At 54.3% G+C, this 44,090-nt stretch carries 39 protein-coding genes and 1 tRNA gene; 15 read left to right on the top strand and 25 right to left on the bottom strand.

The genetic code is table 11. The annotated features are described in order from the left end of the window. Nucleotides 1-521: 521 nt before the first annotated feature. Both OXG10_06440 and rpoH read right to left on the bottom strand, forming a co-directional pair. The gene (locus OXG10_06440; protein MCY3827000.1) at nt 522-1,457 is read right to left on the bottom strand and encodes an outer membrane beta-barrel protein; all 936 of its coding nucleotides are present in this window, start codon (nt 1,455-1,457) and stop codon (nt 522-524) included. Between the two features lie 191 nt (nt 1,458-1,648). Then, a complete protein-coding gene (gene rpoH / locus OXG10_06435; GenBank protein ID MCY3826999.1) occupies nt 1,649-2,542 on the bottom strand; it encodes an RNA polymerase sigma factor RpoH in 894 nt (297 codons plus the stop codon). A gap of 84 nt (nt 2,543-2,626) precedes the next feature. Between rpoH and OXG10_06430 the strand changes: the two genes are divergently transcribed. Then, nucleotides 2,627-2,702 (top strand) — tRNA-Asn (locus OXG10_06430). A gap of 232 nt (nt 2,703-2,934) precedes the next feature. On the opposite strand, the gene OXG10_06425 is transcribed toward OXG10_06430, so the two are convergent. Together OXG10_06425 and uvrA are read right to left on the bottom strand one after the other, a co-directional pair. Beyond that, nucleotides 2,935-3,282: a hypothetical protein gene (locus tag OXG10_06425; protein ID MCY3826998.1), complete on the bottom strand. Its 348-nt coding sequence runs from the start codon at nt 3,280-3,282 to the stop codon at nt 2,935-2,937. Nucleotides 3,283-3,350: 68 nt separating this feature from the next. After that, on the bottom strand, nt 3,351-6,098 hold the full coding sequence (uvrA, locus tag OXG10_06420; GenBank protein MCY3826997.1) for an excinuclease ABC subunit UvrA: 2,748 nt from the start codon (nt 6,096-6,098) through the stop codon (nt 3,351-3,353). A 264-nt stretch (nt 6,099-6,362) separates the two neighbouring features. Here uvrA and OXG10_06415 point away from each other — a divergent pair, with 264 nt between their 5' ends. Genes OXG10_06415 through pdxA form a run of 4 tightly spaced genes read left to right on the top strand, consistent with a single transcriptional unit; the run spans nt 6,363 to nt 9,841 of the window. Further along, entirely contained in the window at nt 6,363-7,613 is a 1,251-nt protein-coding gene (locus OXG10_06415; protein MCY3826996.1) for a serine hydroxymethyltransferase, read from the top strand. A gap of 4 nt (nt 7,614-7,617) precedes the next feature. Continuing rightward, a complete protein-coding gene (gene nrdR, locus OXG10_06410) occupies nt 7,618-8,076 on the top strand; it encodes a transcriptional regulator NrdR (GenBank protein MCY3826995.1) in 459 nt (152 codons plus the stop codon). Between the two features lie 5 nt (nt 8,077-8,081). Beyond that, nucleotides 8,082-8,864: a TatD family hydrolase gene (locus OXG10_06405; GenBank protein ID MCY3826994.1), complete on the top strand. Its 783-nt coding sequence runs from the start codon at nt 8,082-8,084 to the stop codon at nt 8,862-8,864. Nucleotides 8,865-8,890: 26 nt separating this feature from the next. Then, complete coding sequence (gene pdxA / locus OXG10_06400) at nt 8,891-9,841, top strand: 4-hydroxythreonine-4-phosphate dehydrogenase PdxA (protein MCY3826993.1); 951 nt, start codon at nt 8,891-8,893, stop codon at nt 9,839-9,841. A 70-nt stretch (nt 9,842-9,911) separates the two neighbouring features. Here the strand turns inward: pdxA and OXG10_06395 are convergent, their stop codons facing one another. The 3 genes from OXG10_06395 to OXG10_06385 all read right to left on the bottom strand — a co-directional run bounded on the left by OXG10_06395 (nt 9,912) and on the right by OXG10_06385 (nt 14,197). Further along, entirely contained in the window at nt 9,912-11,432 is a 1,521-nt protein-coding gene (locus OXG10_06395) for a S41 family peptidase (protein ID MCY3826992.1), read from the bottom strand. Nucleotides 11,433-11,596: 164 nt separating this feature from the next. Beyond that, entirely contained in the window at nt 11,597-12,916 is a 1,320-nt protein-coding gene (locus tag OXG10_06390; protein MCY3826991.1) for a S41 family peptidase, read from the bottom strand. 531 nt (nt 12,917-13,447) lie between these two features. Next, on the bottom strand, nt 13,448-14,197 hold the full coding sequence (locus tag OXG10_06385; GenBank protein ID MCY3826990.1) for an NAD-dependent deacylase: 750 nt from the start codon (nt 14,195-14,197) through the stop codon (nt 13,448-13,450). A gap of 64 nt (nt 14,198-14,261) precedes the next feature. Here OXG10_06385 and ndhC point away from each other — a divergent pair, with 64 nt between their 5' ends. From ndhC to OXG10_06350, 7 genes are all read left to right on the top strand, one after another. Next, nucleotides 14,262-14,684 (top strand): NADH-quinone oxidoreductase subunit A, encoded by a 423-nt coding sequence (ndhC, locus tag OXG10_06380; protein MCY3826989.1) that lies wholly within the window; start codon nt 14,262-14,264, stop codon nt 14,682-14,684. Beyond that, nucleotides 14,675-15,160: an NADH-quinone oxidoreductase subunit B gene (locus OXG10_06375; protein MCY3826988.1), complete on the top strand. Its 486-nt coding sequence runs from the start codon at nt 14,675-14,677 to the stop codon at nt 15,158-15,160. The genes ndhC and OXG10_06375 overlap by 10 nt, the downstream gene beginning before the upstream one ends. Further along, a complete protein-coding gene (locus OXG10_06370; GenBank protein ID MCY3826987.1) occupies nt 15,157-15,675 on the top strand; it encodes an NADH-quinone oxidoreductase subunit C in 519 nt (172 codons plus the stop codon). Before OXG10_06375 ends, OXG10_06370 begins: the two co-directional genes overlap by 4 nt. Further along, the gene (gene nuoD, locus OXG10_06365; protein MCY3826986.1) at nt 15,675-16,901 is read left to right on the top strand and encodes an NADH dehydrogenase (quinone) subunit D; all 1,227 of its coding nucleotides are present in this window, start codon (nt 15,675-15,677) and stop codon (nt 16,899-16,901) included. Before OXG10_06370 ends, nuoD begins: the two co-directional genes overlap by 1 nt. 89 nt (nt 16,902-16,990) lie before the next feature. Beyond that, on the top strand, nt 16,991-17,227 hold the full coding sequence (locus OXG10_06360; GenBank protein MCY3826985.1) for a type II toxin-antitoxin system Phd/YefM family antitoxin: 237 nt from the start codon (nt 16,991-16,993) through the stop codon (nt 17,225-17,227). After that, nucleotides 17,209-17,625 carry a type II toxin-antitoxin system VapC family toxin gene (locus OXG10_06355; GenBank protein ID MCY3826984.1) on the top strand — a complete coding sequence of 139 codons (417 nt, stop codon included), beginning with the start codon at nt 17,209-17,211 and terminating at the stop codon, nt 17,623-17,625. The genes OXG10_06360 and OXG10_06355 overlap by 19 nt, the downstream gene beginning before the upstream one ends. Nucleotides 17,626-17,673: 48 nt before the next feature. Beyond that, complete coding sequence (locus OXG10_06350; protein ID MCY3826983.1) at nt 17,674-19,422, top strand: hypothetical protein; 1,749 nt, start codon at nt 17,674-17,676, stop codon at nt 19,420-19,422. Nucleotides 19,423-19,466: 44 nt separating this feature from the next. Here OXG10_06350 and OXG10_06345 read toward each other — a convergent pair whose 3' ends face one another. The 16 genes from OXG10_06345 to OXG10_06270 all read right to left on the bottom strand — a co-directional run bounded on the left by OXG10_06345 (nt 19,467) and on the right by OXG10_06270 (nt 41,732). Then, on the bottom strand, nt 19,467-20,372 hold the full coding sequence (locus OXG10_06345; GenBank protein MCY3826982.1) for an alpha/beta hydrolase: 906 nt from the start codon (nt 20,370-20,372) through the stop codon (nt 19,467-19,469). Beyond that, nucleotides 20,369-21,142 carry a 4'-phosphopantetheinyl transferase superfamily protein gene (locus OXG10_06340; GenBank protein MCY3826981.1) on the bottom strand — a complete coding sequence of 258 codons (774 nt, stop codon included), beginning with the start codon at nt 21,140-21,142 and terminating at the stop codon, nt 20,369-20,371. Before OXG10_06340 ends, OXG10_06345 begins: the two co-directional genes overlap by 4 nt. Nucleotides 21,143-21,174: 32 nt before the next feature. Further along, complete coding sequence (locus OXG10_06335; protein ID MCY3826980.1) at nt 21,175-21,420, bottom strand: acyl carrier protein; 246 nt, start codon at nt 21,418-21,420, stop codon at nt 21,175-21,177. 111 nt (nt 21,421-21,531) lie between these two features. Next, nucleotides 21,532-31,902 carry an SDR family NAD(P)-dependent oxidoreductase gene (locus OXG10_06330; protein ID MCY3826979.1) on the bottom strand — a complete coding sequence of 3,457 codons (10,371 nt, stop codon included), beginning with the start codon at nt 31,900-31,902 and terminating at the stop codon, nt 21,532-21,534. 294 nt (nt 31,903-32,196) lie between these two features. Further along, nucleotides 32,197-32,856: an outer membrane lipoprotein carrier protein LolA gene (locus OXG10_06325; GenBank protein ID MCY3826978.1), complete on the bottom strand. Its 660-nt coding sequence runs from the start codon at nt 32,854-32,856 to the stop codon at nt 32,197-32,199. Further along, nucleotides 32,853-35,051 carry a DNA translocase FtsK 4TM domain-containing protein gene (locus OXG10_06320; protein MCY3826977.1) on the bottom strand — a complete coding sequence of 733 codons (2,199 nt, stop codon included), beginning with the start codon at nt 35,049-35,051 and terminating at the stop codon, nt 32,853-32,855. Before OXG10_06320 ends, OXG10_06325 begins: the two co-directional genes overlap by 4 nt. 59 nt (nt 35,052-35,110) lie before the next feature. Further along, nucleotides 35,111-36,568 (bottom strand): NADH-quinone oxidoreductase subunit N, encoded by a 1,458-nt coding sequence (locus OXG10_06315; GenBank protein ID MCY3826976.1) that lies wholly within the window; start codon nt 36,566-36,568, stop codon nt 35,111-35,113. Nucleotides 36,569-36,628: 60 nt separating this feature from the next. After that, nucleotides 36,629-37,096, bottom strand: coding sequence for a M67 family metallopeptidase (locus OXG10_06310; protein MCY3826975.1), 468 nt, complete (start codon nt 37,094-37,096; stop codon nt 36,629-36,631). Further along, on the bottom strand, nt 37,090-38,031 hold the full coding sequence (locus OXG10_06305; protein MCY3826974.1) for a cysteine synthase family protein: 942 nt from the start codon (nt 38,029-38,031) through the stop codon (nt 37,090-37,092). Before OXG10_06305 ends, OXG10_06310 begins: the two co-directional genes overlap by 7 nt. Continuing rightward, a complete protein-coding gene (locus OXG10_06300; protein MCY3826973.1) occupies nt 38,031-38,270 on the bottom strand; it encodes a sulfurtransferase TusA family protein in 240 nt (79 codons plus the stop codon). The genes OXG10_06305 and OXG10_06300 overlap by 1 nt, the downstream gene beginning before the upstream one ends. Before the next feature lie 124 nt (nt 38,271-38,394). Then, complete coding sequence (locus OXG10_06295) at nt 38,395-38,769, bottom strand: PIN domain-containing protein (GenBank protein ID MCY3826972.1); 375 nt, start codon at nt 38,767-38,769, stop codon at nt 38,395-38,397. After that, nucleotides 38,756-38,959: a type II toxin-antitoxin system VapB family antitoxin gene (locus tag OXG10_06290; protein ID MCY3826971.1), complete on the bottom strand. Its 204-nt coding sequence runs from the start codon at nt 38,957-38,959 to the stop codon at nt 38,756-38,758. Before OXG10_06290 ends, OXG10_06295 begins: the two co-directional genes overlap by 14 nt. A gap of 95 nt (nt 38,960-39,054) precedes the next feature. Further along, complete coding sequence (purQ, locus tag OXG10_06285; protein ID MCY3826970.1) at nt 39,055-39,795, bottom strand: phosphoribosylformylglycinamidine synthase I; 741 nt, start codon at nt 39,793-39,795, stop codon at nt 39,055-39,057. Then, nucleotides 39,795-40,049, bottom strand: coding sequence for a phosphoribosylformylglycinamidine synthase subunit PurS (purS, locus tag OXG10_06280; protein ID MCY3826969.1), 255 nt, complete (start codon nt 40,047-40,049; stop codon nt 39,795-39,797). The genes purQ and purS overlap by 1 nt, the downstream gene beginning before the upstream one ends. 38 nt (nt 40,050-40,087) lie before the next feature. Beyond that, the gene (locus tag OXG10_06275) at nt 40,088-40,945 is read right to left on the bottom strand and encodes a ParB/RepB/Spo0J family partition protein (protein MCY3826968.1); all 858 of its coding nucleotides are present in this window, start codon (nt 40,943-40,945) and stop codon (nt 40,088-40,090) included. A gap of 1 nt (nt 40,946) precedes the next feature. Continuing rightward, entirely contained in the window at nt 40,947-41,732 is a 786-nt protein-coding gene (locus OXG10_06270; protein MCY3826967.1) for an AAA family ATPase, read from the bottom strand. A gap of 96 nt (nt 41,733-41,828) precedes the next feature. Here OXG10_06270 and OXG10_06265 point away from each other — a divergent pair, with 96 nt between their 5' ends. Further along, nucleotides 41,829-42,281 carry a phosphatidylglycerophosphatase A gene (locus OXG10_06265; protein ID MCY3826966.1) on the top strand — a complete coding sequence of 151 codons (453 nt, stop codon included), beginning with the start codon at nt 41,829-41,831 and terminating at the stop codon, nt 42,279-42,281. 29 nt (nt 42,282-42,310) lie between these two features. Here the strand turns inward: OXG10_06265 and OXG10_06260 are convergent, their stop codons facing one another. After that, nucleotides 42,311-42,736, bottom strand: coding sequence for a PIN domain-containing protein (locus OXG10_06260; protein ID MCY3826965.1), 426 nt, complete (start codon nt 42,734-42,736; stop codon nt 42,311-42,313). A gap of 405 nt (nt 42,737-43,141) precedes the next feature. Beyond that, nucleotides 43,142-43,351 (bottom strand): addiction module protein, encoded by a 210-nt coding sequence (locus OXG10_06255; GenBank protein MCY3826964.1) that lies wholly within the window; start codon nt 43,349-43,351, stop codon nt 43,142-43,144. A gap of 79 nt (nt 43,352-43,430) precedes the next feature. On the opposite strand from OXG10_06255, the gene OXG10_06250 reads away from it, so the two are divergent. Both OXG10_06250 and OXG10_06245 read left to right on the top strand, forming a co-directional pair. Then, complete coding sequence (locus tag OXG10_06250; GenBank protein ID MCY3826963.1) at nt 43,431-43,622, top strand: hypothetical protein; 192 nt, start codon at nt 43,431-43,433, stop codon at nt 43,620-43,622. Between the two features lie 109 nt (nt 43,623-43,731). Next, on the top strand, nt 43,732-44,090 hold a 359-nt coding region (locus OXG10_06245; GenBank protein ID MCY3826962.1), incomplete at its 3' end, for a nucleotidyltransferase domain-containing protein.

Below are 44,090 nucleotides of genomic sequence, written 5' to 3'. Positions count from 1 at the left end.
AAAACACCTAGTGCAATTATATCTCTAGCCTGCATGGTTAACTTCCCTCTTAGACAAAGGAAATATCCGTTTATGCCTGTCCTGTCAACACAATATGCATGAAATATGCATGAAAAGGTTACAATTTGTAACAGAGGGTACAATTACCTCGATTTATTTGTAAATCTCGTTTTGACGGAAACTTGTAGAGCAAAGTTTTTGGCCGCCAGCTTAGCAGTTTTTCTGTCGGTTTCTTTGATCATTCCGAATGCAGGTTTTGCAGGTGGCATGCCGGATAATCCCCCGCAGAACGAAGCGCCTATACGCTTCGACAAATACGCTGGGGCCTTTATCGGTGCCGGAGAAGACGATTGTAAAAGTGGAACTCGAATTTTCTCTGAAGCGGAATCGAGGGGCCCCTATGAATTCACGGCGACTGACCCTATGTCTTCACTTTTACATGAAGTCACCGCCATGTCCCACAAACCATAAGGGACCTCGATCCGCTAGATTTTTTCCGCTTCGCTTTGAGAAAACGGAAATCAGAACGCATATTTCATTACCAGACTGACTCCGAATGCGCTTAAGTCGTCAGTTTCAATTGTATAATCAACTGTGTCCGTTCCCGGCCCATTATTGGGGGCGTGACCGCGCAACTGGTCCCATTCATCTCCGCCGCTGAATTCGGCGTACTGGACCCAGCGTCCCTTGACCCCGATTGAGGCATTATCGGTCAGCATGTAATCCACCCCGACCACCGCCTGGTAACCGAACACCGTATCTTCGAGAGTATGGCTTGCCGTGGTCGTGACGCCGGCGATTCTTTGATGCAGAGCCTGACGGTCCTCTTCTTCGTTGCCGGAACCCAGATACTCCGCATCGTCCGCGGTCGTAATTACATCCGGGTTTATATTGCGGGCCCAGACAGCGTCAAATTCGACTTCGGCCATTCCGAAACCAACCCCGCCTCCGATGTAAGGACGGAGTTGCCCGGAGACCGGAAGGTCATAGTAAACGTTTACAAACAGGCTGTTTATATTTACCGCTCCTATACGCTCATCGGAACGGACCAGCTCCTGATCTGCTTTATCCGCAATGTCCTGACCTCCTCCAACAACCGAGGACGTCGTATCGTATTGCGCGCCGAAGTTAAAATACTCGGCTTCAACTCTCGCGCCAAAACCTGTGCTGACGCCTAAAGCGACACCGGCGGTCACTCCCGTTGAACCGTCAAAGCTGTTGTTCCAGACTGATGTGTCGGAAGAACATACGCCAGAGTCAAAATGGTTATCGTCTGCCGGATTGTTTAAGTGTTGGTCGCACAGCGTGCCGAAATCAGTATCACTGGCGTCGGTATCCAAAGAATTCCCGATACCGAGTCCCAATTCAGTACTTATATACAGCTGCTGGGCGTTTGATGAAAAAGAAATCAGTATGAGGAGAAGTAAAGAAGAGGCAAGGGTTATAAATCTGCTCATTTCAACCTCCTGTTAGATTTGCTATGTAGGAATAAAGAACCACACACCCTATTAAGAACATATTATAATTCGGGTCCTAATTCAATTAAAACTTGCAATTGTAATTAAAAAACAAAAAGTTCGTAAATAGTTAGAGGTTTTAGTATGTTACGGGTAAGAATCCTTTCGGTCTTCCGCTTGTCCCGGGAATTCTATACGTGAAAATGCTCTTTCTGGAATTCCTTCCTGATCTTGTTAAGAGCGTTTTTTTCTATCTGTCTTACACGTTCTCTTGAGATGCCGAATTTGCGGGAAAGCTTCTCGAGAGTTTCGGGAGAATCGGTGAGAACCCGTCTTTCGATAATGTATCTTTCCCTGTCTTTTAGGTTCGCCAGGGCTTCTTTTATCTTCTTGGCCACAAGCGGGCGGGTCTGGGAGTCTTCGAGGAACTGCTCCTGATCAAACGTGTCCCCCAGCATGTCAACGTAGGTGCGTTCCGTGCTGCCTTCTATGTTTGCGTCAAGAGACAGGTCTTTTCCAGACATTATCCGGTCCATCTCGATTACCTGGCTGTCCGGCACGTCAAGTTCCTTGGCTATCTCGGAGTAAATATCCTCCCCCATCTCGGCTCCTGTGGATTCGATTTTGTTTTTCGTTGACCTGAGTTTGTAGAAGAGCTTTCTTTGCGACTGGTTCGTCCCGACTTTTACTAGGCTCCAACTCTTCATTATGTGGTTCTGTATGTATGCTCTTATCCACCAGACCGCGTATGAGATGAGTCTGTATCCCTTTGTAGGGTCAAAGCCTCTTACGGCCTTCATGAGTCCTATGTTGCCTTCCTGGATAAGATCCAAGGTGTTTACGTTGTAGTTTTTGTATTCGTTTGCAATACGCACGACGAACTTCAGGTTTGATACAATCAGTTTTCTGGCGGCCTCAAGATCGCCCGTTTCCCTGTGCCTCATCGCGAGTTCGTATTCTTCTTCCCTGCTCAAAACAGGGTAGTCCCTGATCTGTGCCAGATAGCTTTGCAGAGAGTTTGAAAGTGCGGGAAGAGATGAACTCACTTCTTCCGGCTTCTTTTCTTTTTCTTTTTTTCCGGCCATTTTTGCTCGGTATTAGATTTGTTGACTGTTTTTCTTATCTATATAAAATTAACTATTCTTTGGCTTTTTTCTATTTTCTACAGTTCCGGCGTAGCTCAGTTGGCAGAGCAGATGACTGTTAATCATCGGGTCGCAGGTTCGAGCCCTGCCGCCGGAGCCAAATTCCTGCCTACCGGACCTGAGAGAGCCGTTTTAGCGTTTTTTTATAAGTTCCATGGAGAAATTACTATTAATCGCTATGTGAGAAGCGAGGGACAATCCAGGCTAACTCAAGTTGCTTTTTTGAGTTAGCCTGAAGAAATTCTTAAGCCGTTCCCCGCTCAGCAAAGCGCCTGATCTAGGTAATTTTCTCGAATGCGGGCGATTTTTATTTACTTAATACTCCAGGCTATCTAGATCAGATAGTAAATCAACATGAAGAGGTACCGCATGTTCGGGCTTGAGTTGTGGGCCTCGAGTCTTCCCGAAAGATCACCGATTCCGCCGAAAAAGGCTTCGTTATAGACTCCCGCCACTCTTTGGAACTCATCAAACTTAATAAGCGGCGGTTCGCGAACCATGAGCGGTCGCACGTTCTTCTCGGCGGAAGTTATCCTGATTCCGTCACCTTCCGTCGTGGCCAAGAACCATCGCTGGGAGTCCTCGAGCATGAGCTCTATGCCGCCTTCGGTCTTCTGTTTAAGAATTTCCCACTCTTCTTCCTTGGATTCGCTGAAAGGTATTTTTCTGTCTGCAAGCATTTTTTCTCTCCGACAAGATTATTTTTAAGGTTCTATTCTACCCCATGTCGAAAAAATATATAATCCGGCTAACCGAGAAGCGGTCTCAGGTGCTCTCCGGTATAAGAGTTTTCTACCGAAGCAACCTGTTCCGGAGTACCGGAGGCCACTATGCGTCCCCCGTTATCTCCTCCCTCAGGTCCGAGGTCAACTACATAATCCGCGCATTTTATCATCTCAAGGTTGTGCTCTATGACTATTACGCTGTTGCCGGCGTCGACAAGCCTGTTAAGAACGTCGAGGAGTTTTCCTATGTCGTCGATGTGAAGTCCGACCGTGGGTTCGTCAAGGATGTAGAGAATGTTGTTTTTTTCTTTTTTCGAGAGTTCCCGGGCTATCTTTATCCTCTGGGCTTCTCCTCCCGACAGTGTTGTTGCGGGCTGTCCGAGCCTCAGATAACCGCATCCGACATCCTTTAGAACCTTGAGCTTTCTGGTAACGGCCGGGTTTCCCGAGAAAAACCCCATGGCCTGATCGACAGTGAGGTTAAGGATGTCGTCTATGTTTTTCCCCTTGTACCTGTAGGCCAGAACCTCTTTTCCAAACCTTTTTCCTCCGCATTCCTCGCACGTCACCATGACGTCGGCGAGAAAGTGCATCTCGACCCTGTGACTTCCCTCGCCCATACATTTCTCGCAGCGGCCTCCCCTGACGTTGAAGGAAAAATGCGACGGGGTAAGCTTGCGAAGTTTCGCCTGGTAGTGCCCGGCGAGGATTTTGCGTATGTCGTCGTAAACCTTTATGTAAGTGACGGGATTTGACCTCGAGGTTCTTCCTATGCTCGCCTGATCAAGAATTATCACGTCGTCTATATACTCTGCGCCTTCTATACGTTCGTGTTTTCCGACCCTTTCGGCCTTCCTCCTGAATTTTCTTAGAAGAGCGTTATGCAGGATGTCGTTTACAAGCGAGCTTTTCCCCGAACCCGAGACCCCGGTTACGCACGAGAGGGTTCCAAGGGGAAAACGGACGTTTATGTTCTTGAGGTTATTTTCGCTTGCGCCGATTACGTTTATTGAGTTGCCGGTGGTCTCTCTGCGGGAGCCGGGAACTTCTATTTTCTTTTCGTTTGCGAGGTATTTTTTCGTGGTCGAGTTCTTCGCCGAACGCAGGAAACTCTTCAGGGTCCCCTGATACACGACCTCTCCCCCGCCGTCTCCCGCCCGGGGACCGAGTTCCACTATGTAGTCTGCGGACTTTACGGTGTCAAGATCGTGCTCTATGAGTATGATGGTGTTGTTTCTCCCCCGGAGTTCTCTTATCAGCGAATTGAGCCGGCTCATGTCTCTTGCGTGCAGACCGATCGAGGGCTCGTCCAGAATATACAGGGTCTCGGTAAGCCGCGAACTCATCTGGCAGGCAAAATTTATCCTCTGCGCTTCTCCGCCCGAGAGGGTGCGGGTGAGCCTTGAGAGGGTCAGGTAATCAAGCCCCACGTGGATAAGAAAATCCAGCCGTGAATTTATTTCCTTTATTATGTCGGCGGCGATCTCCAGTTCATAAGCGGACAGGGTCAAGCGGTCAAACCAGGACTTCAGATCCTTTACGGACATCTCGGAGAGATGGAATATGTTTTCCCCCTCTATCCGCACGTTGAGGGCTTTTTCCTTGAGCCTGCTTCCCCCGCAGTCCTCGCAGGTAAACGCGGAGCGGTATCTCGAGAGAAAAACCCTTATGTGGGTTTTGTAATTTTTCCGCTCAAGCCTTTTGAAATACCCTTTCACGCCGTAGTAGTACTCGTCTCCGTTTAACACGAGATCTTTTTCCCTTGTCGAAAGTTCCGAGAAGGGCTTTTCCGTATCTATTCCCGCGTCCTCGGCGAAGGCGAGCAGCTTTCTCATCTGTTTTCTGTAGGAAGTTTTCGTGAAGGGATCTATTGCCCCTTCGGCGAGACTGAGAGCGGGGTCCGGAACAAGGAGTTCGGGATCGATTTCAAGGTTTCTTCCGAATCCGCTGCATCGTTCGCAAGCCCCGTAGGGACTGTTGAAGGAAAACGTGTTCGGGGTAGGTTTTTCAAACCCAATGTCGCAGAGATCACAGCGAAGTTCTCTTGAGAAACGCAGGCTCTGTCCTAAAACGATGTGTACAAGCGCCCGGCTGCTCTCGGAAAAAGCGGCCTCAAGCGCTTCTGTAATCCTCGATTTCGACCGTTCTCCTATAACGGTTCTCGCGGTGACTACCTGGGTCTTTGCGTCCGGATCCTCCAAGCTTTTTTCCATATCCCGGGTCTTTCCGCTCCGGTAGGTGCGTGAGTAGCCTTTTTTCATATATTGTGAAAGATCCGCTCCCTCTTCGGTCTCAAAGCAGATGACGGCTCTTTCCCCTGGGAATTTTTCGAGCAGCAGCCGAGTGAGGGACTGTGGAGAGTGTTCCATCACTTCCTCTCCGCATTCTGGGCAGCGGGTTTTTCCGATTTTCGCGAACAGAAGTCTCGTATAGTCGTATATTTCGGTTGTGGTGCCTACTGTGGAACGGGAATTTATGACGTTGTTTCGGCTTTCGATAGCTATCGGGGTTGGAAGACCTTCTATGTCGTCCATCGCGGGGCGCTCGACTTTCTCTATAAACTGTCTTGCATAGGTTGAAAGGCAGTCGATATACCTCCTGAGCCCTTCTTTGTAAACGGTGTCAAGCACGAGGGATGACTTGCCCGAACCGCTGAGACCGGTCACCACCGTGAACCTGTTTTGAGGGATCAGGACATCTATGTTTTTCAGGTTGTTTTCCCTGGCGCCTTTTATCTCTATGTATCCGTTCCGTTTAGCGGTCTTCGACATGCGATTTCCCCGCCCCGGCTTATCCGCCCCCAGGGGATTTCCCCTTCCCCCGAGCGGCATTTGTAACGAAATTGAGGTTTGCCGGGGCATTCGGTATTCTTTTCCCTGGGAAAGATGAATATCCCGTGGTTTCTCACTTTAACTTTACACAATTATCGTGCAGCTTTTTTCCGAGATGCGGCATTATTGCGTGGGCGTTGCGCAGGACAGCGCTTGGTGCTGGAGAGCCGTTTTCACAATACTTTTTCGTTTCGAGGTGAGTAGATGAGTCATCTAAGGACGGTTGATGAGCAGATAGCGGAAGTTATCCGCATGGAAACACAGCGCCAGGAATGGAAACTCGAGATGATAGCGTCTGAGAACTACGTTAGCGACGCCGTCATGGAGGCCATGGGGTCTGTGCTTACTAACAAATATGCCGAAGGTCTCCCCGGAAGGCGTTATTACGGAGGTTGTGAATTCGTTGACGTGGCCGAGGATCTGGCGCGAGAGAGGGCCCTTGAGCTTTTCGGTGCTGACGCCGTTAATGTGCAACCGCACTCGGGAGCCCAGGCAAACATGGCCGTGTTCTTTGCCGCGCTTAAGCCTGGAGAGACTGTCTTGGGCATGAGGCTTGACCACGGAGGACATCTTACCCACGGACACCCCGTTAATTTTTCGGGACGGCTCTACAACGTCGTTGCCTACGGGGTTTCAAAGGAAACGGGAACAATCGATTACGACGAGGTGAGGAAGCTTGCCCTGGAACACTCCCCGGGACTCATAATCGCCGGCTGGAGCGCTTACCCGAGGGATGTGGACTACGCGAAATTCAGAAGCATAGCGGATGAGTGCGGGGCGCTTTTGCTGGCGGACATAGCGCATCCGGCGGGGCTTGTGGTCGCCGGACTTCACTCGGATCCCGTGCCCCACTGCGATTTCGTGACGACTACCACCCATAAAACCCTTCGGGGACCGCGAGGCGGCATGGTAATGATGAAGGAAGAGCATGCAAAGACCGTGAACAGCAGGGTTTTTCCCGGAACCCAGGGCGGTCCGCTTATGCACGTCATAGCGGCCAAGGCCGTTGCGTTCAAGGAGGCTCTTACGCCCGAGTTCTTAGAGTACCAGCGCCAGATAGTGAAAAACGCACAACGTCTCGGGGAAAATCTCCTAAACGCGGGTCTTAAGCTCGTCTCGGGCGGAACCGATAACCACCTGGTGCTGGTTGATCTCACGGAGACGGAGTTTACCGGGCAGGTTGTTGAACAGACGCTTGAGAAGGCGGGCATAACGGTCAATAAAAACACTATTCCCTTCGACCCCCGTCCTCCCATGGTCACAAGTGGCGTAAGGATCGGAACTCCCGCGATTACCACAAGAGGGATGAAGGAACCGGAAATCGACGCGATATCAGGTTTTATAATGGAAGCTTTTAACAATCATGAGAATGAAAAGGTTCTCGGCAGAATAAAGGAAGACGTGAAGGAACTGTGCCTGCGTTTTCCCGTTTACGGTCACAGACTCGGCGGATAAAAGAATGAAGTGCCCTTTCTGCAAATCTGATGACACCAGAGTAGTTGATTCAAGAGAAGGAAAAGACGGTTTTTCCGTCAGAAGACGCAGGGAGTGCAACGACTGCCAGGAGAGATTCACCACATACGAAAGAATCCACCATGCCGAGGTGATGGTGGTGAAAAAGGACGGTCGCAGGCAAGAGTTTGACCGCAACAAGATAATAGCCGGAATGCGCAAGGCGTGCGAGAAAAGGCCGGTAAGCACTGAGGTCATAGAGGATTTTGTCTCCGGTTTCGAAAAGGAGCTTCTCGAGAGGGGAGAGCGGGAGATATCAAGCGAAGAGATAGGGAAAAAGCTGATAGACAAGCTTTATGATATCGATCAGGTCGCGTACGTAAGGTTCGCTTCGGTCTACAGGTCGTTTAAGGATGTAAACGAGTTTCTCGACGAGGTAACGGGTCTCCTTAAGGAGAAGAAATAGACCGCATGCTGGTTGATTCCCACGCCCATCTGCTCAGTATTGAAGACCCTGTGGGCGCCGTGTCAAAAGCCGCGGCCGAGGGAGTCGGGAAGATCATATCCATCGGGACGGGGATTGAGTCCTCGCTTGCCACCATAGAGCTTTCGAGGAAATACAGGGGAGTTTACGTGTCGGTTGGAATCCACCCGCACTCCGCTTCCAGTTTCAATGAAGAGGTGATGCGGGAGTTTGAGGGGATGGCCGAAGACCCCAAGGTAGTGGCGATTGGAGAAACCGGGCTTGATTATCACTACATGAATTCCCCCAGGGAAGATCAGATAAGGTCGTTTGAGGCGCATATGGAGCTCGCGAGGAGACGCAATCTACCATTCGTGGTTCACGTAAGAGACGCTGAGGAAGAACTGCTTTCAATGCTCCGGGAGGCTGATCTCGGTCCGATGCCCGGAGTTATCCACTGTTTTTCAGGGGATTACGAAACGGCGAAAAAGTATCTTGATCTCGGTTTTTTTATTTCCTTCTCCGGCATAGTGACTTTCAAGAGGGCCGAGGAGGTAAGGGACGCGGCGGCCAGAATTCCCATTGAGAGGCTTCTTTACGAGACGGATTCTCCTTACTTGGCGCCGGTGCCCCAGAGGGGGAAACCGAATGAGCCGTGCAATGTAGTTTACGTGGCCAAACTTATTTCGAAGCTCCGGGGACTGTCTCTTGAGGAATTTACTCAAATTGTTTTTGAGAACGTGACGGAGCTTTTCCCAAAAGTATCGAAGGACAAAGACGGTCTTATCTAGCTGAAGAGAAATCAAGAGGTGTTTTCGTGAGCGGAAAATCAAAAATAGCTGTAACGATGGGAGACCCGAACGGGATAGGCCCGGAGGTTTGCATAAGGGCTTTTTACGACGGTTTCTTCGAGGATATATACGATATCGTGTTTGTCGGAAGCGAGCCGGTGCTCCAGAAGGCTAACTATAAGTTCGGAAAGGGCGGTCCCCTGTCGATTATAGATCCTACGGATTTTTCCTTGGGGGATGTTGAGGCGGGCGTGAGGTCTGAAAAAGCGGGGAGGGCGTCTGTTGTGTGCATAGAAAAGGCTGTGGCCATGGCCCTTGCAGGAGAAGTTGACGCCATAGTTACGGCTCCCATAAGCAAGAGATCCATACACATGGCCGGTTCTACCTACCCCGGACACACGGAAATGCTTATGGACCTTACAGGTTCTGAAAACGTGGTAATGCTTTTTGAAGGAACGAGGTTCCGCGTCGCGCCCGTGACGATACACGTCCCTCTTAGCGAGGTTCCGGACATGATTACGGAAGAAAGCGTTTATGTGACCGTCTCCATATCCGCCCGGGAACTCAAAAAAAGATTCGGAGTCGAAGATCCCAAGATAGTTGTCTGCGGGTTAAACCCGCACGCCGGAGAATCGGGATCTTTCGGAAACGAGGAGCAGGAACATATAATTCCGGCTCTTGAGAGAGCGAGAGCCGAAGGAATATCGGTCGAGGGACCACTGCCCGCGGACACTCTTTTCTACGACGCCCTTCGCGGCAAGTGGGACCTTGTGGTCGCCATGTACCACGACCAAGGCTTCGTGCCCTTCAAGATGCTTTCTTTCGATACCGGGGTTAATGTAACTCTGGGACTGCCTATACTGCGGACCTCTCCTGACCACGGAACCGCTTTTGACATAGCGTGGAAGGGCGCTGCGCGCCCCGAGAGCATGATTCAGGCGATAAAAGTAGCCATGGAGATATGCGACGTAAGGTAGTAAAGCGCATCGGCGACACAGTAGCGGGTTTCAGAGGACAGAGAATATAGGCTTCTGTTTTCGTCGGGGATCAGTTCGATGACGGTATCCCGGACCCAACTATTTTGCCCGAAAACCCAGAAGGTCTGGAGATGGCTTCACCGGGCGATGACTCCGCCAATGAAACTCTTGTTCTGCCGCCTTCTTCCTCTGAGGAAGGACAAGCGCCGATGGCTCGATAGGCAAGAGCTGTTTTGAGAAGAACCTCCTCGGGGTCACCGAGCTGGTGGTTGAAGTCTTCTGCAACTTGGCAGTGCGGAGCAAATCCATCTTCGAAATCTGCCTCGCCCTTGGCATTTGCCCCCCTGAAGTTAATCGAATGGTAAACAGTTCCGCAGTTCTCGGTTGGAGCGAAGCCGTAGGGCTTGCCGCAGGTAACTGACCCTATTTGGATGACGTCTATGTCGACCCCGAGCAAACTGTTTATGACTGATTCGCTTGCTGAGCAGGTTCGGGGGCTCGTAAGAACGAACAGGCGCGGCAAACCGAGACTGGGAACCGTCAAGTCCGTGTCGCCAATTATGTCATCCGCTGAGAATTCAAGAGCGAACTCCCAGCTTTGCGATGGGATTTTACCGTTTGTCTGAAGCTCTTCGAAAATAAATCCTTCTTTTTCAGTCCCGGCGATCATCGACGAGAATATCTGTGCTACATAGAGAAGTCCGCCAGGATTATAGCGAAGATCAACGATCAGGTCATCGATGCCTGCGTTTTTCAGATGTCTGCCTGCTTCTACGATGGCTGTCGCAGCAGGTGCGTTGTGAGCGTTAAACAGCATGTAACCTACACGGTCTCCATTGCCAGTGGTCAGGACTTTCACGTTCGGAACCGGATCAGTAGTTATTGCCACGGAAGTCATGGTTACCGTGCGGGGAGTTGACGATCCGAGATCCAGAACGGTGAACATGTGGCTTTCCCCCACTGTGCGTGGAAACAGGCCGTTGTTTAATACGTCTAAGTTATCCGAATCTAACATCCTTTCACCGTCGATCTCGAGAATCTGGGCGCCGCGGGAAAGATTAACCTCGGTAGCCGGCGAACCGGGTTCTGTGTAAGCGACCCTTACGTCTCGTGGCGGGGCGGCTCGCAGAAGCGCGAACTCGGCACCGTATCCTATATCAATGCTTTCCCTTTCTGCCAAGAATTCTGCAGTAGGTACGGTGAAATGAAATCTATCCTTGGGAGCTCCGGAAGCGTTTGTTTCAAAGGTCTTCATCAAGTCAAAGTAGACGGGAGTACTGCAGCAGGAAGGATCCTGATCTTTGATTTCGTCGTACCAGAGATAGGTTTCGTGACTCCAGGACCGAAGCCAGTTGTTTTCATCTGCGTAGATGCCTTGAGAGGAGATGCTCTTATAATAAGCTTTGCTGAGGTCGGCGCAGGTATCTACGAAGATATCACTGGGAAAAAACGCCGGTTCTTCTGCCGGAGCTGTTTCATAAGTATCGCCGCAACCGAGAAAAACCGATACTCCGAGCAACGTTAGGCATATCGCGAGCAAGTGTCTCGAAGTGGATCTGTATGGGGAAAGGCGGTTTTTTCCTTTGTGCACTGCAGTTCTCCTCTGATTAAATGCCAAGGTGGATTTGGCTAGACGTACATTATCGCAGGATGACCTTAATTTATCAAGGTACGCGTGCAACGTTAAAAAGTTACGGCGTTCAGTGATGCAGGTTGCGGTACGGAAAAAATATAAGATCGGGTTTGCTCAAAAGCTTACCGATCGAGAATCAAACCGGGCAAGCTGGAATATGGCGAGGGAATGGGATCGATTGATAACGATTCTTCCTGGGAGTTTTTCGTCGCGACATCTGGGACTTGAGCTGCACTTGATGAAGGACACGCGTCGTCAGCCTGATAAGCGAGGGCTGTTTTAAGAAGGCTTTCCTCCGGGTCGCCGAGCTGGTGGTCATAATCATTGTCCGCAACGGAGCAGGTAGGCGAGAAACCGTCATCATAATCGGCAACTCCCTTGTTATTAACTATCCTTAGCTGAATAGTGGAATAAGTCGTGCCGCAATTGTCTGTCGAAACAGAACCGTAGTACTTGCCGCATGTGGTCGAACCAACCAATATTACCTCTATGTCGATGCCGCGCAGGCTGTTGATGATCAGTTCGCTTGCCGAGCAGGTGCTGGGACTGGTCAGAACGAACAGGCGCGGAAGATCAAGATACGGCAGTCGATACACAGTGCCGTTCTCATCTTTGAACGCGCCGGCAAAGGGAGCGGATACATTGTCTGTTTTGTCGTTATATTCAATTGTTGCGAAGTTTTTCCCATTGCCTGCGGACCCGGCTATTATCGATGTTATAATCTGCGCGATGTAGATGAACCCGCCAGGATTATAGCGAAGATCAAGCACTAGGTCATCGATGCCTCTTCCTCTCCTAAATGTGTTGCCGGCGTTTATTAGCGGTTGCGCCGCCGGGTCATTGTGAGCGTTAAACAGTATGTAACCTACGCGGTCTCCTTCGGGGGTGGTTATCACTTTTACTTTCTGCACCGGATGCACTGTGATCTCTCTTGCGGTCATTGTCACGGAGCGCTCATGGGAGAATGAACCGGGATCTTTAACAGTGAATGTGTGCGTATCACCAACAGATGGATTCAAAGCGGCGTTTATCTTGTCTACCTCGTCTTCGTCGGTGGAATTTACGATATCAATGCCGTCAACGCCGAGGATCTGTGTGCCGCGCACAAGATTGACGCTGGCCGCGGTCGCGGGCGAGCCGGGTTCGGTGTAGGCTACCACCACATTTCGCGGAGGCGAGCGTTGCAGAATTTTGAGTCTGACGCCATATCCAGCCGTAATGCCCTCATTGGAAAGTTGCCGGTATTCTCTGGTGGGCTGTGAGAAATGGAACCTGTCCTTTGGCTTTCCGGAAGATGTCGTCTCTTTTGTTTTCATTAGCTCAAAGTACTCCTCCGTAGTGCAGCAGGCCGGATCCACATCCTCGATTTCGTCGTACCAGAGATAGGTTTCATGACTCCAGGACCGAAGCCAGTTGTTTTCATCCACGTATGTTCCCTGCATGGCGTCTTGACTAACAGCTTTGCTCGGATCCGCGCAGTATTGATGAAAATTGTCGCTGGGACAGAACATACCTTCTTGCCATGGTTCATCGCTTGTACCGCAGGTCAGCGGTGGCGGTGATGATGGTGGAAGCGACGGCGGTGGAGACGGTTCAGTTGGTTCCGGGGGTGCTGTTTCGACCGATTCTGGCAACGAGGTTTCTCCTGAACCCGCTGAAGATGAACTCTCGCCACCGCAGCCCGTAGAACCGAGTACCGCAATTAGTGCTAGGAATACCCAAAGGCATCGCGACGTTAATTCACCTGTAAAGCAGCCGCTTTTTCCTTTGTTCAAGATACGCCTTCTCCGTGTTAGCCTAGATTATAAAAATTATTCAATACGAGTGGTCCTATCAAACTCAACAACTACCTAGTAATGGCAGTTGGGGCTGGATGGTGAGATGTGCCGTAGGACTTAATTTTTTACGCTCTTGTGAATTCCCTTTGAGTGGATTCTCTGGTCCAGAATCTCGGGACCCGGCCTGATTTTTCGTCACATTCGGTTTCTGGAAGTTTCGGATTCCACGAGGAGGGGCAGGACTTCTCCCGATTTACCCATTACGCTTGCGTCGTAAAGACCCGTACCGGGGGTCACATCAATATTGATTTCCACTACCGGTTTCTCGCTTTTTTTCGCTATAAGCCCCATTGAAGCCGCAGGTTCGACCACTCCCGAGGTTCCCACTATCAGAAGAAGATCGCACTGCTCTATTGCGAACAGGCACCTGTCTATTGTCTCCATCGGGATGATTTCTCCGAACAGCACGGTGTTCGGCCTCATTGGCGCGTCGCAGGCGTCGCACTTAGGGGGAAGTTCCGGAATAGGTACCTGATAGTTCTTCTCCACTTTTTCGCATTCGGTGCATTTGATTTCCCAGAGACTTCCGTGAAGTTCTATTACGTTTCGTGTCCCGGCCGCGAAGTGAAGGCCGTCTACGTTTTGCGTTATGAGTGTGAAGTCCTTTTTTTCCTTCTCAAGCGCGGTTATCGCGAAGTGGCCGGGATTGGGCTTGGCGTTTTTCATTATAGCCCTTCTTGAGTCATACCACTCCCACACCAACTTGGGATTTCTGAAAAAGGCCTCTGGCGTTGCAAGTTCGTGGGGGTCGTAATTCCTCCAGAGCCCTTCTTCTCCCCTGTATGTGGGAATACCGCTTTCAGCCGAGATTCCCGCCCCTGTAAGGACGACGATTTCGTTGGAATTGGTTACGAATTCGTACGCTTTTGCGATCTCTTTTTCCATGTTTGCGTAACCCGGGATATGTTAACCGTTTTACAGGTCTTTTCCCATTGTTGACCGTAAAAACATGGTTGCGGGAGCGTGGGATTTTCTTGACAATTTATCCCCTGATACTAACCTTGTTTGTGTTGTGTTAGACCAGTATGTTCCCGTCCTCCTGATAATAGTAATAGCGATCGTTCTTGCCGCGGCGCTTCTGTCCGTTTCCTATCTGCTCGGTCCGAAAAGATACGGAAGCTGGCGCAAGCTGATTCCGTATGAATCGGGGATGGTTCCCAAGGGAGACGCAAGGGAGAAGGTTTCACTCAAGTATTACCTCATAGGAGCCCTCTTCATACTGTTTGACATAGAAATCGTGTTCCTTGTCGCCTGGGCGGTCGTGTTCAGGGAGCTTGGGATGGTGGCACTTATTGAGGTGCTGGCATTCCTTTTTGTTGTAATCGGCGGGTACTTTTACGTTCTCAAAAAAGGAGCTTTGGAATGGGAGTAAGCAGCGGACCACTTCTCGGCGGAGACGGTTTTCTAACGACCAAGGTCTCCGCGGTTGCCAACTGGGGAAGGAAACACAGCCTGTGGCCAATGGCTTTTGGAACCGCTTGTTGCGCGATTGAGATGATGGGGACTTTCTCCTCGAGGTTTGATATCGCGAGGTTCGGGGCCGAAACCGTGAGATTCTCGCCGAGACAGGCGGATCTGATGATAGTTTCCGGTACCATAACCTACAAGATGGCGTCGGTCTGCAGAAGGATCTACGAACAGATGCCCGAACCCAAGTGGGTAATAGCGATGGGGTCGTGTACATGCGGCGGCGGACCTTTTGACAGTTACGCTGTTGTTCAGGGAATAGACGAATTCCTTCCGGTGGATGTTTACGTTGGCGGCTGTCCCCCGAGACCCGAAGCCCTTATTGACGCCGTCATGAAAATCCAGAAGAAAATAGATAACGAGGGACCCCCGATCGTATGACCTCCCCACCTGACCCTGTCGATCAAATAAGGGAAAAAATAAGCGGGTACATCCTCTCGGAGAGCACATTCCGCGGGGAGACCACCTTTACTGTAAAGGCAGAATCGATAGTCGAGTGCTGTTCGCTTCTGAAAAACACCCTCGGTTTTACTTACCTTGTGGACGTTACGGTTGTTGACTACCTGACCGTTAAATTCCCAAGGTACGAGGTTGTTTACCTCATTCACCGCTTCGGTGAGAACTACGAAGAGAACCTGAAAATAAGGCTCAAGGCTGCTCTTGAGCAGGATAACCCCGCGATTGATTCCGTAACGTCGGTGTGGTCCGGGGCGAACTGGCTTGAGAGAGAGGCTTACGATATGTTCGGGATAACTTTCAGAGGACATCCCGACCCGAGAAGAATACTGATGCCCGAGGATTACGACCAGTTTCCGCTCAGAAAGGATTTCGACGTGAGAGACAGGGAATCTTCAAAGAGATCTTTCGAGCGGGCTCTTGATGAGGGGCTTGAGTGATGGAAAGAGTCGAGATTGTTACAGAAGAGCTAGGCACTGAGGCCGACGGTACGAGAAAACAGACCATGATGCTTAACATGGGGCCGCAGCATCCGTCAACCCACGGGGTTCTGCGGGTGGTTCTTTACCTTGACGGAGAGATAGTCCAAGAAGCCGTTCCTCACATCGGCTACCTGCACAGGGGAATAGAGAAGCTCTGCGAGGATATCTCCTACCAGAAATGTCTTCCCTACACCGACAGAATGGACTACCTGGCCTCGATTTGCAACAACATAGGCTTCATACTGGCCGTTGAGAAGCTCCTCGGGATTGAGGATGAGATTCCCCCGAGGGCCAAGGTGGCCGAGGTGATAATGTTTGAGCTCGGCAGGATCGAGTCCCACCTCATAGGTATAGGCGCAAACGCCATGGATCTCGGCGCGATGACCGCTTTTCTTTTCTGCTTCAAGGAGAGAGAGCGTATCTACGAGATTCTCGAGATGGTGTGCGGAGCGAGACTCACGACTTCATACCCCAGGGTGGGGGGCCTCCCCATGGATCTTCCCGAAGATTTCCCGGACACGATAAGGAATTTTCTTAAGATATTCCCTGAGACCTTAAGCGAGATAGACAGGCTTCTTACGAGAAACAGGATATGGATCGACCGCACCAAGGAAGTGGCGGTTATAAGCAAGGAGCAGGCTATCGATCTTGGAATTACCGGCCCCATACTGAGAGGAAGCGGCGTTCCGTATGACGTAAGAAAGGCCGCTCCCTACCTTGATTACGAAAACTACGAGTTCGACATACCGGTCGCCAATGAAGGAGACGCGTACGCCAGGTATCTCTGCAGGATGGAGGAGATGAGACAGAGCCTTCGCATAATCGAGCAGGCTCTTCGTAATCTTCCCGACGGCCCCTACATAGCCGATCTTCCCGATATCGTCTTGCCCGAAAAAGAGCTTGTCTACACTAAAATGGAATCCCTGATCAGGCATTTCGTGCTGGTTTACAGCGGTTTTGAGACTCCTCCCGGGGAGATATACCACGCCGTGGAGAACCCCAAGGGAGAGCTTGGTTACTACATAGTAAGCGACGGTACGGGAAAACCCTACAGAATGCGGGTTCGCGGGCCGTCATTTGTGAACCTGCAGGCCCTTCCGGGTATGGTAAAAGGGGGATTCGTCTCCGATGTCGTTGCCGCGATAGGCAGCATTGACATAGTGCTCGGGGAAGTCGACAGGTAGGAGCGGGGAGAAAAAACCTACTTCTTCGGTTTTCTTGCATTCTTCCGAAGTGCCTTGACATAATATGACCGGTCATGAATACTGGTCATATGACGACGATTAATGCATCCGATTTCAAGGCACGGTGCCTAGCCATCCTCGACCGCGTTCACGAGACCGGCGAACGGGTGGTTATCCTGAAGCGTGGTAAGCCAGTTGCGGAGCTGTCACGTGTGCTCAGCGAGGGAAACCGGTATCCCCAGAGTGAACTGGAGGAGACGGTCATCATAGATGGCGATGTAGTGGAACCAGTGTTCCCAGAAGAGCAGTGGGACAGCCTGAAGTGAAGAATGTGTTGCTCGACACACATATCCTGCTGTGGTGGCACGGGGACCGCAGTCGGCTGTCTCGGGATCAACAGGACGTTATTGCGTCCGCCGACGCCGACTCGCCGTTGCAGGTATCTGATATTTCGCTTTGGGAAGTGGCGATGCTGCACAGTCTGGGTCGTATTCGCCTGAAGATTCCCCTCCGGGAGTGGTTGGAGAAGGTGGTTGCACCTCCGCTGGTGCGGCGACATGGCATCTCTCCGGCGGTAGCGGCCGAGTTAGTGTCGTTGCCGGATTCCTTTCACCGCGATCCGGCGGACCGCATCCTCGTGGCGACCGCTCGTGTGCTCGGCGCGACGCTTTTGACTCAGGATCACAGAATCGTCGAAGCTAAACTGGTTAACACGCTGAGCTGATACCGATACTCTTTACGCCAGCGATGAAACCTGATTGGGAGGTTCGGATTGGCTTCAACCCCTGTAAACGACCACATCCGCTACGAGCCGGACGAAAAATGCACGCCGCTCTCCTCTTTCATCGTCGCCATACAGGGCATCGTGCTTGTGCTGCCGCTCGCAGTTTCGATAGTGGTTATCAATGTTCTAGCGACCGGCCAGAACGAAGCATATCTGACCTGGTCCGTATTCTCGGCGCTGATAATCGTAGGGATAGTCACCGCGCTGCAAGCCTCCAAGATAAGCCGATTTGGTGCGGGGCATCTGGTCGTCATGGGAGTGACGCCCAACTACATCCCGCTGTCGGTATTTGCCCTGCATGAGGGAGGACCGGCGATGCTGGCCAGCCTGATGGTAGTGTCTGCGCTTTTTTTCTTTGCTATAGCGACAAGGCTTCCCCAACTGCGGCGCGTGATAACGCCGACCGTGTCAGGCACAGTGCTTATGCTGATAGCCGTGATGGTGCTGCCCATCTGTTTGGATCGATTCGGGGAAGTCCCGGAGGGTGCGCCGGCATTCGCTGGGCTGTTCGTAGCTGCGGTAACGCTGGTGGTATCCACGGCGCTGATACTGCGCGCCCCGCGGCGCTGGCGTCCGTGGTCCATACTGATCGGATTCGCATCCGGATGCATTGCTGCGGCCCTGCTGGGAGTGTATGACCTGGAGCCGCTGTACGCGGCGCCGTGGGTCGGCATTCCCCAAGTCGGTTTCCAAGGGTTGGATCTTACATTGGCTGCCGGATTCTGGGCGTTGCTGCCGATGTTCCTGATTGTCACTCTGGTGCAGGCGATCAAAGGCATTGGAGACAATGTGGTAATTCAACGGGTGTCGCGGCGCAGACCGAGGACGACCGATTTTCGGCTGCTCCAAGGCTCGCTCTACTCAAATGGGCTGGGTGTTTTGCTATCGGGTCTTGCCGGAACGCCTCCTGCGTCGCCATATTCGTCATTCACGGCGTCGGTCGTGAACATGACGGGAGTCGCCGCCCGCAATGTGGGATACGTTATAGCGATCATGCTTCTGGTACTGGCATTGCTGCCAAAGTTCACGGGCGCGCTGCTCACCATACCCAATCCGGTGATGGGGGCATTTCTCTTACTTGCCGTGGGAATATTTTTTGTCGAGGGAGTGCAGACTATTGTGCGCGACGGACTGGATTTTCAAAAGACCGTTGTTGTAGGCGTGTCGTTCGCGCTTGGTGTCGGGTTCGAGCAGCAAAACATTCTTGAGAACTTGCTGGCGCACCCGTGGGGCACGCTGCTTGGCAACGGCATCACGGTGGGCGCGGCAACGGCGATTGCGCTCAACATCTTCCTGAATGTGACCAGTCCGCGTTCCAGGAAGCTGGAGGTCCGACTGGACTTTTCCGACCTGCCGCAAATTGATGCCTTCATGCGGGAAGTTGCCGCCGATATGGACTGGAGCGAGGCGGCGACCCAGCGGCTGCGTTCGGCGGGCGAGGAGACGCTCTCGAGCCTGCTGCAGCCAGACAGTGAATATCCCGAGGATAGCGGGACGGACAAAACGTCGCGCCTGATCATAGCCGTGCGTCCCGACGGTAGGGCGGTGGAGATGGAATTCATCTCGACGCTTGAGGACGAGGAGAACCTGGAGGACCGTCTCGCGTATCTTAACGAGGAGGACGAAAGCGTGGATGAGAGGGAAATATCGTTCCGCCTGTTGCGTCATTATGCCTCATCGGTGCGCCACCGGAAATATCAGGGGATGGATATCGTTACGGTGCGGGTCGAAGCGTAACGGCTGCCTGAATTGGCGAGCCAACGCAAGGGAAGGGGCCGAGTTTACGTAGTGATAATCGGCTCGATGAACTCAAGCATGGACCTGACGCATTCCTGCGGCTTTTCCAAAAGAAGAAGGTGCGTAGTGTCAGGCAGAAAGTCGTAATCCACGGTAGACATATCGCTCAGGTCGAGCGTCGGCAGGTATGAGTATGGCAAGGTCGGGTCAGCCCCGATGACCTTTGTCGGGCAGAGTAGCGACTGAAAGTCCACGAGTACGGCGAAGGCGCTGGCGTACTCTATTAATTGCGCCTGGTACTCAGGAGGGCAGCGAGGTTCATACCCCTCTCCATTCGCACACTCACGCAGGGTTGTTCTTGCGTAAAGGTCGAATACCCCTGGCACCACGTGCTGCCAGGCTGGAATGTAAGGAAGAATGTCCACAAGTTCCTGCGTGGTTTTAAACTGACTTGTGCTTTGACGGATCGTTTTGGCCATACGTTTTGCGATATCTTCATAATCCTTAAAGCTCCGGCCAGGTTTGCAGACAGGCGGGTCGAACAGAACCCGGGCTGCAAAGTCGCCGCCCTTTTTGGGTGATAGCAGAGTCGCCAGAGCCGCAACTGAGTGGAACACACCTATTCTGGGCTTTGCTCCATAGTGAAGGTCAACAGCCTCAAGAATGGTGTCGTTGTCCTGAGCCAATGTTGGAAGACTATGGTTTTCAAGATCGCTTACCGGGTTCCAGCCATGGTTTCTGAGATCGTAGATTATAAGGTCGAAATCGTCGACCAAGAGTGACCAGAACGGATAATAAAGGTCGGTTGCGAGACCGTTGCCGTGGCTCAGAACGAGTCGCGGTCCCGACGGGTTTCCATGTTGCCGCAGCGTAATGACGGTTTCGTCGTCCATGCGGACATCGTGAGTGGAAAGCGGTTCAGGTACCTCCCATACGATTTCTGAAGTCACTGGCAAATTCCTCGTTTTTCTGACACGTCACCGCTCAGCCGCTGTAATGACCGCTCGCCCAATTGGGACGGGACAAGTTCGTGCGCGATGGCTGCTGAGAAATCCTCGTTGCCGATGTATTCGACGCGCCAGTGTATTTCCGGCAGCTGTGGGAAGCGGAACATGCTCATTTTTCCCCGATGCAAGGCTTGTGGCACTTCAAACTGAGACACATCAAGGGTAAAACCTAGGCCAAGAGCCTTGATCAGGGCTTCCTTGATGGTCCAGAGTCTGAAGAATAGCTGAACCCTGTCGCGGCCATGTACGCATGCAAGGGCGGACTGTTCGTGAGGACCGAACACGGCTTCGCTCAGTTCGTCAAAATCCCTTCGGGGGACGCGCTCCTCCACATCCACGCCCAGACGTCCATGGGGAACAAAAGCTATCAAGCCGTGCTTTCCGCTGTGGCTGAGGTTAAAGCTGATGGCTGCCGGTTCCTCGTCTACTAGTGCGAACGGCTTTCCATGATCAGATGAACCGAAACTGAGGCGCTCATTGTCGCAACCGAGCTGGCGACAGAGGATAGCCCGAAGCGCGGCACGACACAGAGCAAACCTGCGACGAGGACCTGGGAGCGGATATTGGCGACAGCGCATCTGTTCTTCCTCATTCAGCCATAGTAAAGATGATGCCTCACGGCTGGCGTTAGGAGTCAGGTCTACATACATGACGGTAACGGGACCAGTTTTACGGAAGGAACTCCACCAGCGTCTTGCAGCAGAAACGGACATCAGATGCCGGTTACCTCTACAGCAGAGAGGTGTTAAGAAGCGTTAGCCTCCAAGTACGCTATCAACTCTCCAATAGTCTTGATCTCCCCGGCCTTTCCGGGAAGGAGAGAGACGTTGAACTCCGATTCGAGCACTTTGGCGAATGACACTGCGTCCATAGAGGAAACACCTACATCAGCAAGTCCCTTGTCCGGGTCCAGCAATTTGCCTACCGGCTGTCCGTCTACCTCCAGGTTTTCGTCCGCAAGTTGTCTTAGTCGCTCTTCAACTGAAGCCATAATTACAGTCCTCCTTTTAAAAATTTAAGATGTTAGAACACAATGGTACAGTACATAGGCGCTTGGGTCAATCGATTTTTCTCTAGTTTTCTCCGTGACACGGCACCTCAGTTACACCCAGTGACGCCTGCGCTGGAACGGATAGCTCGGCAGCGAGATGCGGCGGCGCGATTCCCCGGCGAACATGCCCTCAAAGGAAAGTGCCAGTCCCGCATCGTATGCCCCTGCAACCGCCTCCGCAAAACCGGTACTGCGCTCCTGTGAATCCCCGTCGGATGGTCGCATCAGGCTTGCAAGCACGAGTGGTGAAGTGGGGGCTTCCTTTACGTTTGACAAGTCCGGCCATTCGAGATTCACCTGCGGCCCCAGTACCGCGCCGGGGCCAATCTCTACCACTGCATCCACTCCCAACTCGGCAAGCGTGGAGACACCTGCGCTGAACGCCGCAGTCTCGCACGCCTGCATACGCCAGTACGCCCCGTCTAGCGGGCTGTCCGCATCCACAACTTGCCCCGTAACGCCGCTCACCAGAGTCAGGGATGGAGGTGAGATCTCACTCTCTGCAAATGCCACTTCCAGACCGTTCAGAGATTGGTTCGGATCCACTCCCGGCAGCGCCGCCATCAGCGTGCCACGAGTCAAGGCAAAGCGCAGTCCGTCCTCTAAGGTGAAGACTCCCGCAGCCTGCGCCGCGGCAATCTCACCCGTGCCGTGCCCCAGAGCGACGTTCGGGCGGATCCCAACGCTTGCCCACAGCGCCGTCAGCGCGCACTCCAATGTGTAGAGAGCTGGCTGCGCCCAATCGGCATCATTCAAATCGCCCGCTGCTTCGGTGCGCCCGAACATCACATCGAGCAGCGATGCTCCTCTCTCTGCGCGCACCACGGCGTCACAGTGGTCCAAAACAGCGCGTACGACTGGCTCGCTGTTGTACAGCGCCTCGCCCATACCAACCCACTGGCTTCCCTCGCCTGTGTACACGAATGCCACCCTTGTTACGGGTTGTGGATCTGGCTTATCAGGCGTAGCGTCGGTCTCCGCGAGTTTCGTTAGCCCTGCACGCAGAGACTGCATATCCCCGAACACTAAAGCGGCACGATGGTCAAAATGGCTGCGTCCGACACTCGCCGTCCACGCTATGTCAGCAAGTGCAGGTGCTTGGGGTGACGACTCAGCAATATGGTTGTCGAACCACGACAGGTACTGTCCTGCCATGTCCCGCAGGGCGCCGTCCGACTTGCCAGATAGCGGCAGGAAACGCACTGTGCGCTCCGTTAGTTCTCCCGCAGCTAGCGGCAGATTCGCAACCGGCTCTGGCAGAGAAACGGGCACCTGCCGCGCGGCGCCCCTAAGCGACTGGACTCCAGCACTTCCGCTGCCATTCTCTGTCGCGATTCCGTAGCCTTCCACCACCATATGCGCGTTTGTGCCCGATATGCCGAACGCGCTTACTGCCGCGCGTGGCGGCCTGTCAGGATGGGGTGGCCAGTCGGTCTTTTCAGAAGTCACCCGCACGGGCAGCCGGTCCCAGTCGATTTGTGGGTTCGGTTCCTTGAAGTGCAGATGTTTCGGAATGATACCCTGCTTCATCGCCAGCACAGCCTTTATCAGGCCGGCAACGCCCGCCGCCGTCTCCAGATATCCGATGTTTGACTTTACGGTGCCCATCAGTAGCGGGCGGTCGGCGTCGCGCCCTCTGCCGTACACCGAGCCTGCCGCGTGTACTTCAATTGCGTCGCCCAACTGGGAGGCTGTCGCGTGTGCTTCGAGATAGTCAACATCCCTTCCGGTGAGGCCCGCCTTAACAAGCGTCTCCTCTATAACACGCTCCTGTGCCGGGCCGTTCGGAACGGTCAATCCCGCGCTTGCCCCGTTCTGGTTAATGGCAGAACCCTTGATGACGCCCCATATCCGGTCGCCGTCAACCTCTGCCTCATTCAGTCGTTTCAAAATGAGCATTCCGCAGCCTTCGCCGCGTACATAGCCGTCCGCAGACGCATCAAAGGGGTGGCACTGCCCACTCGGCGACAGCATCCCCACATCCAGCATAAGTTTGGAAATGTCGCGCGACAGCGCCGCATGCACGCCTCCGGCGAGGGCTAGGTCCACCTCGCCCCGCTGTAGCCCAACGACGGCTTGATGCACCGCAACCAATGCCGAGGCGCAGGCCATATCGATGGCCATTGCCGGACCCTCAAGACCCAGTGCGGACGCGACCCGCCCGGCGGTGACGCTGGCCATTAGGCCGAGGAAAGTGCCAGCCTTACCGCTGGCTTCAATCACATGTTGGTATTCGCTGTGGCTGACTCCGGCATACACTCCAGTGCGGCTGCCTCGTAGGCTGTCGGGAGCGATTCCGGCGTCTTCGATAGCCTCCCAACTTGTCTCCAACATCATTCTCTGTCGTGGGTCCATCATCCGCGCTTCTATCGGCGCAATGCGGAAGAAGCGTGAGTCAAACCACTCGATACCCTCAACAAACGCGCCGTGCAGGTGGGTGGCGCTCTCGGAATTTGAGTCTCCAAAGGTGTCCCTCGGCGAATCGCCGGCCTGACGTCCGTCGGTCACTGCGTCAGTGCCCGATTCCAGAAGATTCCAGTATTCCAAAAGGTTTTTCGCGCCCGGGAAGCGGCACGCCATGCCGACTATCGCTATGTCGTCATCCTCAGTAGCGACGGACGGGCGCGGTGGGGGTGCGGCTGTCTCGGGCGTTGGAGCCGTTCCACTGTCTCCGCCCAGTTGACCGAGTTCACCCGCCAGATAGTGGGCTAAGGTCGTGATGTCGGGGTAGTCGAAGACAGCTGTGTTGGAGACGACATACTCGCCCGCGAATGCTCGGTTGAGCCGGTTTCTCAGTTCTACTGCCATCAATGAGTCCATCCCCAGATCGAAGAACCCCACTGTTGGCGTCGGCGTCGACGGCAGCCGCAGAACTGCCTGCACTTCCCCTTGGAGGAATGACACCAGCATGCCTTCGCGTTCCGCCACAGTCGTTTTCCGCACTCTGGACATCAGGTCGTCCGCCTGAGCAGGCGAGTCGGCGTCGGCCTTGGAACTGGTGGACAGCAGGTCCTCTAGCAGGGAGGGACGGTCTTCGACAGCCTCCTCAAAAACTGCCCAGTCCATAGACATCACCACGGAATTCGTTACGTCCTGGCGCACCAGCCTGTCGAACGCCCTGAGACCTTGCTGGGGTGTAAACCAGCGGCCGCCGAGCGCCGCTCGTTGCCGTTCAATCCGATCTCGTTGTTCCGCCGCTTCGCCGATCTCTGACCACGCTCCCCAGGCAATGGCCTGTCCCGGAAGCCCTACCGCCCGCCGGTGGGCGGCGAGCTGGTCCAAAAACGCATTGGCTGCGGCGTGGTTCGCCTGTCCCGGATTGCCCATGACGCCAACTCGGCTCGAAAAGAGGGTGAAGAGTTCCAGATCGCGGTCCGCCGTCGCACGGTGCAGGTGCCAGGCGCCCAGCACCTTCGGCCATAGCACCTGCTCGAATCTCTCCCAACTCTGGTTCGACAGTGAAGCATCCGACAACACTCCCACGCTGTGAATCACTCCGCCGAGCGGCGGCAGTTCCCGGTCCATCCGCGCCAGCATGTCGTCCACAGCAGCGGCATCCGTCACATCCGCCAGCTCCACCCTCACCGTGGACCCGCGTTCACGCAACGAGTCAATCTCTTTTTCAACCTCGGGGTCCGGTGACCGTCGTCCATTGAGCACGATTGCCCCTGCGCCGTGATCCGCCAGCCAGCTGGCCACGGCGCACCCGATACCGCCCAAGCCGCCGGTCACTAGGTAGGTGCGATCCTGCCGCAACCCACCTCTCACAAGCGGTGGTGTCGTCACGACGATCTTCCCGATATGCCGGGCCGATCGCATGAATCTCAATGCGGCCCCCGTTTCGGCCAGGGGCCACCTGCTGTGGATAAGCGGTTTCAGTTCTCCCGCCTTAAGGCGCTCCATCACTTCCCGGAGAACCTTTCCGACGCAAGCCGGGTCAGTCTTCTTCAAAACATCCAGCTCTAGAATGGAGTAGGCAACATCGGGACGAACTTCGGCCATCTCCTCCTCGCTCAGAATGTCCCGCCTGGACAATTCCACAAACCGGCCACCCTGTGCCAGGCATGACAGACTCGACTCGATGAATCCCTCTCCCGTCAGGCTGTTCAGGACCACGTCGACTCCTGCTCCGTCCGTGGCCTCGAGGATCTCTTCCCCGAACTTTGTCGTGCGGCTGTCAAACACATGCTCCACGCCGATGGAGCGAAGATATGGCCGCTTCAGCTCGCTCGCCGTGGCATACACCTCGGCGCCTGCGGCACGCGCCAACTGGATGGCCGCGAGTCCCACACCGCCAGCACCCGCGTGAATCAGCACCCGTTCGCCGGCGTTTAGCCCTGAGAGTTCGTACGAGAATGCGGCTGAGGCAAACACATTCGGCACCGTGGCGAGATCCGTCACCGAGATTCCCGATGGCGCGGGCGCCACCAACTCCTCCCGTATAACCATTTCGTCTGCAAACGCACCACCGAACCCCAATCCAACCACATGGTCGCCGACCGAGACGGTTGACACCTCGGAACCCACATCGAGCACGTGGCCACACATCTCCTTGCCTAAGTTCTCCTCTTCAATGAAGCCAAGCGAACGAAATACATCCCAGAAGTTCAGCCCGGCAGCTTCGACCGCGACGCGGACTTCTTTCGGCTCCAGGGAATGCTCCGGCAGCGGCTTGACGTAAGGCTTATCGAATATGCCTTCCGGATCCGGAGCCAGCACCCAGCCCGGCTGCTCCGGCAACGTCAACCGCTCCGTGTCGGTCCCGGCCCGGACCAGGCGGGCCACCATACGTCGTCCGTAGCGATGTGCGATGTGATTCTCCTGATCGGGATACAGCAGTTCGTCCAGTAGTTCAGGCGACTGCGTTTTTGTGGGGTCCAGGTCAATCATCCTCGGTTTTAGATGCGCCGCTTCGCGGGCCAGCGCCTTCCCGAAACCCCATAACGTCGCGCCGGCAAGTTCCCCGCCAAGCTCCCTCTCCAGCACCTGGGCGCCCCGCGTAAGAAACCACACTCCGTTTTCGGGCACCACATCGGAGTCAAGCAGCCCCTGCGTCAACGCCAGTGCGCTCGCCATCGCTTGCCTCGTGTCCTTCGCCATCTCTTCGGTTGTCGCATTCAGGCCGTGGCCGCCCAGCGCCACGAGGTGCACGACGCCGCTAAGAGGCGCATCCCCGGGCAGGCACTCCAACAGCGATTGCCACGACTCGCGCCGCTCCATGTCCACCGTTGACCGGACAATGCCGGATCCGTCCGCTTCTGAATGCCCGTTCTCCGGGAGTTGATGGTCCGCCAGCACGACTGTCTGGTTGCGCGCGGCCAACTCCGTTGCCAGTTCCTCGGCCACGCCGGCGCTATCCGCCGCCAGAACCCAGACGCCCGGTTTTTCGGTCACCTCAGCCGGACCCCGCGCCACGATCACACCCTTATCCGGCATCCCGGTCGAGTCGGACTCTTCTAGCCCCAGCACTTCTATTTCCTCGAAACCCACGTCAGCAAGTACGCGGCGCCACACAGCTGGCTCCACCAAGGCGTGTTGCGGTCGGTAGGCATCGGCGAACCGCCACCAGCCGTCCAACGGCCCGAAAGTCAGGTCCATCCAACCCATACCCCTCAGGTTCTCGAGCGCGACCATCTGTCCTGATGGCGCGAGAAGCCGCCGGCAGTGCGCAAGCGTCTCATCCAGGTATCGCGTGGCGTGCAACACATTGGACGCAATCACCAGGTCATAACCGTGGGAGTCAAATCCCTGCTCCACCGGATCTTTCTCGATATCCAGCATGCGGTAATCTATCGACGCTTCCTCGCCTCCGAAACGCGCCTCTGCTTCCGCAAAGAAGCCCGCCGAGATATCCGTGTACATGTAGTCGAACCGTCCTTCCGGGAGTTCCGGCAGGATGGCCGCGGTTGCCGATCCTGTACCCGCCCCGACCTCGATCACCCTGAGGTGTCGGCCGTCGGGCAACCCCTCCACAAGAGTCTGAACCGTTTCTCGCAGTAGACGGTTCGCCGCACGCGCCACCGGGGCTTTTAGATACAGATCGCCCGGGGTCGGGTCTCCGCTGCTGAACAGGACCGTCAACGGGTCCGCTCGGCCCAGCAGGATGTCTGCCAGGGCGTTGCCAGACCGTCGAAAAAGTCCGATCTCGGTCAAGCCGTGGGGATATAGCTCAGCCATTCGGGTAGCGAATTCCTCGGTGTCAGGCGGCATTTCATCCGGCAAGGGATCCCCGGGTCCGATCCTCACGACGAAGTCGCCGTCCACCTCCTCCAACACCCCGGACTTGGCCAGCATCTCGAGCGTCCGGCGGAACAACTTCTTATGCTCCTCCACGACATTTAAGCGCTGCCGCAATTCCTCTGAATCCACGGTCACGCCCACCTCGCGTTCCCACCCCAGCTTCTCCAAGGTCTCGAGCGCGCAGGACCGAGACCACCGCTCCAGGTCGGTCAGGAGGGCGCTTCTGTCTTTGGGCGTGACTCCTTCGTCGGCCAAATAATCTGAGAGCAGCCCCGAGCGCGCTGCAACCGTTGCCTGAGATGCGAGAAAATCTGCGGACAGCATTCCGGGCGGGAGAGTCCTTTCGCGCCACACAACCTCATACAGCAGTTCATTCACCCCTTCGCCCGCGGAGAGCAGCGCCGCCCGCGTCGCGCGTTTCACCATGTATCCGCTCAGCCCGCCAAGCAGAACCCCGTTGGGATCGTAGATGCGCAATTCTCCGTTCCAGACCTCAGGCGGCTCGTCCTGTTCCGTTTCCGTACCTTGGGAAACCTCACTCATGCGCACGTGACAGAACAGGCGATCCGGCAGCCGGTCCGCCAGCCACAGTCGCTCCCAGCCAAATGGCAGATAGGTGGTTTCCTCTTCTATCCCGCCTGGATTGCGCGCTGCGGCCACAACCTGAAAGCAACCGTCGAGCAGGAGCGGATGAACGTCCAGCTCATTGCGGCCGAGAGCTTCAGGGAAAGAAATTTCGCCTAACGCCTCGCCTGGCCGGGACCAGACCTTCCCGAGCGTACGGAAAAACGGGCCGAGATTGATCCCCGTACCCGCCCGGGCGCGGTAGTAGTCTGCCACGTCTATTGGTGACAGGGGGGTCTTGAGGCTTTCAAGATCAATGCGGCTACCGGCTTCCGGCATGGGGGCGCCCTGCGATATGTGGCCTTCCACATGTGCCGTCCAGTCCTCTCCACTTCCCTTGCTGAATATCTGGACACGACGCGAATTCGGCCGCTCGGAAGAATCAAGCACAACCTGCACCTTCCGGCCCTCGTCACCGGTACCGTCCTCGGAATCCTCCTTCGGGAAAACCAGCGCGTTGAGCAGTTGCATGTCCTCCACAACCACCGCGCCGCTTTCTTCCGTAAGGGATACCGATGCCGCCATGGCTCCGTAGAGCGCGCCCGGAGCTATAACCCGGCCAAACACCCGGTGGTCGCTCAGCCACTCCGGATCCGACTGGAATACTTCTGTCTCGAATGTGACCTCGCCTGTGGCGGATTCGTGCCGGACCCCCAGTAAGGGGTGGCCGACGCCCGAGCGCTGTTTTCTCTTCGAATCGAGCCAATGGCGTTCGCGTTGGAATGGATAGCTTGGCAGCGAGATGCGATGGCGCGCCTCTCCCGCAAAGAGCCCTTCAAAACGAATCGGGAGCCCCGCCTGATACGCTTCCGTGACGGCCTGCGTGAAATCGGCGCCATCCGCGGACGCTGAGGATTCACCAGACGGTGGGCGCAGACTCGACAGCACCATGGGCGCCGGTGTCTGTACCGAGTCCGGCCAGGCCGAGCGAGTCATCGTGGCCAGGATCGGTCTCGGCCCTATTTCCAACACCAAGTCCACCCCGAGTTCCGCCAACGTCCGGACACCGCGGGCGAATGCCACTTTCTCGCGGGCATGCTGCCTCCAGTAGGCTCCGTCCAGCGCCTGGCCAGGCTCCACCACTTGGCCAGTCAGGTTGCTGACCACGGTGAGGGAGGGTGGCTCGACCGCCACATTATCCAAGGAAGCTTCCAGCATGTCCAGAGCTGGCTCCACCAAGGCGCTGTGGAACGCGCGGGCCGTGTTCAATCGTCTTACCCGGACTCCTTCCGATTCGAAACGCTTCGAGATGGCTTCAATTTCTGCAATCGGGCCGCTCACCACTTGGTGGGTGCCGTTGTCCGCCGAGATGCTCAGCCCAACACTGTCAGATGATTCGTTCAGCTCTTCGACCGTCGACGCCACTCGTGCCGGAGTGGCAAAAACCGCTGCCATTGTGCCCGGTTCGGTTTCCGACAGCAGGGTGCCCCGTGCCGCGGCAAACCGCATTCCATCCTCCAGGCTGAACACTCCTGCTGCCTGCGCCGCCGCCAGTTCCCCGACGCTGTGCCCCAACACTATGCTGGGACGAACTCCTACGCTCGACCAGAGCGCCGTGAGCGCGCACTCGAGGGCATAGAGGGCTGGCTGTTCCCACGCCGTATCGCCCAGATCGCCCTCGCCGCCCCCGAACATCACGTCAAGCAGCGAGGCGCCCCTTTCGTCCCTAAACACCTCTTCACAGCGGTCAAGAACCGCCCGCGCCACCGGCTCACGTTCGTAGAGCGCCTTTCCCATGCCGGTCCATTGGCTTCCTTGCCCGGTATAAGCGAACGCTATCTTCGTCGGTGTTTGCGGCCCCGGACTCTCGCTCACATCCCCCAGCGCTTTCAGCCCCTCCCGCAGCGACCCGGTATCCCGAAACACCACGCCCGCACGGTGATCAAAATGGCTCCTTCCTACGCCTGCAGTCCACGCCATGTCCGAGAGCAAGGGTTCTACCGAGGCGTTTTGGGAAGCAAGATCCTCTGGATGCTCATCCAGCCATGAGAGGTAACGCTCCGCAAGTTCCCGGAGCGCGTTCACCGATTTTCCGGACAGCGGCAGCAAACGGGTCTCGCGCCTCTTTAATTCTTGCTCCGGCAACGGCAAACTCTCCACGGTCTCCGGCAGAGAGACTGTCACCGCCTGGGCTGAGCCCGCAAGCTCATTCTTTCCGTAGGGCAATCCCCCTGGGGCGATGTATTCTTCCACCACTATGTGGGCGTTTGTTCCGGATATCCCGAAGGAGTTTACTCCCGCCAGTCGCGGCCGTCCGCCACGCTCGGGCAAGTCCATCATGGACGAAGTAATTTTCAAAGGCAGTCGGTCCCAATCGAGACTAGGGTTGGGGGCCTGGAAGTGCAGATGCTTCGGAATCACTCCGCGCTGCATCACCAGCACCGCCTTGATCAGACCGGCGATTCCGGCAGCCGACTCGAGGTGGCCGATATTGGTCTTTACGGAACCGATCAAAAGAGGACGATCGGCTTTGCGTCCTTTGCCGTAGACGGCGGAGACGGCGTCGATCTCAATCGGGTCGCCTACAGCTGTTCCAGTCCCGTGTGCCTCCAGGTAATCCACATCCGAAGCAGGAACTCCGGCGTCGGACAGGGCCGCTTCCATCACCTGTTCCAGTGCGGGGATGTGCGGTACGGTCAGTCCGGTGCTGGCCCCGCCGTTATTCACCGCCGAGCCTCGGATCACCCCCCAGATCCGATCGCCGTCCTCCTCGGCCTCGCTGAGGCGCTTCAGGATAACGACGCCGCAACCTTCGCCGCGCACGTAACCGTTCGCAGATGCATCGAACGTCTTGCACTGCCCGTCCGGAGACAGCATCATCGCATCCGCACGGAGTTCGAATATACGACTGTTCAGGATAGCCTGCACACCGCCCGCAATGGCCAGATCCGCCTTGCCCTGCTGCAGGTCCGCCACCGCGTCGTGGACCGACACCATGGACGACGCGCACGCGGCGTCCACTGCCTTTGCCGGTCCCATGAGGCCCAGCACGAAAGAGACCCGTCCGCTGGTACCGTTCAGGTTCGTGCCGCTCAGAGCATAAAGACATGAGGCGGCATCGGCAGGTTTCCTTGACTCCACTACCAGCATCCTGTATTCGTCGTTGCTGATCCCGGTGTATACCCCGGTGCGGGTGCCCCTCAGCCGATCCGGGTCCATGCCCGCATCCTCGAGAGCCTCCCAAGTGGTTTCCAGCATCATCCGCTGCTGTGGATCCAGCAACTGGGCCTCGACCGGAGAAATGCGAAAGAACCCCGCGTCGAACTCCTCGATTCCGTCGACATAGGCACAGAAACGACAGGCCTTGCTCGGAATCTGTCCATCGGGGAAAAGCTCGTCCATACGTCCGATGCCGGAACCCGGGACGCCCTCCATCACTGTATTCTGGCCGGCTTCGAGCAGGCGCCAAAAGGCCGGTATGCTCGGTGCGCCGGGGAACCGGCACCCCATGCCCACGATTGCTATCGGTGGACCGAATCCAGATTTTTCCTGTTTCTGAGTTTCAGAGTGGGGCTGTGATTCCCCGGAAGAATCGCAAGAGTTGTTTGACTTCGTCATCGAAATCTTCCTCCCAAGATTATGAACTGATGGCTCTATCCGTTACCTCAGCCTGAACTGTTTCCGTCTTGTAAAACGGTTTTCAGCTCACCACTGGCTTTGATAGTTCTCTTTCGGAAAAGTTTAGCATAGGGATGGACAGGGAACAAAGCTCTTCTTCGCTCATGCCACGACTATCTCACGCTAAATACAGGCGGCAGTTTTATTTAAGATTTGCGGGCGGGATGAGGGGTGCACGGCACGCTTGACGTCCCTGCCTGCTGCATGGACGAACGCAAGGTCAACTAGAGGGTCTCAGGGAAAAGTCTCCATTTTTGCCCCCTTCGGTTTTTTGAAACTGAAAAACGAATCGGCAATGCCGAGGTTAACTTCCGGGGTGCCCAGTTTTATGACCGTAATGTTTCCGAAGATATCGCCGATTATGATTTCTCTTAGCATGTAGGTCTTGGGGTCGACTGCTATCGTTACCTGCTTTGACTGCTCCCGGTTTTTCTGTTTCAGGTCAAGGAGGACATTCCCCCGCTCGTCCGCGCTTCCGGCAGCCGGTCGGACATCGAAAAGGCGGTCAAGATCCTCCAGTATGGAAATGATGGTATAGGAACCGAGAGAGTCTGCCCAGACGCTTTCAATTTCCATCTCGGTTGCCTGGTTCTCCCGGCTGTCGAAATACCAGACCTTCTTTCCGTCAGAAACAATCGTATCTTTCCATGGCTCTTCGTACTGCCACTTCATCATCCCGGGTTTTTTGAACCACACCTTGCCCGAGGAAGCGATTTTCTCATCGAGGTCCTTTATCCGGGTCACCTGGGTGAATGGAGAGCTGAGGTCGTTTATCGAAGCGTATTTTTTCTGGATGCCGCTTACAACAGTGCTTGGGTCCTGGGTCCTCGCGGGCTGCGCGGTAAAAAGAAGGGAGGTGGCGAAAAGCGCTGCCGCAAGCGCGATTTTTCTCAATCCGAGTTTCCCCTGTCCGCTTTAATCATGTTCACGTAGACTTCTCTCGGTTTGCCGGCGGCTCCCTGAGGACCTATAAGACCTTCTTTTTCCATTGTCTCAACGATCCTGGCCGCGCGGTTATATCCTATCTTGAGCCTTCTCTGTATCATGGAGATGGATGCCTGTCCCGTTTCGGCTATTATGCCGAGCGCGGTTTCGTAGAGCTCGTCTTTTTCGTCTTCGCTGACTCCCGCGCTCTCATCGTCCGGGTCGTCTTTTGTTATCTCTTCTATGTAGACCGGGTCTGCCTGGGACCTTAGAAAATCCGTTACCCGTTTTCTTTCATCGTCGGATATAAGCGCGCCCTGCAGTCTTAAGAGGTTGCTCCCGCCGGATGCGAGAAAAAGCATGTCCCCCTTTCCGAGCAGGGTCTCAGCTCCCCCTGTGTCAAGTATGATTCTTGAATCCACTTTTGAAGATACGAGAAAGGATATGCGCGCCGGGAAGTTAGCCTTTATGAGTCCCGCCACCACGTCCGCCGAGGGGCGCTGTGTGGAGACTATTATATGAATTCCCGCCGCCCTGGCTTTCTGCGCGAGCCTTATTATCGAGTCCTTGACATCGCTCGGGGAGACCATCATCAGGTCGGCGAGCTCGTCTATGATAACGACTATGTAGGGAAGCCACCTGAGCTGTTTTTCTTCGATTTCAAGCGCTTCAAGCTTCCTGTTATAGCTGTCTATGTCCCTTACCCCTTCCTCGGAGAGCATCCTGTATCTGGAATCCATTTCCCCGACCAGCCACTTAAGGGCGGCCACGGCTTTTTTCGATTCGGTTACCACCGGGTGGAGCAGGTGGGGAATGTCTTCGTATATGGAAAGCTCGAGCATCTTCGGATCTATCATTATCATCTTGAGCTCATAAGGGGTCGCCCTGTAGAGCAGGCTTGTGATTGCGGCGTTTAGGAGCACGCTTTTGCCCGAACCCGTAGTTCCGGCGATCATAAGGTGCGGGGCGGTCTGAAGGTCCATGTAGCGCGGTTTTCCGGATATGTCTTTTCCGAGGGCGATGGTGAGCATCGATTTTTTCTCCATGAACGAACTGCTCTCGAAAAGTTCCCGCAGCACCACTATCTCCCTGCTTTCGTTCGGCACCTCTATTCCGACCACGTCCTTTCCCGGTATGGGGGCTATGATTCTTATGCTCAGCGCCTTAAGACCCATTGCCAGATCACCTTCAAGGGACGATATTTTGTTTATTTTTATTCCCGGGGCGGGCTTGTATTCAAACATCGTGATAACCGGGCCGGGACGTATTTCCATGATCTTTCCGGTTACTCCGAAGTCCGCAAGCTTTTCCTCGATCAATGTGGCCTTCCGGTACATGGCCTCCTTGTCTATCTCTACCGACGTGTCGATTTTCGGGTCAAGCAGATCAATTGAGGGGAGGGAGAAGTCAAGCCATTTGCTCTCGGGCGCGGCAGGGGACGGCTCGTCTTTCTTGTCGGGTGCGGGAGGAGTGAAGACTATCTGTGGTTCCGTGTCGGCTTGTTGCTTGTGTTCTGTGGCCGTGGTTTTTGCCGCCCTGGGGGTCGCCTTTGGTGCGTCTTGCTTCTTTTTTCCTCGGGTGCCCCTTCGTGCGGCAGCGCGTCTCAGCGCACCGATCGGTGCAGAAATTCCTTTTAACACACCTGAGAAGAGAAGGCGGATGATTTTCACTACGGTGGCGATCTTGGTTTCCGTTGCTATTATCACGGAGACGAATATGACGATTATGGCGATAATGTATGTTCCAAAGGTCCCCAGGATGTTTTGCGCGAATTCCCTGGAGATCGCAAGACCCAACCATCCCCCGGCCGGCGAGTATCCCAGAAGGGAGCTTTTTCCGTAAACAAGCCCTAGCAGGGTGGTCGAGGAGAGAAGGAAAATAATCGTGGAGAAAAGCTTCCAGTATATTTTCTGGGCGGGCCGCTTTCTCAGGATCACGTAAGACGCGTAGAACATCAACACGGGAAATACGAAGGAAAGCGTCCCGAAGGAACTTCCAAGGGAGTGCGACACGTAAAGGCCAGTGCCTCCCATTGCGCCTTTTACGTCGATTTCAAGAAGGTTGCTGAAAGCCAGAAGACTTACGAAGGTAAATACGCCGAGGGCGAAGAAAAAAACCGCCATCACATCTACAAATACGCCTTGAGTGTCCTTGCCTTTTTCCATTTCCTAAATTCTGAAATAAAAATCCTCCCCGCTCGGGCGAAATAAAACCCCCTTGCAGTCTAAAACGCGATTGCGGCGAGAAGAGTGTTTGAGGCCTGAGCTGCTAGATCCCATGACAAGAAAGGAAATATACCGAAAAAAACCGTGACTGCGGTAAGCACCGCAATTGTAGCCCCCGAAAGCGGTTTGTTTGCGCTTGCCCCGTAACTGTCTTCCCTCATAAACGCGTAGACGAGCACCTTGAGATAGTAGTACGCGGAGATTACGCTTGCTATTATTCCTATTACTGCAAGCGGCGTCAGATTGGCGTCGACTGCAGCTAAAAACACCCTGTATTTCCCGAAAAATCCTATAGTCGGCGGAATTCCCGCAAGCGAGAACATAAATACTCCAAGTGCGAGCGATGCCGCCGGTTTTCTGCTCCAGAGTCCCGATATCCTCTCGAAAGTGTCACAATCGTTCCCCTCCCTGCTCGCGTAGGCGAGGATTCCGAAAGCTCCGAGGTTCATAAAAGTATAGGCAAACAGATAATAAAGAACGCTCCCGCTTCCGACCGAAGAGTCTGAGAAAACTGCCGCTACCCCGACGAGGGCGTATCCAGCGTGTGCCACACTTGAGTAGGCAAGCATTCTCTTCACGCTTTTTTGATATATGGCGGCTATATTCCCCACTACCATGGTCAGCACTGCCGCAATCTGCACCGCGGCCGTCATGTAGTTTTCAAATCCCGGAGCGGAGCCGAGAAATATTCTCAGCAGCAGCACAAAAGCCGCCGCTTTTACCGCAACGGACATGTATCCCGTAACCGTGAGGGGAGCTCCGTCGTAGATATCGGGCACCCACTGGTGAAGCGGCACGGCTCCTATCTTGAAAATGACTCCCACTGCCACAAAGGCGGCTCCGCATACATACATCGGAAGATTCCCCGGACTTTTTAGAATTTCCTCCAGAAAAGTGGAACCGGTAGCCCCGTAGAGAAGGGCGATTCCAAAAAGCAGCACCGCGGAAGAGAAGCCTCCAAGAACAAGGTATTTTACGCCTGATTCTGTAGAGTCGAGGGATTTGCTTCTGAACCCCGAGAGTATGTAGACGGCGATTGACATGATTTCGAACCCCACGAAAAGCGTCATGAGTTCGACCGAGGAGGCGAGAACCATCATCCCGCTCGTGCAGAAAAGCACAAGCGCGTAGAACTCCTCAAGCCATTGCGTGCGTCCCTCGAGGTGATCTTTTGAAAACAGGATAGTCGCAAGCGCCGCCAGGAGAAAAAGGGAGTTGAAATAGGCGGAGAAGGAATCGATTACCAGCGCGCCGGAGAACGCGGAACTTTCGCCGGAGAACCTGGAGAAGTTAAGGATGAGGGAGAGCACGGTTCCTGAGATCGCGAGGAGAAAAAGCGACCCCGTCCATCTTTTTTTCAGAATCGGGGCGCAGATGAGTATGAGCAGGCCGGCGAGTATGAGTACGCACTCGGGAAGGATAGCCAGCGTACTTTCAAACAGAACCTGCATATTCATAGTCGCGTCTCTCCCGGCATATGCAGCCTTCTCCGGGTCTCGGTTGTCTTTTTCATTACATCAGTCGGGGTCTTTAAGCACTTCGAACTTTCTTTCTTCAAACTGGAAATCTTGCTCGTCAATGTACCATACTCTCGCGTCGGCGAATTTTCCGCGGTTTACCGAGAAAATTATATACGCCCATCCGGGCGATGCCACCTGTCTGTCCGTCTCTGAAGGTACCGAAGGGTGGTCCGGGTGCGAGTGGTATATGCCGAGAATCTCAAGACCGTTCTCCCTCGCCCACGAGTCTGCCTCTATGTAGGAACGCGGATCAAGCTCGTAACGGTCCTTTAACCGCTTGCTGTCAATGTCTGCTGTTTCCTTAAACGCTGTTTCGGATTTGTCGTCAGCGACCAGATTGGCGCATTTGCGAAAGTGGATGACGGTATCTTCTTTCCCGATCATTACTCCGCACACCTCGTAAGGGTAACCGGATTCCGCATCCCGTGTCATGCCCAGATAGGCCGATCTGTATATCTTTACCACCAGAGTCCTTCGCTCAGGTACCTTCTGCCCGAGTCGGGAAGAATCGTCACGAGCACTCCTTCTTTCAGTTTTTTCGCGTACTCAAGCGTTACGCAGACCGCGGCTCCTCCCGAGTGACCTACGAATATTCCCTCGGTATCCATCAGCCGCTCCATCATTTCATACGCTTTCTCAGTCGAGATAAAGACAGTTTCGTCGGCCGCTTCCTCGTCGTATATGCCGGGAACTATTGAAGTGGGCATATGTTTCATGCCTTCAAGTCCGTGAAGACTTTCTTCTGGCTGAATCGCGATTATCTTTATATCGGGGTTGTATTCTTTAAGCCTTTTCCCGGTCCCCATGAAAGTCCCCGATGTGCCGAGTCCCGCAAGAAAGTGGGTCACGGCGCCCTTTGTCTGCTCCCAGATCTCGGGCGCAGTCGTCTCGTAGTGAGCCAGGAGGTTGTTAATATTGTTGTACTGATCCGGCATGAAATATTTCTCAGGGTTATCCGCTTTCAGCTTGTGAGCAATTCTTATCGCTCCGTCGGAACCTTCAAGGGGACTTGAGAAGGTTATTTTCGCCCCGTAGGCCTCGATTGCTTTTTTTCTCTCGGTGTTTACGTTCTCAGGCGTTACGATTTCAACCTCGTACCCGAGCGCGGCCCCGAGCATCGCGTACGCGATCGCTGTATTCCCGGAAGAGGAGTCCATAATGACCTTGTCTTTTGTGAGCTCGCCGGAGCGGATGGCTTCCAGGATCATTCTGCGGGCGGGGCGGTCTTTTATTGAACCTCCCGGGTTAAACCACTCGGCCTTTGCGTAAATACTGACTCCGGGAGAGCATTCCTTTGCCGTCTCGGAAAGTTTCAGGAGAGGGGTGTTGCCTATAAGGTCAACCACCGATTCGACTCTTGAACCTCCGGCAGTGGAGGTTCCGGCTTCGGATCTATACATTAGCAGCGCTCGATGATTACCTTGTGGTAGCGGCCTTCTTCTTTCTCTATGGAGAGAACCCTGTGACCTTCCTGTTCCACGCTTCTCGGGAGATTGGAAAGAGGTTCTCCTTCGCAGAGCCTTACTTCAAGGACTTCCCCGCGCTTCATCTGCTCAAGCTTGAGCTTGGTTTTAACAAACGTCATCGGGCAGATGTAGTCAGTTATGTCTATTTTTTCCTTGCTCTGCGTGTTGTCCATTTTAAACTCTCGTCCGCGCGATTTCCCGTTAAGATTAACACAGTCTGTGTTTTACTCAAACCGCCCCGCTCCGGCCTGACTTGGGCCCGCCAGCTGCAGGTGCTGAAGAAATTTCGGGATTCCATCAGCCCCGGGCGGGATCATACTCAAGTTCCATCGCTTCGGCGGCCGCTCTGAAGCGCTTGTCGAGCGTAAGTACTCGGGTCGGAGGCTCGAGGATCGCGGAGGCGAGCAGATGAGCGTCGATGTAGCCCATGCCCGACCCGGCCAGCTTGTTCTGATCGATAAAGTACAGTACTAGAGAGTCATCCGTCACGGAAAGAGCGGGCAGTCCATGGAGCATCGAGAGAACTTCTCCGCGGTTCGCAAAATTGCCGCAGGCGATTTCGCCTATGATAAATGGATGCATAATTACTTCCTCGGTGGTGAGCAGATCTTCAACCACCTCAGTCTTCCCTCTCAAGTGCTCAACCCATACCGAAGTGTCAATCAGAACCATAATCAAAACGGCGCCGCGGAATAGGGCGGAGTCCGGGTTCGCTGCCTTTCAGCTTGGCGAGCCGCCGTGCGCTCTCCCTCTGCACAAGCGCCTTCAGGGCTTCCCGAAGGAGCTTGGTGTTTGACGTGATGCTTGTCATCTCCCGCGCCTGGGACAGCAGTTCATCGTCCAAGTTTACAGTTGTTCTCATTTTCAACGCTCCATTACGTTTGCTGAATGCACAAGAAAGTCATACCAAATATACATCAACTGATGTCAGAAAACAAGTTTTTCAGAAATTTATTTTTACGAAGAAGCCAAGGGGTCAAGGCTCGTAACGCCTGAGGATTTCCGCCCGCCCGACTCTATCCAGGCCACTACGTTCTCAAACATTCTTCTGCCGTCCTCTGAGCCCAGCAGGTTCTCGAAACTGCGCTCGGGATGAGGCATCATCCCGAGTACGTTGCCCCGGCTGTTGGCGATTCCCGCTATGTTGTCCTCGGCGCCGCTTGGATTCGCCTCGGCACTGAGTTCTCCCCTTTCCCCGCAGTAGCGCAGAACTATTCTCCGTTCCCGGGTATCGTCCCCGTTCGGGGGCAGCACGAAATTGCCCTGGGCGTTTGCGACGGGCAGCTTGAGCACCTCTCCCCTGCGGAGAAGGCAGGTAAAGGGCGTATCGGTATCCTCGACCCTCACGTTTGTCCACCTGCAGACGAATTTGAGGGAGGAGTTGTGTATAAATGCCCCGGGAAGAAGCCCGGATTCGACAAGAATCTGAAACCCGTTGCATATCCCTATTACGGGGACTCCGCTTGCGGCAAGTTCCCTGAGAGGGCTTACCACCGGAGAGAACTGCGATATGGCTCCCGCGCGAAGATAATCTCCGTAGGAAAATCCCCCCGGTATCACGATGCAGTCGATTCCCTCGAGGGAAGTTTCCTCGTGCCATATAAGTTCGCAGGGCCGGCCCAGGATTTTCTTTATGGCGTGATAGCAGTCGTGGTCGCAGTTGGACCCCGGAAAGAACAGAACTCCGAAACTTGGCATTATTTTTCCGCTACCTCTACCGAGGAATCTTCGATTACCGGGTTGGAAAGGAGTTTCCGGCACATCTCGTCCGCTTTGCGGCTTACTTCCTCGGCGGATTCGCCCTCCATGGTGAGCTCCACGACTTTGCCTACCCTTGCGTCTGAGACCCCGCTGAATCCGAGGCCGGAAAGAGCGTTAAGCACCGCCTTGCCCTGAGGATCGAGCACCACGGGCTTGAGCTTAACCTCTATTTTCACAGAAAACTGTTTCATCTCCTGTTTCCTTGCTCCGGTGTGAATTCTGCGGGATATTACCCGCGCGAGAGCAGTATGCCAATAATTCTCTCAAGCTCCTCGGGAGAATAGTACTCTATTTCTATTTTCCCTTTTGTCTTGCTGCGGCTGATTCTTACTTTGGTCGAGAATTTCCCGGAAAGCTCTTCTGTAAGTTCCCTGGTGAAGATATCTTCTGCCACCTCATTCAAAGCTGGTTCAGCGGGCTGTTCTGTATCTCTGCTTCTCTTTTTTACAAGCGCTTCGGTTCGCCTTACCGTAAGATCCTTTTTCAGCACTTCTCCGAGAAGGGAATTCATTTCCTCGGGGGAGGATGCGGCTAGAAGCGCTCTTGCGTGCCCTGCCGTTATAGAGCCCGAAACAAGCGCTTCCTTGGCTTTACCGGAAAGCTTGAGAAGCCTCAACTGGTTCGTGACGACCGAGCGGTTTTTCCCCGTTTTTCTGGCAATATCGTCATGGGTAAGCCCGAAGCGCTCCGAGAGCTTTTCATAAGCCTCAGCCTCCTCAATGGGATTTAAGTCCTCTCTTTGTATGTTTTCTATTAACGTCAGCTCCGCTACGTCCTGGTCGGTAGCGGTTCTTATCACTACGGGGAGCTTTTCGAGTTTGGCAATTTTTGCCGCTCTCCATCTGCGCTCCCCGGCCACTATTTCAAAGCCGCCGTTTATCTTCCTGACGATAAGAGGCTGTATGACCCCGTTTTCCTTTATAGACTCTGCGAGCTCCTCAAGCGCACCCTGCTCAAACTGCTTTCTCGGCTGCGAGGGATTCGGCTTAAGCAGGTCCGTGCTTACCATCTGGTACCCGGTGGATTCCGTTTCCAGGCTCTTCGGAATAAGTGAGTCAAGTCCTCTTCCTAGGCTTTGTCTTTTCACGTCAGTTAACCTCCGCTCTGCTTATTATCTCATTTGCGAGTTTCATGTAATTCTGAGCTCCGCTCGACTTGATTTCATAAAGCAGAAGCGGCTTGCCGTGGCTTGGCGCTTCGGCGAGCTTAACGTTTCTGCTTATTACGGTGTCGAAGGTCTTTTCGCCGAAGTGATTCCTTACGTCCTCGGCCACGGAGTGACATATGTTATTGCGGGAATCGAACATGGTCAGAAGATAGCCTTCCACCTCGAGCGAGGGATTGAGTCTCTGCTTGGCGAGCGATATGGTTGTCTGCAGCTGTCCTATTCCTTCAAGAGCGTAGTATTCGCACTGAACGGGTATTAGCACCCGGTCGGCCGCGGCGAGCGCGTTTATGGTGAGCAGGCTGAGAGACGGAGGGGCGTCTATGAATATGTAATCGTACTCAGCCTTTATCTCGTCGATAACCTTTTTAAGACGGTATTCTCTGCTTTCTGTCTCTATGAGGTGTATCTCCGCCCCGGTGAGTTCGTGATTCGCCGGACATAGGTGCAGGTAACCGTTTAGAAGCTCAGGATAGACGTCAATTACGGTGTCCATGAGCTTTACTTCTCCCAGTATGACGCTGCAGATGTTTTTCGAATTAACCGATTCCTTATCAATGCCGAGCCCCCCGGTGGCGTTTCCCTGGGAATCAAGATCTATGAGAAGCGTTCGGCGGTTTGTCACTGCCAGAGAGGCCGAAAGGTTGACTGCGGTTGTGGTCTTACCGACTCCCCCTTTCTGATTTACCACGCATATTACTTTTGACATTTGGTTGTGAAAAAATGATAAACTTGCCGGTGTTATCAGTCAAATGAGTCTTGCTTAAGATACGCCCCCGCGGGCGGGGTTTCCGGAGGTTTAACGTTGATAAACAGGATATGCGTTGTTTTCTCGACTTTTTTCGGGCTGGGATTTGCCCCGGGAGCCCCAGGAACGGTCGGGACTCTTGGAGCGGTCGGGGTCGTGTACCTGCTTAGCCTTGCGGGCGGTGCGGTTTTTTATTCAGCATTCACGTTGGGACTGATCCTTGTCTCTTTTATAGCCGCCGGCCGCTGCGTGGGGATTTTTAAAAGGGAAGATCCGCCCGAGGTCGTGATTGACGAGGTATGCGGATTTCTGGTGTGCATGCTTTTCATAACGCCGGACCCGCTTAACCTTGCAGTCGGCTTTTTCCTTTTCAGGTTTTTTGATATAGCGAAGCCGTTTCCGGTAAGAAGGGCTGAGAGTCTTCCTGGGGGATACGGTATCGTTATGGATGACGTTCTGGCCGGGGTGTACGCTAATTTATGCCTGCATGTGCTTGTCCGGCTCTATTGATGATGCCGTTTTCCCCGTCTTTGCCGGATTCAGGAATAAAGTAGAAACGGATTCCGCACAGTTACCGTGCCGTACATGCGGCCGTGCTGGAAGTCTTCCGAGAACAGTTCCCTTATGCCGTGAACTTCGGCGTAAGCCCAGATATGCGCGTCAAACCATGACAGGCCGTATGCCGCCGCTCCGCGCAGGGCCATTCGTAGTACAGATTCATCGGGGTAGATAATCGGGGAACTTGCCATCAGTCCTTCCGCTTCGCGTATCGCGTCTGGAAGATCAAGTATGCGGTTTTCCGGACTTCCCCGGGTTGTTGACGCAACGAATTCAACTATCGACTGGTGCGCGATACGCAAATGTCCGCTTCCGGCCCCCTCGCGAACAACACGCCTCGCAATCCGTTTCTTGTCCGGGAACCTACCGTCGTAACAATAGACCAATATGTTAGTGTCAATCAGCATTCGGGCTGCCCCGAGTGTAGAGTTCTTCCCGGGTCCAGCCTCGTTCCGTCGCTGGAGCCCGTGTCCTTAGTGCTTCACGGGCATCCTGTCGGGCCATCGCCTCATCAAACATACGCAGACGCGTTTCGGTGTCGAGGCCCTTTTTCTGCGCTTGGGCACTGGGGGGCACCACGCGGATGGTTTCTCCGGCCTCCTCAAAACGTATATCATCTCCTGGCCGGATTCCGTAACGCTTGGCAATCGCTTTTGGTACCGTTACCTGCAATTTGCTGCTTACTTTAGCCATACCTTTACTTTATCAAAGAAAATTTCTTTGTCAATGACGTCAAGCATTCTGTAGTTGTATTGATGCAAGGAAGCGGTATCAGTCGGATCCGCATTCTTTACGAAACCGGATCTTGCAACTCACAGTTTTTTGCGGATTCCCGAAATAACTTCGTCAGCGGGGTGTCCCGGGTCTTTGATCGCACAGTAAGCCTCGAGCCTCTTGTCCAGTTTGGCTTTCTGCGGGGGTGAAAGAGAGATAGAGTTCTGATCGGAGGCGATGCTGTCCCATAGGTCTTCTACAAGACGAATCCGCTCATCGACCGGCAGGTTTTTCAGGCTGGAATCCATGGCAGTTAAAATACATTAAGCTTGCTGATTTGCAAAAAGCCGGATGGTTATTAGTCGCAGAATCGGGTAACATGCAGTAATGATAGGGACTTACAGATGCCGGACGAAAGTGTTTGAGGCGGGGCATAAGATGCTCGCGTACGACCGATGCCTGTCCCTGACCGAAATCCGTGTCGGCAACCCCGAGCGAGAGAACATAAGTCTTCACAGGTGTTCCGTGGCGTGGCCGGTCACGTGGACAGGGCGTTTCGCTCCTTTTTCAGGCGAGTGAAGGAGAAAGAAAAGGTGGGATTTTCCCGGTTCAGCATGGACGCGAGCTGGTGTGCCATAGAGCAAAACTTGATTCGGTCGGAGTTTCGTGAGAACCGAGAGGAGGCGAGATGATTCCCACCACTATAGAGGAGCAGGCCGAGGAACTGAGACGTCTGTGTCTTCATTATGGGGTTCGGCGGCTCGACCTGTTCGGTTCGGCCGCAACCGGCCGGTACGACTCGGGAAAGAGCGACTTGGACTTTCTGGTCGAATTTCAGCCGTCGGCCTTTGACGCTTATGCGGACGCCTACTTCGGCTTGCTGGAGGCTCTCGAGCAGCTCTTTGGACAGCCCGTCGACCTGGTGGTGGAGTCAGCCATCAAGAACCCTTACTTCCTAGAATCGGTGGAGCAGACGAGGACTCCTGTCTATGCAGCGATTCCCACTATCTACCAAAACCCCTTAAAACAAAGGGGGTCGGGATTTTG

The sequence above is a fragment of the Candidatus Dadabacteria bacterium genome (assembly GCA_026706695.1).
In the GTDB taxonomy this organism is placed as follows: Bacteria; Desulfobacterota_D; UBA1144; order Nemesobacterales; family Nemesobacteraceae; genus Nemesobacter.
Note: the sequence above shows the minus strand (reverse complement) of the source record. Positions and strands in the feature narration are given on the sequence as shown.

Coding starts and splice junctions, on each gene's coding strand:
- OXG10_06335 (MCY3826980.1), bottom strand. CDS start 21,420: ATGGCTTCAGTTGAAGAGCGACTAAGACAACTTGCGGACGAAAACCTG.
- OXG10_06255 (MCY3826964.1), bottom strand. CDS start 43,351: ATGGATTCCAGCCTGAAAAACCTGCCGGTCGATGAGCGGATTCGTCTT.
- rpoH (MCY3826999.1), bottom strand. CDS start 2,542: ATGGCCGGAAAAAAAGAAAAAGAAAAGAAGCCGGAAGAAGTGAGTTCA.
- purQ (MCY3826970.1), bottom strand. CDS start 39,795: ATGCCAAGTTTCGGAGTTCTGTTCTTTCCGGGGTCCAACTGCGACCAC.
- nuoD (MCY3826986.1), top strand. CDS start 15,675: ATGGAAAGAGTCGAGATTGTTACAGAAGAGCTAGGCACTGAGGCCGAC.
- OXG10_06290 (MCY3826971.1), bottom strand. CDS start 38,959: ATGAGAACAACTGTAAACTTGGACGATGAACTGCTGTCCCAGGCGCGG.
- nrdR (MCY3826995.1), top strand. CDS start 7,618: ATGAAGTGCCCTTTCTGCAAATCTGATGACACCAGAGTAGTTGATTCA.
- purS (MCY3826969.1), bottom strand. CDS start 40,049: ATGAAACAGTTTTCTGTGAAAATAGAGGTTAAGCTCAAGCCCGTGGTG.
- OXG10_06340 (MCY3826981.1), bottom strand. CDS start 21,142: ATGTCCGTTTCTGCTGCAAGACGCTGGTGGAGTTCCTTCCGTAAAACT.
- OXG10_06390 (MCY3826991.1), bottom strand. CDS start 12,916: ATGCAGGGAACATACGTGGATGAAAACAACTGGCTTCGGTCCTGGAGT.
- OXG10_06260 (MCY3826965.1), bottom strand. CDS start 42,736: ATGCTGATTGACACTAACATATTGGTCTATTGTTACGACGGTAGGTTC.
- OXG10_06270 (MCY3826967.1), bottom strand. CDS start 41,732: ATGTCAAAAGTAATATGCGTGGTAAATCAGAAAGGGGGAGTCGGTAAG.
- OXG10_06375 (MCY3826988.1), top strand. CDS start 14,675: ATGGGAGTAAGCAGCGGACCACTTCTCGGCGGAGACGGTTTTCTAACG.
- OXG10_06440 (MCY3827000.1), bottom strand. CDS start 1,457: ATGAGCAGATTTATAACCCTTGCCTCTTCTTTACTTCTCCTCATACTG.
- OXG10_06305 (MCY3826974.1), bottom strand. CDS start 38,031: ATGTATAGATCCGAAGCCGGAACCTCCACTGCCGGAGGTTCAAGAGTC.
- OXG10_06320 (MCY3826977.1), bottom strand. CDS start 35,051: ATGGAAAAAGGCAAGGACACTCAAGGCGTATTTGTAGATGTGATGGCG.
- OXG10_06250 (MCY3826963.1), top strand. CDS start 43,431: ATGATAGGGACTTACAGATGCCGGACGAAAGTGTTTGAGGCGGGGCAT.
- OXG10_06415 (MCY3826996.1), top strand. CDS start 6,363: ATGAGTCATCTAAGGACGGTTGATGAGCAGATAGCGGAAGTTATCCGC.
- OXG10_06295 (MCY3826972.1), bottom strand. CDS start 38,769: ATGGTTCTGATTGACACTTCGGTATGGGTTGAGCACTTGAGAGGGAAG.
- OXG10_06425 (MCY3826998.1), bottom strand. CDS start 3,282: ATGCTTGCAGACAGAAAAATACCTTTCAGCGAATCCAAGGAAGAAGAG.
- ndhC (MCY3826989.1), top strand. CDS start 14,262: ATGGTTGCGGGAGCGTGGGATTTTCTTGACAATTTATCCCCTGATACT.
- OXG10_06405 (MCY3826994.1), top strand. CDS start 8,082: ATGCTGGTTGATTCCCACGCCCATCTGCTCAGTATTGAAGACCCTGTG.
- OXG10_06360 (MCY3826985.1), top strand. CDS start 16,991: ATGACGACGATTAATGCATCCGATTTCAAGGCACGGTGCCTAGCCATC.
- OXG10_06385 (MCY3826990.1), bottom strand. CDS start 14,197: ATGGAAAAAGAGATCGCAAAAGCGTACGAATTCGTAACCAATTCCAAC.
- uvrA (MCY3826997.1), bottom strand. CDS start 6,098: ATGTCGAAGACCGCTAAACGGAACGGATACATAGAGATAAAAGGCGCC.
- OXG10_06370 (MCY3826987.1), top strand. CDS start 15,157: ATGACCTCCCCACCTGACCCTGTCGATCAAATAAGGGAAAAAATAAGC.
- OXG10_06315 (MCY3826976.1), bottom strand. CDS start 36,568: ATGAATATGCAGGTTCTGTTTGAAAGTACGCTGGCTATCCTTCCCGAG.
- OXG10_06300 (MCY3826973.1), bottom strand. CDS start 38,270: ATGGACAACACGCAGAGCAAGGAAAAAATAGACATAACTGACTACATC.
- OXG10_06330 (MCY3826979.1), bottom strand. CDS start 31,902: ATGACGAAGTCAAACAACTCTTGCGATTCTTCCGGGGAATCACAGCCC.